Source organism: Planococcus shenhongbingii (assembly GCF_030413635.1).
Classification (GTDB): domain Bacteria; phylum Bacillota; class Bacilli; order Bacillales_A; family Planococcaceae; genus Planococcus; species Planococcus shenhongbingii.
This window is the reverse complement of record NZ_CP129235.1, coordinates 861,176-918,846: the sequence shown is the minus strand read 5'-3', so window position 1 is coordinate 918,846 and position 57,671 is coordinate 861,176. Positions and strand designations below refer to the sequence as shown.

Below are 57,671 nucleotides of genomic sequence, written 5' to 3'. Positions count from 1 at the left end.
TACTTGGCAATGATTTTTAACAAAGAACCGGCATCAATATTCCCAGTTGTATAGCCATACAGTTCCTGCATCACTTGCTGACGCAGCAAATGCTTTTCCTGCACTTCCAATATGGGCGGTACGACAAAAAGAAGGGCATCGGTCCTCATGTGAACAGTCGAAAAAACCAGATCGTAAGGCAGCTGATAATTCGCGGCTGAACGGACAGACAGCACATCCAAAAACAAAATGTCCGGGAACAATTCCCTTAAGGTATAGATAAGGATATTGCTGATCCCTACCCCGTTTGGGCATACGACGATCGCCCGCTTTCGGTCATCAAGTGCCGTTCCTTGCCTTCGCAGCCAGCCGCCAAAATGAATGGTAAAATAGGCCACTTCATCTTCAGGCACTGCCTTCCCCAGTTTTCTCTCCAGCATTTGAAGAGTTTTTCTGACGAGATGATGCAATTCTGGATAAACTTTTTGTACCCGGCCGGTGATGGGATTGACTTGTGGAAGACCATATTTCAACCGGTGGTAGGCCGGTTTGAAATGGATATAAAGCTGTTCATACAATAATTCCTTATCTTGCAAATGGACAAAAGCCAGCCGTTCAAATTCTTCCACTATCTGTTGCAGCAGCACTTGAATGGTTTCGTCTTCTTTTAAAGGAGACAGATCTTTTGTCCGGTTCATACTTAACAAATGCAACGTAGCATACTGTTTTTCCGTCTGGCTCCAATGAGCTTGAAAAGCTGATGTTTCAGCCAGTTGTTCAACCATCCGATATTCATCCGTAGCTACCAGCTGGTTCCAACTATCATCATTCTGCAAGCCCTCGCCTCTTCGAATCAGCAAATCGGTGCAAAGAAATAAATAACTTAACTCATTAAGCCTTTCATCGGTGAATGTTACACCCAGCTTCTGCTCTATTTGTTCGAGCTGAACTTTAATGGCTTTGATTTGCTGCTCATCATCTTTCCAAAGACACTCAACAATCGCCCGGTTATTCGGATTACTAAATACCTCACTGACCAAGTATTCAACCGCATACCTCTTGGCCAGGCTATCTCCTGAAATCACATAGCCTTTTTGCTTCGAATACTCGAGTGTTAAGTCGAGCTGCTGTGTTTTCTTCTTAAGCTGCCGCAGATCCGTCAATACTGTATTGCGGGACAGCCCGGTTATGGATTGAAAATGATAGACGGATAATTCTTCCCGCCCCAATAAAATCATCAGGTAGAATAAATTTTCCCTTTCTTTTTCGGAAAAAGTATATGTATTCTTGGTCATCTTGACATTTAAGGCCTCTTCATTGATCGGCTGGGTTAAAAAATAACCTTTTTGCCGATTGAATTGAATAGTGGAATAGCTGTTAAATTCAAGCCAATCATTGGCTTTCCCGATAGCATATTGAATCTGCCTTCTTGTAAGTCCTGTCTGAATTTCCAAGTCACTCATTTTAGATATAGGTGAATGTTGAAGAAGAATCAGTAAAGCTGCGCTTCTCTCATCCAATAACATCTTGTATCCTCTCCCTTCTTCTACGATACCGCATCCAATAGTCGAAAAATACTGTTTACAAGCCCCATTCTTGTGTCAGTCACTGCACAGAATTGTATTGTTCAGTTGCACCAATGCTGACTATCTCATTTTTGGAATGGTTTCACAACCTGCCTATCGGATCGAGTCCATAGAAAAAGCCTTTCTGGAAATCACCTGATTCCCAAAAAAGCTTTCATTTACCTTACAATAAACCAATAGACGCAAACAATCCCAAAGTCCGACAGCGCGTGGCTGATAATCGTCGCTGAAATGGAGGCGGATTTTTCCCGGATATATCCCCAAAATAATCCAGCAATGAAAACAGGAATCACCGCCACAAAACTGAATCCTGTTTCAAAAATCGGAATGATCGACAGCAAATGATACAGCGTATAAAAAGCCGCAGACATTCCGATGGCATACAAGGCTTTCCCTTTCCCCCTCAACCTGTCATACATATAACCTCTCCAATATAATTCCTCAAGCACCGGATTCGCTAAAAGCAATACGAGTATTAGCCCCACTTCTCCTGGACCTGAAAATCCCCAGTCGAGCAGCAGCGCCCGAAGATATTCGATATCCAATAGATAGATATGAAGCCAGCTCAACCCGCCAAAGATAAAAATGAAAAAAAGCACACCGCTGCCAATCCCTAATGCCATTCCCTGTTTGTCCAACTTCAGCCGCTCTTTCGGAAATGCCTTGTCAACCAGCGGCACAAACAGCAGCCAGCTATAGAACAGCAAAAACGTGATGGCGACGTTTTCCAGCCATTGCAGCCCGATAAAAATCATTGCCGTTGGTCCGATCAAACGCACAAAATTCTTCATAGCGGCTGCCTTGATTTCAAGCCATTTTCTTCCTGCCTGTAGTGTTCAGCAATCGGCTGCAAGTATTGGTTTATCACTGCATTAAATTCCAGGAAGGACCGCGGCGGCAGCTGATGCGTCCCTTTATCGATATAAGCGACCTGCGTTTGAGGAGCAGCCTCTAAAAAGGGAATCTGGTAATGATGCATGGGTTTTTCAAGCGTTCCATAGATTAGCAGAATCGGCATTTTCAAGCGATGGAGGGAATAAGTTGAGACATAGTCCAAGCCCGTTCTGCAAAATTCATAGGCAGCTTTCGCATTCGATTTTCGGGCCAAATGGTAGATGGCTTGTTCATCGCCCACAAGCTTCCGGTTCAATTTAGCCTGTAATTTTGCAGCCATCGGCAGTTGCCGGAACTTGGCCATATACATCACCGACTTGATAAAGAATTTTGGGGTGAAGTTGTTTATTTCTGAAAAACCACCGGACATGATCAAAGCGATTGTCCGTTCCGGATAGTTCAGCGCAAATTCCTGGGCAATCAAACCACCATGCGAATAACCGCAAAGCACGACTTTTTCAATCCCTATTTCATCAAGCAGTTTTTTTAAATGTTCCGCCAGAAGGCTAATGGTCAAGGGCTGGTCTCCTCTTGTGCTGTGCCCATGCCCCGCGATATCGTAAAAAATAAGCTGATATTGTTCAGCGAGCGGTTCTTGGTGTTTAAATACATTATGGGCCATGACAAAAGGATGGATAAAGACAATCGGCATTCCCTGGCCTTTTAGATGATAATAAAGCGAAACAGATTGATCGATAGTGATATGCGGCATAAAAAAGAATCCACTCCTAAATCAAAAAGCGCGATGTGTACGCAGTTTTAGTTTTTTCTTTTTAATTACCCTAACTGCTGGCAAGTCAAAACGTTAAACCTACATGGTCTACAGCTCCCTTTGTCCAAGCAAACTCAAGCAAGCAACATTCCATTGTTGAATTGTACAGACGCATTAAAAAAGCACATGCTCACGACTGAGCATGCGCTTTTCATTTCCCCCGATTCCCCCCGTTTTATTCTCTTATTCCTGTTGTCCGTAAGAACCATCATCACAACTGAATTGCCAAGAAACTCCGAACTTGTCTTCCAGCGCTCCGTATGCAGGACTCCAAAAAGTTTCCTGCATATCCATCGTCACTTTGCCATCCTGGGCCAAACGGTTGAATTGAGATTTCAATTCATCCATATTGTCCGAAACAACGGTCAAATTGATATTTTGTCCGAAAGTTACAGGCGAATTTGGCATGGCATCTGAAAACATCACTTCACTGCCCATGATATTCAAATTGGTGTGCATGACCAGCTTTTTCATGTCTTCAGCCATTTCAAAGCCTTCCTCCGGAGGCATATCCCCAAAACGCATAATTTCCGGCTTCGCTGCTCCAAAAACCTCTGCATAATACCCGACCGCTTCTTCGCAATTCCCGTTAAACACCATGTACGCATGCACTGGCACTTTAAACTCTCCCTTCGTTTGATCCTTTTTTATATTTTCCATGCCTTATTTTGATGAGTCCTCTTCAACAAAACGGCACGAAATTCCAAAATAAAATCAGCCACTTCGAAGTTATCTTTCCTCTTGGTGTACGTTTCTTTTTGCAATGAATAACATTTATCAGAACAAACGTTCTTATACTTTATATTATATACCGGATTCAATTAAATGAACAGTATATTTTCTTTTTATTCAGTTATTTTTCCTTGTGTAAATGCACTCGCCCTTCTCTTTGCCATTAAAAGAGACAAGACTCCAACGACCTTATATACTTAAACTATCTTGTATTAAATCGGAGGAACGGTATTTATGGAGAAGAAAGACATAACGGTCGGCGGAATAGAATTAAAATGGGATCTTGAAACAGGAGAAGTTCTGTTTGAGGACGGCGACGTCGTATTTTTTTGGATTACGGCAATGAAGACCTTCTTCGATACCATCAAGGAAATATCCGGCGTTGAAGCAACCAAGCTGGTGCTGGAAACTACCGGCTTTCGCCAAGGCGTAATTGTAGGCGAAGGGTTCGGGGAAATGAAGCATATCGATACTTCTAATATTGTGGAGTGGATTTCTAATACCTACGCTCCAGCTGGATGGGGGAAAGTTGAAATCACCAAGATGGATGCACAAAACAATACTTTCACGATGCACATCCAGAACGACTGGGAATACAAATTAAATCAACTGGATGATGCAAAAACGGAAGGGATTTTCGTTCCTTCTCATTATGCGGGTGTATTGAGCGGCATTTTCGGCATCAATTTCTGGTACAAAATCATTCAATATCAAAACAATGAAAACCCGTACAGCATCGTTGAGTACTTTCCTTCTGATGTGACCGTACAACGGAATATCCATGAACTGTCAAGACGCCAAGAAGCAGACCAAATCAGGCAATTGGAGCAGTTAGTCAACGAGAATACCAAAACGCTGCAAAGTCTTGTAAGGGAACTTTCGTCTCCGATCATTCCTGTCCTTGAAGGCATTATTGTCGTTCCGATGATTGGCAGCTATGACGAAGAACGGGCCGAAGACTTAATTTATAAAACACTCAGCCACCTGCCGAAGCATCAAGCCAGCTACCTGCTGCTGGACTTGACCGGCTTGAATAAAAACATCTCAGCGCATACTGCCGAACTGATCGATAAATTGGGAGCGTCTGCTAAACTTCTGGGAACAGAAGTGATTTTAGTCGGCGTCTCTCCTGAACTGGCATTGCTGATTACACAGACTCTGACAAGCCTGAAAAAATTTGAATGCCTGCAATCACTTCAGCACGGCATTTATTATGCCTTAGGAAAAAGCGGACGGAGAATCGTATAACGATGAAAAAAGCAGAGCGCCCTTGCTTACAGGGGCGCTCTGCTTTTTATGATCTAATGGAGAAATGCTAAGGCCAGCACATAAGCGACATAACAAACCGTTTCCCGGATAAAAAATGGCAATTGGCTGCTGAACGTCTGGAAAATCGAACTTTGCGTCGGCGAAGAATACGCATCGATGCCCGCAACTTGCGCCATCAATAATGCCCGTTTCATATGTAAGGGGTCACTGACGACAAGAAAGCTGTCCAACCCATGCTCTTCTGCAATTTCATTGGCATATAAAAAGTTTTCTTCCGTGATCATCGATTCGGTTTCAATGAGGATGTCTTCCGCTGGCACGTCCAGTTTCAGCGCATAATTGCGCGATACTTCCGATTCCGCCATGTCTGCGCCGTCCGTTTTGCCGCCGGTGAAAATGATCTTATCAACGAAACCATTTTCGTAGAGCCATACCGAATGATTGATGCGTTCCCGCAGCATCGGTGATGGCTGATTGCCTACCACTTTTGTGCCAAGCACTATTGCTGCATCGGTTTTTATATTTTCGGTTTCCGCCGCATATGTCCAAATGCCATAGGCGGCAAACACAGTAAAAGTGAAAAGTGCCGTCAACAGCACTTGTAAAGTTTTTATTAATCTATACAATTAGCTTCGTCCTTTTGGCCTTCTATTCTTCAGATCCGCCTTGAACGGATTTTATCCTTCTACATTATCAGATGAAATGGGACGAAAGAAAAGAGCAATGTTGAAAAAAACAACAAATGATCACAAAAGCATTGAATACCGAAAAGAACCCCTTCCATTCAAAAGGGGTTCTGGTACTAAATCAATAAATTGAACAATAATGAATCGTTGTTGATGTCTTTATAAGGAAAGCCGTTTTCCGCCATTCGTTTCACTAATGGCTCATAGTCTTCGCGACGCTTTAGTTCGATGCCGACGAGTACCGGCCCGTGTTCACGGTTTGTCCGCTTTGTGTATTCAAAATGGGTAATATCGTCTTCTTCACCAAGCACTTGCTCCATAAATTTGCGAAGCGCCCCTGCCCGCTGAGGGAACGTGACGATGAAATAATGCTTCAATCCTTCATAAATCAAGGATTTCTCTTTGATTTCCTGCATCCGCTCGATGTCGTTATTGCCACCCGAGATGACACAGACGACATTTTTCCCTTTGATTTCGTCTTTATAGAAATCTAGCGCGGCCACTGACAACGCCCCCGCCGGTTCTGCAACAATAGCATTCTCGTTGTATAATTCCAAAATGGTCGTACATACTTTGCCTTCAGGCACCACGATAATGTCATCAAGGACTTCCTGGCAGATTGTCATCGTCAAATCTCCGACTTGCTTCACAGCTGCACCGTCGACAAATGTATCGATTTCGTCCAAACGGGTCACTTGCCCGTTCTTGAGTGAAGCCTTCATGCTGGCTGCTCCTGCCGGTTCAACGCCGACCAGTTTTGTGGATGGACTGATCCCTTTCAAATAAGAACCGACTCCGGATGCCAATCCCCCTCCGCCAATTCCGCAGAATAAATAATCCACAGGTTCCTGCATCTCATTCAACACTTCTACTGCAACCGTGCCTTGTCCTGCAATGACATGGTTGCTATTAAATGGGTGCACAAATGTTTTGCCTTCAGCAGTACAGGTTTCCATCGCTGCTGCAAATGCGTCATCAAAAGAATCACCGGTTAAAACGACGGATACTTGATCGCCGCCAAAGCGCTTGACCTGGGAAACTTTTTGGCTTGGTGTCGTGAGAGGCATGAAAATTTTGCCTTCAATGCCGAGCGCCTTGCAGGAATACGCTACTCCCTGGGCATGATTGCCGGCACTCGCACACACAACGCCTCTGCTGCGTTCTTCCATCGTCATGCAGCGGATGAAGTTATAAGCGCCCCGCAATTTGAAAGAGCGGACGACCTGTTGATCTTCCCGCTTTAAAAAGACGTTGCAGCCGTACCGGGCGGACAGAATTTCATTCCGCTGAAGCGGCGTTTTTAATACGACGTCTTTTAACGCCTGATTCGCCACCATGATGTCCTCCACTGTCACTTTCGCCGCTTCTGCTGTTCTATCCAGCTCTGTGGTGTTGCTTCTTGTCATCTGTATCACCCTTTTGATTTTAGTTATTTCATTACTCTAACACAAAGAAGCGGGTTGTTGATAAAAAATTTCGACAATTATTTGACTACTTTTCAGAATAGTATGAGATACTTTGAATAGGAAAGCTAGCCTGGCACGGGCTGATGATTTATACGCTGATAAAAGGGTATAAGTAAAGGTGTAAAAAATTTGTTAAGGAGCTGGGAAGATGAACAAAGAGCAATTTGATCTGGTGAAAAACGGTAAAGGGTTTATTGCAGCGCTTGACCAAAGCGGCGGCAGTACACCAAAGGCGTTGAAACTGTATGGCATTTCAGAAGATGCCTATTCCAACGAAGAGGAAATGTACGATTTGATCCACGAAATGCGGACGCGCGTCATGACCGCCCCTGCATTCAATTCAGATTCGATTCTCGGAGCTATTCTTTTCGAGCAAACAATGGACCGCGAAGTTGAAGGCAAGTATACACCTGATTATCTATGGGAAGAAAAAGGCGTGGTCCCTTTCCTGAAAGTCGATAAAGGATTGGCTGATGAAAAAGACGGCGTCCAATTGATGAAACCAATCCCTAATTTAGATGAACTATTAACAAGAGCCAATGAACGGAATGTTTTCGGTACGAAGATGCGTTCAGTCATTAAAGAACCGAACGCCGAAGGCATCAGACGCGTCGTGGTCCAGCAGTTTGAAGTCGCCAAGCAAATCATCGCGGCTGGACTGGTTCCCATCATCGAGCCGGAAGTCGATATCCATAGTGCTGAGAAAGAAAAAATCGAAGCTTTGTTAAGAGAAGAAATCCTGAATCATTTGGCCGGCTTAAGCGAAGATCAGCCGGTGATGCTGAAACTGACGATTCCAACGGTTGATAACTTCTATAAGGAATTGATTGAGCATCCACGCGTAGTACGGGTAGTGGCCCTTTCCGGCGGCTATACACGGCAGGAAGCCAATGAAAAACTGGCAGCGAATAATGGGCTGATTGCCAGCTTCTCACGCGGGTTATCCGAAGGAGTCAGCGCGGATCAAAGTGACGACGAGTTCAACAAAGCGATCGCTGATTCGATTCAGACGATTTACGAAGCGTCCATTACGTGAGCTGATGATCAATAAAGGCGTCTCCGGTGACCTTTTGCAAGGTTGCTGGAGACGCCTTTTTATGGTGTAACTTTTCTGTCCCAATAACGGTCTTATAATAAATTGGATTCCTATTTTTTTAGCAATATATGAAACATTACGCCAAACATCTAATCTTAAGGAGGAACAAGTATGCAAAAACGAATATGGCTGTTAATGCTGCTGCTTTCATCCCTGTTGCTGCTGGCAGCGTGCGGCGCTAACGAAAACTCGGCGGAAAATCCGCCTGAAAAACCAACAACAAACGAAGGCACTTCCGGCGGGATTGCAGCTGGCGCACCGGAACCTGCAATTAAGCAGTTGGATGATCAAACCTATCTGTATACCGTAAAAAACCAAACAGAAAAGCCCCTGACTTTTGATTTTACCAGCAGCCAGCGCTATGATTTTGCATTGTTGGATGAATCGGGCGATCAGGTTTTCCTGCAGTCTTCTGTCAGCATGTATGCACAGGCTCTGGGTGAAGAAACAATTAAACAAGCCGAAGAATTGAGTTATCCACTCGAAGTGCCCCCACTTGATCTTGAGCCTGGCACCTATACACTTGAAGTTTGGCTGACGCCGGAGCAAGGGCCGGCATTTCGCACTGAAACTGAATATATAGTGGAATGAAGAGTAATGCAAAAGGAGCAGCCTAAGCTGACCGCTCCTTTTGCATTCTACTCAACCTTTTGCTCAACGTTCGCCGCAATAACCTGTCCCAGCAACTCGATTCCTTTCACTATTTGCTGTTCATTCGCATAGCTGAACGACAGACGGAGAAATTCGGTGCCTTCCTCTTGGTTCAAGAAAAAGTATCTGCCCGGCACATAAGCCACACCGGCCGCATAAGCTTGAGGCAGCATTTTGGCTGTATCGGCTCCTGGAACATTGACCCAGACAAAATACCCTCCTTCCGGTGCATACCAGGAAACCGTTGGCGGCAGAAATTTTTTCAATGCTGCAATCATCGTGCTGCTTTTTCTTCGATAGGCGTCCGTCAACTCTTTAATGTGGCCGTCAAAATCAATTCCTTCTATATAGGAAGCCATAGTAGCCTGTGCAAACGGATGATCCAAATCCTTTTTGAACCACTTCATTGCCGTAACCAATTTTTCTGCTCCTGCTACCCAGCCGATGCGCATGCCTGGCGCCACAACTTTGGACAATGAACCCACATACAGCACACGGTTATTTGCATCCATCGCTTTTAGCAAACGCGGCTTTTCTTCGAATCCCAATTCACCGTACGCATCATCTTCTAAAATAAGAAAATCATATTGTTCCGCCAACTTCAGTACATGTTCTCTTCGTTCTGGCGTCATCGTTGTCCCCGTAGGATTTTGGAAAGTGGGGATTGTATAAAGTACGCGCGGCAAAGTTCGTCCCTGCTCTTTTCTATCAGCCAGCATTTGTTCAAAGCGGCCGGTGTCGAGTCCGTTTGCGTCAGTTGGCACACTCATGAAATGTTCCGTATAATTCCGGAACACTTCCAACGCTTCCATATAGGTCGGCGACTCGATTGCCACAACTGCTTCGCCATCCAGCAGAATGCGTGAGATTAAGTCAATCGCCTGACAAGCTCCGGAAGTGACCAAAAGTTCTTCTTCTGAAATTTCGGCTTCACGTTTTAGCATCCGCTGCTGGATAAATTTCTTAAGCGCCGGGATTCTCGGGCTGCCGATATAATGGAGCGGCAAGTCCTGCTCTTCATCAAGCAGCCGGCCAACCGCCTCTTTTATTCCTTTTGATGGAACTAGTGCCGGTTCAGGATAACCAGAATTCAAGCGGATGCATCCTTTTGGAACGGCCGACATCCACAGTCCTGGCGGATCATTTTTAAATGCCAAATCTATGTCTTTAGAAAAAGGGAATTTTTGCTTCATTATGTATGTGCTCCTTTCTGGATTGAGGTAATTTTTCTCTTACTGTCCATTCTACATTAAAAATTATGAAAGCATTCTGGAAACTCTATAATATTCATTAATGAATGCAAGAAAAGGGTTTCTTCTAGACTTGTTCAAGCCACTTCTATTTATCTAAGCTCCTTCCAAAAATCCCTGAAAAGCATAACATTTAGCCTATTAAGTACCTCCTTGATATAAGTAAATAAATTAAAATTACTTACTCTAAATTATATGAATTTTTTGACCTTTATAGTATAATTATCGTGCAAGCGAATCCATTACTGTTGCAAGCCACTTAAAAAGGGGGTCAAATTTCTCTCAAAAAATACCTTAAAATGCTGATGTTTATTTTAATCTCTTGCGTCACTTTATGAGGAGACTAACAGAAAATCAAATTTTAAATAAGGGAGAATATGACATGAAAAAGTTTGCAATGCTTTTACTGACTTTCATTTTGGTATTCGGTTTTACCTCCATGACATTTGCTGGCAGTAATGATGATAAAGGAGACAGCAATACAACTGAAAAAGTGACTTTCCATAAAGGCGTCACGACTATTGTAAAAACGACAAAAGAAGTAAGCTATGACAAGATCGTCAAAGTGGAAAAAGACACTAAATACAAAACTGAGAAAAAATCCAAAACAGACACTTATTATGAAACTAAAGTTGAAAAGAAAAGAGAAAAACATCCAAAACACGATTGGTATAGAGACGTGTACGTTAAAACCACTTATAAAATTACCAAAACAACCACTTGGGATGAAGTGACAGCAATTCACACCATTAAAAAATTCACTACACCGGTTAAAATCACAAAAACAACTGTAACTACTATTAAACATAGAGGCAAACCGGGAAGCAATGGCAAAATCATCAGCAAGAATACCGAAACGTTCGTAGATAAAGAATACGGTAAAACTACAAAAGAAGTGACGAAAGAAAAAGAAACATTCAAAAAGAACGAAAAAACTCATTATGATAAAAAAGTCGTGGATGTAGAAACAACTCACGGCAAATGGGAGAAAAAAGACAAAGATCATGGAAAAGACAAAGATAAAGGCAAAAACCGTAACTAATTTACAGCAACAGGCTCCTGCTTAAGAGGGGGCCTGTTTTTAATTTCTGGATGTTTTTTCTGCATGGCAGACCGATGATGGCAATGCCGTATATGGCATTCCAGCAAAGAGGAATGTTCTTTTGTCCGAAAGCCATCAATTCTTTGAAGCCATACGTGTACTCGGCAAGTTGATCTATCGAAGGCGTTGGAGTATTGCACTGCCGGGCTAAGTCATAAAATTCATCGGTTAAAAGCTTTACTTCATCAAGGATGTTGTCCAAATGCCCTAACAGATTTTCAAACGCAACACTTTTACCATTTTTCCAAGAGCCAGACCGATAGGGTCTAAAAACAAGAATTTTTATTAAACAGAACAAGTTTCTATATACAAAATCCCTTGAAATACTGCAGTTTTCCGAGCAAATTAAATTAAATTAAATAAATTTTTAAAATTTTTCGAAAAATTGTAGTAAATTTTTGATATATGTTGTACAATAACTTCAAGGACAAGAAATTTCTATTAAATAAACATTTTTAGAAATTTCTTGAAACCGAAATACATACACCTGAGAAGGAGGTTATACTCTCTAAAAGTATATAAATAGGCAAGTTTATAACTCCATGACACTTATGTCCAGAGGATAAACAAAATCTAATTATGAAATGGAGAGACAAAACATGAAAAAATACCTTACGATTTTAATGGCATTCTTTTTAGTCTTCGGATTCTCCTCAACTGCAGCATTCGCAGGTGGCGATGATCACGACGGACACGACAGAGATGGTTACCATCATAAGTACAAAGATTACGATGATGACAAAGACTATGACAGAGACCATCATAAAAAGTATAAAGACCGTGATGATTACGACAGAGATGACAAATACGATCGCAAACACCATAAATACCATAAACATCACAAACATCACAAACACGGCAAACACCATAAACATCATAAAAAACACAAACACGGCAAACATTACAAAAAGCATCATAAACATGATGACGATTGCGACTGATTCAATCAATAAGAATGCCGGATCAAGCTCCTTTTTCTAAAGGAGCTTGATTTTTTTGTGCTAAAAACACTCTGTTGAAAGTGCCTCGATAGTTCGCCACTTTTTTAATGCAAGCAAGCCACTCCAAAAACTTTTTTAGCTTTCGTACACTTTTTGCAGCTCCGTAAGATCGATCTTCTTCATTTGCATGAATGACTTCATTACTCGCTCCACTTTTTCGGTATCGGAATCCATCAGCATTTCGTTTAAAGCAATCGGCGCAACTTGCCAGGAAACGCCAAACTTGTCTTTCAGCCAGCCGCAGATTTGTGCCTTTTCATCGCCACCTTCGGTCAATTTATCCCAGTAATAATCGATTTCTTCTTGAGATTCGCAATTGATGATAAATGAGATGGCTTCTGAAAACTTAAATTCTGGACCTCCATTCAAGGCCAAGAACTCCTGGCCTTCAATTTGGAATTCCACCGTCATGACTGAACCTACCGGCTTGCCGTGAATTTCCTGCCCTTCTTTCACATAATGCGTGATGCGCCCGATGCTCGAATTTTTAAAGATGGAAACATAGTAATTTGCTGCTTCTTCCGCTTGTCCATCAAACCAAAAATTAGCAATGATTTTTTGAATCTTATTCGTCATGCTGTTCTCCTTCCTTCCCAAAAGTCAATTTGTAATTAAGGAGCGGCTATGTATAGTTATTTAAATAATCAAATTATTAACACCTTCATCTTACAACATTCCTCTTCATAAATAAATCTCTAATTCAGCCTTGATTGCTTGGATTCCCCTCTCGTGATAAGTTGAAAAGGACTTTAAAATTTAATTATCCAAACTGAGAAACAGGAGCTGATGTTGTGGAAACAAAATCACTGACAGGAAAAACCGCAATCATTACGGGTGCTAATAGCGGAATTGGTTTGGAAGCAGCAAAAGTTCTTGCTGGTCAAGGAGCCCGGATTGTCATGGCTATCCGCAATATGGAAAAAGGCAAAGCTGCTCGGCAGGAAATTATCCGTGTCTATCCTGAAGCCCAAGTCGAATTGATGCCGATCGATTTGACAGATCTCAACAATATACGTTTTTTTACGGAACGATTCCGGAGTGAAAACAATTCACTCGATTTGTTGATCAATAATGCCGGCGTCATGATGCCTCCCTATACGAAAACCAAAGACGGTTTTGAACTGCAATTCGGCGGCAACCATCTTGGCCATTTTGCATTGACTGGCCTGTTATTGCCGCTGCTTACAAAAACAGCCGGTTCGCGCGTTGTGACCATTGCCTCTTTAGCTCATAATCGCGGAGCCATTGATTTTAACAATCTTGATGGTTCACAAAGTTATAAGGCAAAGAAATTTTATAACCAAAGCAAGCTGGCAAACTTGATGTTTGCACTTGAGCTCGATAAAAAGCTGAAGCAGCATGGCCATCAGACTATTAGCGTTGCTTGCCATCCAGGCATTTCGGCTACCAATATTTTTAAACTCGGAAAACGGGACGCGCCAAAACCCCTGAGAAGGCTTGCCAATTTCTATCTTCAGCCACCGGAAATTGGTGCACTTGCGACTGTATATGCGGCCACCAACCCGTCCTTGGCTGGAGGCGAATACATCGGCCCTGACGGCAAAGGTTACCGCAAAGGCTATCCAACCTTGGAAACGCCTCACGCTGTGGCAATGGATGCATCTGTATCCAAAAGGCTTTGGGAAGTTTCTGAAAAATTGACGGGCATGGAATTCGATTTTTCACGTTGACACCTATAAACAAAGACTTTTACAAATAAAACCGACAGCCTCAGTTCAGGGGCTGCCGGTTTTATTTTCGTGTCCGAAATATGGACAACCGATGATTTCTTTAAAGGTTTGTCGAGTGCGTTCAATGTATTTAAATGGCAATCCGCTATATGATAAGCGTAAATAGAAGTAATTGATTTCCCATACTGCAATTGCTCCCCGAACGTCCATAAAGATATCCAGTAAAGGATGATCAAGATGAATGTACCGATTAAAATTTTCTTCGCCGCTGTTCTTGCTTTTGTCTTAGCCAGCTGCTCCAGCAATCAGGCCACATCTACGGCCACTGTACAACCTATGAATGCCGGCAAACAAGCACCCGTTTTTGATTTAGTCGATTTGGAAGGCAACCAGCATGACCTTACCGAATATGCCGGTAAAAAAGTGTATGTGAAGTTTTGGGCTTCTTGGTGTTCTATCTGCCTTGCCGGCATGGAAGAACTGAATACACTTGCAGGTGAAGACACGGACTTTGAAGTGTTAACCATCGTATCACCGAGTTCTAATGCTGAAAAAGACAGCGAGTCTTTCGCCAAATGGTTTGGCGGTGTTGAGAATGCTTCGAACATCACAGTTTTATTGGATGAAGGTGGCGCTGTTTTTGAAGAATATGGTGTACTCGCCTACCCGACTTCCGTCTATATCGGTTCTGATGGTGTACTGGTAAAAAGTTCACCGGGGCATTTCAGCAACGCGCAAATTTATGAGAGCTTTGAAAGCATCCAATAATGAAAGGCGGCCATTAAGAGATGAACTTCAAAAAAGCCTTTATGTTACTATTGATGCTGCTGTTAGCCGGCTGTTCTGTCCCAAACTTCAATCCGGCAAGTGAAACAACTGCGGCTGGGTCCGAATCCCGATTTCCCGATAATCCGAATAAGGAGTTAACGTTTGATACCAATAATTTGAAGGATATTTGGTTTGCCGGCGGCTGTTTTTGGGGAGTCGAAGCTTATATGGCGCGTGTTTTCGGCGTTTATGACGTGACTTCCGGCTATGCCAACGGCAACACCGAAAACCCGACTTATGAAGAAGTGACACGGAAAAACACTGGGCATGCGGAAACGGTCCACGTCCGTTATGACCCGGAACGTGTAGACCTTGAAAAGCTGCTGTCCCACTATTTTATGATTATCGACCCGACGCTGTTGAATCAGCAAGGCAATGACCGCGGTGAACAATACCGCACTGGAGTTTATTTCGAAGATGAAGCGGACCGCTCCGTCATTGAAAAAGTGATGGCGAATGAAGCACCTAAATACGACGACCCGATTGTAACCGAAGTCGAACCGCTTGAACATTATTACCTTGCCGAAGAATACCATCAGGATTACCTTGAGAAAAATCCGAACGGCTATTGCCACGTTGAATTTGACTCGCTTGAAGATCAGAAAGTGCCGGCATTGATCGATGCTGCACTTTACCCGAAACCGAGCGACGAGGAACTGAAAGCCAAACTGACAGATGCCCAGTACAATGTGACACAGGAAAATGACACCGAATTCGCCTACTCCAATGAATACTGGGATAATTACGAGCCAGGTATTTACGTGGACGTAGCGACGGGCGAACCGCTTTTCTCTTCCCGGGATAAATACGATTCCAAATGCGGCTGGCCAAGCTTCACTCAGCCGATTGAGCCGGATGTAGTAACCGAGCATAAAGATACCAACTTTAATATGACACGCATCGAAGTCCGGAGCCGCTCCGGCGACAGCCATCTTGGCCATGTCTTTAACGACGGGCCAAAAGACAAAGGCGGTCTGCGCTATTGCATCAATAGTGCATCGATCTTGTTCATACCTGAAGCGGAGATGGAAGCTGAGGGTTACGGGTATTTGAAAGAGATGCTGTGATAGCTGCTGGAAATAACCAAAAGAACTGCCCTTTTGTTTTATAAAAGGCAGTTCTTTTTATTGTTATTGTTCTCTTTCCATGAGCTCCTTCAATCCGCTATGATTCTTCACTTCTTGATCCGCCAAAATCCTCGGATGAAAGCCATTTAAATCTATGATGTCCCGTTTCCCCTGATAATGCACAATTGCGTATCCTTCATAGGGAGTTTCTTCAATGCTTTCAATTTCCACTTTTTTCTTAGTATATATTTCTTTAATTTGTTGTTTTACATCTGATGAAATCATTTTTTCATTGTCATTTGTAAGCGCAGTGGTTTTCTGTTGGATATGGCCATCTTCAAGTTCTCGTTGATTGAAAATGCCTTGCAGCAGATTAATCACTTCACCGAAACCAAGCAATAATACTCCATATAAGACTCCTTGGATGAAAATATCAAACGCCAAGCTGCCTCCTATCAAGTCAATGCTCGCAACGGCTCGAAAGAAGTTTATGGCAATAACTCCTATTCCTACTATTTGCACTGTTAACCCAATTGTATTTTTCATGCTTGTCAATTTGCTTCCTCCCTTAGCTGACCTTTTGCTTTCGATGTGGTGCCAGCAGAATTTTTATCAGTTCCCTAATTTATTTTGATTGATTTTGTCAATTCATTAGCGGATTTTATGAAAAGCTGCCTGCTTTTAAAATTCCTTTACACCTTTAAGACAAAATCCCTTTCCTGAATAACTCTGCAATCGCATGGGTCCGGTTCGTAGCAGCCATCTTTTTTATTGCCAGCTTTACGTATTGCTTCACGGTCTGTTCACTGATTCCCATTTTATCCGCAATTTCTTTGGTAGTACCTCCAAACGAAATCTCTTTCATCACTTCCAGTTCCCTCTTGCTCAATACTTGCTGTTTTCCTTCACATAGAGAAGACTGGAGGATTGTTCCGACTTCTTCACCAAACCGGGTAATATCTTCTAATACCTCCACAGTAAAATCCGCATCCTCTTTAATACTTAAACTATAAATAAACCCCATAACCGCCCGGCCGCTGAAAAGCGGGACAACCAGAAAAGAATTTACATTCGAATCAATGATGTAATTGCTGCTGGTTTTCTCGAATAGCTCCCTGCCTTTATAAAACTTTGCTTTTTTCTCAAAGATGGCTGCTTCAATCGTCGGCAAAGTCCTGATATCATACCGCAGATCATGGATGTACTTGATTTCATTTTGTTCCAGCGAAATAACTCCTTCGCCTAAAAAGCCAATAGGGGAATAGCGGCAAAGATAGACATCCAAAACAGAAAAGGCTTCAGAGAAAACCTCTAGTATTTCAATGATCAGCTTCTCATGAGAAGCTATTCTTTTTATTGTTTCCAACCGGTCATAAATGGTAGGCATCTGCATTGAATTCCACTTCCTTTCGGGGTAGGTAGTCCATACTAAATAGGGAATATACTAAATACTATGAATATTATAACATTATATTATGTAAGCGCTGATATTTTTAGTTCTTATGTTCTGTATCTAATTGCTTATAATTAAATTTTTCAATAAAAAGGAGAGAAATGATGAAAGCATTAGTTATTGAAGATGTCCAAAAAGCAGTAATACAAGAAGTCCCGGTTCCTGTGATTGAAAAAGATGGGCTTATTATTAAAACGATGGCCAATGGCGTTTGCCGGAGCGACTGGCATGTATGGGTCGGAGATCATGGGATTGTCCAGCCCGTAATCGGCCATGAGTTTTGTGGAATTGTTGAAGAAGTGGGAAGCGAAATTAAAAACTTTAAACGCGGCGACCGTGTAATCGTTCCGTTTTCAGGAAGTGACGGCACCTGCCCACATTGCATAGCGGGAAACACACAGCTATGTGACTCGTTTATCGTTCCAGGCACAGCTTATCAAGGCGGTTATGGGGAATATGTAGCCGTGCCAAAAGGCGACCGCAATGCCATTTCTTTGCCAGACAATTTGAGTTTTTCTGATGCGGCTGCGTTAGGCTGTCGCTTCATGACTGCCTATCACGGCGTTGTAGATCGTGTGAATGTAATGCCAGGAGAAAAAGTCGTGGTCTATGGCTGTGGCGGTATCGGCTTATCCGCCATCCATATCGCTTCTTCTATGGGCGCATTTGTTATCGGAGTCGATATCAATGATTCCAATCTGGCGTTGGCTAAAAAATTAGGTGCTGACTTTGTCATCAACAGCAAAGACAATGATCCTGTTGAAGCCGTGCAAGAAATCACAAAAGGCGGCGCAGATGTTTCCGTAGACGCCCTTGGAATCACAGAAACTTGTGTACCGGCCATCCATAGCTTAAAAAAAGGCGGCCGCCATTTACAAATCGGCGTGACTTCAAAGAAAGAAGCCGGATTCATCTCCATTCCAGTCGATCACATGGTCCTTACCGAGAAATCATTTATCACCACTCTCGGGATCCCTGCTTTCCGCTTCACTTCTCTTTTAGAGCAAGTCGCTCTTGGAAAATTGCAGCCTGGCAAAATGGTGACGCGCGAAATCGGATTATCGGAAGTTGAAGGCATTTTCGAAGATATGTCTAATTTTGCTACGACGGGAACTTTTGTGGTAACCGATTATCATGCATAAATAAAAATAACCAGAGTGCAGCTGATTTACAGCTGCACTCCGGCTTTTTGCGCTTCCCGATAAATAATGGGAATATGAGGCGATGCCTTATTCGATTGGAATCCGGTAACCTTTGTCTTTTCGTGACTGCTCAGTGGACTTAGGCACATCAAGCATCAATACCCCTTTTTCAAATGAGCCTGCAATTTGTTTTTCATCAATTTCACCAATATAGAAGCTGCGCTTGAATGCACCGTAAGAACGTTCTTTGCGTACGAAGCGTCCTTCTTCATCATTAGACTCCCAGCTTCGGTTTCTTTCACCGCGGATTTCCAAATAGCCGTCTTTGTACTCCACTTCGACTTCTTCTTTTGAGAATCCAGGAAGATCGACCATAAATTTATAGCCATCTTTCTTCTCTCTTATATCAACTTGAGGGTAGGTATTTTCCCCAAAAAACTTATTAAAGAAGTCAGATTCCAATCCGCTTCCAAAGAGGCTTGGGAATAAGTCAGTTTGTTTTCTTGGAAACAAAGTGCTCATTGTGATCTTCTCCTTTTTAAAGAATTTTTGGTTAATGCCAGCTTTTCAAAAGTCACAAGATCCTAATCACTTTTTTAAAAGCAACCGGTTTTCCTATGGCCACCCTTCTACAACTTGGGCTTGCCATGCGATGACTTTCAACGCCCACATTTTTTCTTACCCCTTTCTTCTTATTCTGGTCTTTCTACTTAAAATTATATTCAAAACTGTTTTGCTGTCAACAGATTTACATCGCTCAAAACCCTTGATACGATTGTTTTTTTAACCTTCTCCCTACCTTAAATCACTTTTTTTCAGGTATTTTTTTGTTTTTTTACCAACTTGAAAAATGTTTGCCGAGTTCTGTTTAATGGATGCATAGTAAAGAGAAAAACGAATACATTAAACCAGAAGCTGATTTAAAATCAAGAAAATAATTCTATCAGAATATTATGTTGACGATTAAATACAATGGTGGTAAAGTTCTCTACATAGTTTAATAGTAATTCGTTCTTATCATGAGAGGTGGAGGGAATGGCCCTGCGAAACCTCGGCAGCGGGCTCACAATTGAGCACTGTGCCAATTCCAACAAGCATGAGCTTGAGAGATAAGAAGAGCCGGATATTTAATGTGATTTCACATGTCAGCCTCTTCTTATGGAAGAGGCTTTTTGTTTGCTTTCATGTTAAGGCAATTCTATTAATATTAAACCAAGTAAACTTATAGAAAAGGAAGGTGTATCAAAATGAAAAACACGAAAAGCTTTTTATTATTGTTTGTTGTAGCCATAGTCAGTTTGTTACTGGCGGCATGCGGCAGCAAAGAATCCACCAGCGAAGCAACCGCTTCAACAGAAGGCAAAGAACAAAACGCATGGGAGCGCATCCAGGAATCCGGAAAAATTGTAGTCGGAACAGAAGGTCTTTATTATCCTATTACATACCACGACGAAACGACGAAAGAATTGACCGGTTATGATGTGGAAGTAGCCCGTGCTTTAGGCGAGAAACTTGGGCTGGAAGTCGAGTTTAAAGAAATGGAATTTGATGGCTTGCTTCCGGCACTCCGCAATGGCCAGATCGATATAGCAGCAAACGATTTTTCTGTCACAGATGAGCGCAAAGAGAAATTCGATTTCACCATTCCGATCAAGCACTCTTACGGTTCTGCCATTGTGCGTGAAAGCGATAACTCGGGCATAGAATCCGTAGAGGATTTGAAAGGGAAAAAAGTCGGTGGTTCCGCAACAAGCAATTACTCGAAGTTCGCCCAGGAACAAGGCGCTGAAGTAATTGTCTATACAGGTTCTGACACGGTCCTTCCGGAAATCGTCAACGGGCGCGTTGATGCCACGCTGAACGACTACCTCGTATTGATGCGCTCTCTTGAGCAATACGGCAAGCCAGGATTAAAACTTGCCGAAGGGGTAAAGTTCTCATTCAGCAGCAGCGCAATCGTATTGCCTAAAGACAGCCCGGAGCTGAAAGAAAAAATCGATGCAGCTCTTGAAGAATTGCTGGCTGATGGCACAATCAAGGAAATTTCAAACAAATTCCTGGGTGCTGACGTAACCCAGCCTCTTGAAAAAGAATAAAATTTCGGAGGAATCTTCAGATTCCTCCTCTATACATAATGAGTAAAGGAGTCTTCCGATGGCCGACTTTAAATGGGAATATCTTTTCAATATAGAAATTGCACTCGACTCCCTTCCCTTCATTTTAGAGGGAGCTTGGCAAACCATCTTAATTGCTCTTGTCAGTATGTTTTTCGCCTTAGTTCTGGGTTTGTTTGTTGCCCTTGCCCGCATGAACCGGTTCAAACTGATTTCAGTGCCTGCCCGTCTGTTTATTTCCTTTATGCGAGGCACACCGCTGCTGGTTATGCTGTTTATCCTGTACTTCGGCTTCCCGATGGTCGGCATCGAGATGGAGCCACTGACCGCAGCCATCATCGGCATCAGCATCCATTTTTCCGCCTACACAGCCGAAATCATCCGCTCCGCCATCTCTTCCGTTGCCAAAGGACAATGGGAAGCTGCGGAGACGCTTCGGATGAGCTATTGGCAGACTATGACCCGCATCATCTTGCCACAAGCGACACGCATTGCCTTGCCGCCTTTATCGAGCACGTTCATGGATATCATCAAAGGAACTTCCCTTGCAATGGTCATCACGGTTTCAGAAATGTTTTACCGTGCAAAAGTGGTAGTCGGACAAACCTATGAAAGCTTGACTTTGTATATTCTGGTTGCGCTTATTTACTGGGCAATCTGTGCACTGGTCACGCTGCTGCAGGATTATCTGGAGAAGAAAGCCAACCGTTATGTGGCAGCTTGATTGGAGGTACAGAATATGATTAAAGTGGAAAACCTAAGTAAAAAATTTAAAGATCTGGAAGTATTGAAGTCCATCTCGCTTGAAATTGAAAAAGGGGAAGTCGTCAGTATTATCGGTCCTTCCGGCTCTGGAAAAACCACGTTGCTTCGCTGTCTGAACTTACTGGAAACCCCATCTGCCGGATCGCTGCAAATCAACAATGTACACGTGGCGTTTACAGGAAAGACTCCGACAAAAAAGCAGAAAATCGATATCCGCCAATATTCCGGTATGGTGTTTCAGCATTTTCACTTATTCCCGCATAAAACGGTGATTGAAAACATCATTGAAGCACCGCTCGTCGTGCAAAAAAGAAACAAGCAGGAACTTGTCTTTGAAGCGGAAGGACTGCTGCAGAAAGTCGGCTTACTGGATCATAAAAACCAGTATCCCGAACAATTGTCTGGTGGACAAAAGCAGCGGGCAGCCATCGCACGCATCCTTGCCTTAAAACCTGATTTGCTGTTGTTTGATGAACCGACTTCTGCGCTTGATCCTGAACTCGTTGGAGAAGTACTGACAGTCATTAAAGAACTGGCATCGGAAGGACAGACAATGGTCCTCGTTACGCATGAAATGGACTTTGCCCGCGAAGTATCAGACCGTGTTGTATTCATCGCCGATGGCCATATCGTCGAGCAAGGAAAACCGGAGGACATCTTCACCTATCCGACCGAAGAACGCACGCAGAAATTTTTGCAAAAGGTTTTACTGCGGAGAGCATAAGAAAAGCGTATCGGGTAACCTCAAAGGTTATCTAATACGCTTTTTAATATTTATCTCCGGTATTCTCGATATAAGTTTCTTCGCCTGTCTTCCGGTCTTTGATGATTTTGTCACTCTGCGGCACGTCTTCCCTTCCTTCATCGGGAGCGTTTTGAAAAGGGCCCTCCAAATTGACTTTTTTGCTCTCATTTTTTCCCTAAAGCGTCTTTTGCTTTCTCGGTAATTTTATCCATCACGGATTTATTGTTTGAAGTGTTTCCTTCTGAAGAGTTTGATTTCACAGCGAACCCCTCCATCGTAAGTCTATACTTTGAAAAATTCCAGAGACCTCTCCCCTGTTAAGCTAGCGCTCTTTCGCTTATGCCGACCTCACTCGAATTGTAGCCTTATTCTTTTCTATACCCTTCTCTCCAAATAAAAAACGGCCTTGTTATTTCATTTTCTTCTATATCATAAAGCAGCTCTTAATAGAGAATTCATCATCATGGTTTCGAGTTAAAAGCAAAAAAGGCGTTTCCTATCACCTTTAAGGTAACGGGAAACGCCTTTTTCTTTTTCTTTATTAAGCTGTATGGCTGGATTCGTGTTTGCTTTGCTGTGATTTTGAAATGATGCCATCAACTGCCAGCATTCTGCTGCCGTTCACTGCAAGGAAAATAGCGATTGCCATGAAAGCGATGTCCAGTTCATATCCTGCTCCCACACCGTCGCCTAAAAAGCCAGCTGGCAATTTCGCAGTGAAAATTGCACCAAGCATTACTATTGCCAATAACGCCGATACGATTCGTGTACCTAGTCCAATAATCAACGCGAATCCGCCTACCATTTCAATTAGAGCCACTACATACGCTAAAGATCCCGGGATGCCGATGCTGTCAAACCAGCCCGCTGTATTGCCGATGCCTCCCTGAAATTTCACCAATCCGTGGATAAAGAAACTGATTCCCAATACTACACGCAACAATACTGTACTTGCTTCTGCTTTATTTGTCATTGTAATTTCCTCCTTTAATATCTGTTTCATTTTTTGGTCATGCCAGTGAATCCAGCAGCCATTTCTCAAAATCCTTGTAATTCTGCAGTGACACTGTATGCGGTACCGGATAGTGCTTAAATGTCACATCCGCACCCAAACTTTCAAAATAATCCCGGCTCGCCTGCCCCCATTCAAAAGGCAGTGCCTGATCCTGCTCCCCGTGTGAGATGAACAGTGACAGCCCATCCATTGAGCTTTGCTGGAATTCGGTTTTTACGAATTCCGGAATATAGCCGCTCAAAGCGACAATGCCCTTGATGCGCTTTCCTAATGCCAGCCCGGCTGCCATCGAAAGAATTGCCCCTTGGCTAAATCCAAGCAAGTAAATCCGGCTTGCATCCAATGGATATTCGCCTTCAGCCCAGCCGATAAAATCTTTGACTTTATCAACCGCTGCCTCAAATACTTCCTGATGAGGTTTCCCATATCGCTCAATCGTGAAAAAGGCATAGCCTGGAGGCCGTTCGAGCGGTCCGCGAATACTGAAAATATAAAAATACTCTTCCAGTCCGTTAACCAAATTCAGCATGTCCTTTTCATTGCTGCCCATGCCATGCATGACAAAAAGCGCTGGATAAGTTTTACCAGGATCTGCCTTACGTGGCTTTTGCAATTCGTAAACTAAAGGCGCGCTCATTCTGCTCATCCTTTCTGTGGTTATTTTTTCTCGGGTGTGAATTGAAATCTATTAAAAGAATAAAATATTCTTATCAAGAAACATCCTTGCAGAAAAAATGGCCTCTTCGGCTCAAATTTGTTTCCTAATAAGAATCTTTATTTTCTATAAGATAACAAGGTTTCACTGGAATGTCAACCATTTGTTTGCTAAAATAGAACTATGTTTCTTATGAAGCAACTAACGAGGTGAAAAAAATGGATATCGGATCAAAAATTCGGAGCATACGTAACCGGAAGAAAATAACTATTGCTCAACTGTGTGAAGAAACAGGTTTGTCAAAAGGCTTTGTCAGCAATATTGAAAATAATAATAGTTCCCCGTCCATCAGCACACTGCAAACCATCTCCAATTATCTGGATGTGCCACTGCCTTATTTACTGCTGGAAAAACAAGAGCATATGCGAGTGGTCAGAAAAGATAAACGGAGCTACTCCACATACAATAACTTGAAAGTGGAGCATTTATCATCGATTGGCGGATTGCGGATGATGATTGTCGAATTTCCTCCCGGCACATCTACTGGAGAAAGCAATGCACACGAAGGAGTAGAATCCCATCTGGTTCTGGAAGGTAAAATCCTTGCTGAACAAGGCGAAGATTCCATCGTTGCCGAAGCAGGGGATTCATTCAGCTGGAATGCCTGCGTTCCGCATTTCGTCAAAAATATCGGAGAGGGAAAAGCGGTTGTCCAGGTTTCCGTCTACTCAGATACGGAACTCACGGAAATATATTGAATTCCACTTTTCCTGTATCAATAAAAGCGTTTCTCCGCCTTCTAAAAGGCAGGGAAACGCTTTTTTTATCTTCTTGAGCACCGCTATAACTCCATTGAATTCACCGGATTACATGATTATACTTTCTTTAACAGTTCCTATACTGAATGGAGGAATACCTGATGGCAGAAAAGATGATTCACAGCGATGGCATAGAATTATTCACGGAAAGCTTTGGCGATCCAACTGACACGCCCCTTCTTTTGATCATGGGGGCGATGTCTTCGATGGTGTATTGGGATGAGGAGTTTTGCCGGAAACTGGCGAACCAAGGCCGCTTCGTAATCCGCTATGATAACCGCGATGTCGGCCGTTCCACTTGCTATGAGCCTGGAAAACTGAATTACACGGTATCGGATATGGCCGACGATATTCTCCGTATCATGGATGCTTATGGCCTTGGAAAAGCACATCTTATTGGCATGTCGCTTGGGGGGATGCTGGCACAGATTGCCGCAATCAAATATCCGGAACGCATTCAAAGCATCACATTGATTTCATCAGGCATAATTGAAACCGACGAATCCCGTGAATTTCCTCCGATGGACGAACGGATCCTTGCCTATCATGCAAGGAGCGCTGAGCTCGATTGGAGCGACAAAGCAGCGGTTGCCGATTATCTGGTGACAGGATCCCGCCTCTTGTCCGGTTCCAAACATTCTTTTGATGCTGAACGTGCAGCGGTGCAAGTCCATCAGGAAATTGAGCGCGCCAATAATTTGCTGAGTATGTTCAATCATGCCTTGCTTGAATCTGACGAGTCTTTCCAAGGTACTTCCAAGCAAGTGACTGTGCCTGTGCTCATCATTCATGGGACGGAAGATACCATCTTGCCATACGGGCATGCTCTCGCTTTGATGGAAGAAATTCCTCATGCCAAGCTGGTGCGCCTTGAAGGGACCGGGCACGAACTCCCCGCTGGCGACTGGGATGAAATCATTAAAGCGATTACTTCCCACACCGCAATTTAATCAGCTTCTCCAGTAACTTGCTTTTACTCCATGGCCTAACCAAAGAAAATATCGATGAAGGCCATTACATGACGGACTAACAGTTTAAATTAAAATAAAAAACGGCAGACCTAGTTGATTTGTCGCCCTTCTCTACAACTTCTTCTGCCTAAAAGTTGAATGTCTTATTGCAACCATTTAAAATGACAGTGTATTCCGTCAACTAACTTATAGAAAAGGAGAGGTTATTAGATGATTGATTTCACAGACAAAGTTGTATTGATTACCGGAGGCGGTTCGGGGCTTGGGCGTGCAGCTGCTTTAGCGATTGCCAAACAAGGCGCAAAACTTGTACTGGTCGACATGAATAAAGAAGCGCTCGAGGAAAGCAAGACAGAAATCCTTGAAGCGGCGCAGAATGCTGCGGTTGAACTTGTTGAAGCAAACGTAACAAATGAAGAAGAAGTTCAAAAGTATGTCCAGTTCACGGTCGACACTTTCGGGAAAATTGATGGCTTTTTCAACAATGCTGGCATCGAAGGAAAACAGAACCTGACAGAAGATTACGGTTCTGATGAATTCCAAAAAGTAATCAGTGTTAACTTGAACGGCGTGTTCTACGGCATGAAGTACGTCTTGAAAGTCATGAAAAAGCAAGGCTATGGTTCAATTGTCAATACAGCATCTGTCGGTGGAATCCGCGGAGTCGGCAATCAGTCCGGCTATGCAGCAAGCAAGCACGGCGTGGTTGGCTTAACTCGCAACTCCGGCATCGAATATGGCCAGTACGGCATCAGCATCAATGCGATTGCACCCGGTGCAATCATGACGCCGATGGTGGAAGGTTCCCTCAAGCAAATGGCAGGCGACAACTGGGAAGCTGCCGGCCAGGAATTCGTCAGTGTCAACCCCATGAAACGTTTCGGCAAACCGGAAGAAGTCGGCAATCTTGTCGCTTTCCTTCTCTCTGACAGTTCCCGCTTTATCAACGCAACTGTCGTCAACATCGATGGCGGCCAGTCCTATAAATATTAATAGACAAAAAACCATCTCCTGTAACCGATCTGGTTTACAGGGATGGTTTTTCATTTTGTCTATATCATTCTCTGGTGTCCTGCTCATAGTTCTGATTACAGCTCCAAGCTGCCCTCTACTTTATTTCTTGTTCTCTTTCACCGGAATCCAAATTTCACTATAAACATTCACCGGATTTGAAAAATCACCATTAAATGAGATTTCCGGCCCTTCGATCAGTTCATAAGGCGAAGACGGCAGCCATTCTGAAAATATTTTTGCCCATGTGTCTTGCAAAGTGTCAGGGAACGGCCCTTCCGAACTAAAAATCGCCCAGTTTCCTGCGGGTACTTCAACGACATCCAAACCGTCAAAATTTGCGTTCATTGTCGTGATGGAGCCGATCAGATGATCCAGCTGGCCTTCCTCTTCAAAACGTTTCTCGTCAAAATTGAACGATGCACTGACCACTGTTTTGACTTCCGTATTGCGCAGCTTTTGCAGTTTCTCACGCTGCTCTGACGTAAGTGACTTCACCATTTTCAAGATTTCCGGATTCTCTCCTTGAAATACGATGGGCACCCGTTTTTTGATTCCCACCAATTTGAATGCTTCTTTTTCAACGATGCGGTATTCCATATCTATTCCTCCCCGTATTGAAAGCTGGAAAGTCAGCTTCGGAAACACTTTGAACGATTCGCTGTTTTTCACTTCTGACGGATTCATGCCCGACCATTCACGGAACGCACGGCTGAAACCGTCCGCTGAATCGTAACCGTATTTGACCGCCACATCCAATACCCGTTCCCTGCCCTGCTGCAAGTCAATGGCTGCCTGGGACAGTCGGCGGTTGCGGATATAGGCGCCTAGGCTCATGCCGGACAAATACGAAAACAGTTTTCGGAAATGGTATTCTGAAACCCCTGCAATCTCCGCAACTTTTTCAAATTCAATATCGCCATCCAGATGTTCTTCAATATAGTGCAAGGCTGCGTTCATGTCTTTTAGCATATCCATATGCTGACCTCCTTTCACTTTCTATTGTAAGAGGAATAAAAGAAGCCTATCCGATTAACAATGTACCGAAAAAGTCGGCTCTCCTCACTCAAAAGTCAACGCTCCCAAGGAAGTGAATCTGCAAATAACGATTTTGGCACTGCGACTCTCACCGTAACCAGCTTGTTGACAATCTGGCTGAATTTCAAATCGCACACGGCGCTCATTAAGCGGTAACTGTCATCAAACGGCAGCTCAAGCCAGCTTGCCAATTGGGCTGCGGTTTGAAACAAAGCTGTCTGAATGGCGTCTTCGTATGATTCGGCTGACGCGATAAAATAGAGGAACTCCCTGTCTTCAACCATCGGATTTCCAAGCTGGATCGGAACTTTCGTGAAACCCAGCCGGATAACGCCGCTTGTTTCAACACCGGTTCCACTCAGTTCGCCATCGCCCATTGCCGCATGTAAATCGCCAAACGCGGCGAGTGCTCCGTCCACAAATACAGGAAGATACAGTTTATTGCCCGCCTTGATATCTTTCGTATCGAGGTTGCCGCCATGTGTGCCTGGAACGGCGGTCGAAATTGCATCTTCTTCCGGCGCCACACCGGCTACTCCGATCATCGCTTTTACTGGCAGTTGAAGATTTTCATTGAATTGGATACGCCCGTCACTGATCGGCAGGATTTTTGTCGTCGAGTCCGTAATGGATTTTCCTAAAGGGCCAAGTCCCGGCGCAGCCATCATGATGCCGAAATCGCCCGTTTCAATTGCCATCACTTCCACGCATAACGTATCCCCCGCTTGAATACCGTTGATATAAACAGGACCGGTCGCCGGATTCAGCTGGCTCCTGTCAATATCTGCACGCAGTGTTTCGGCGGTTTTCACTTGTCCGGCATAGCAGTCTAAGGTTTCAATTTCCACGACTTCGTTCAGCTCGGCAAAGTATGCAGGCTTGTGTTGCTTCGAAAAAGAAGTAATTGTTTTGACGCTTGAAAATCGATTCATTTTGTCCCATCCTTTTAAGCTTTTAAAATTCATTATAGCTGAATTGCTGGAAGCGAGAAATGGTTCTACTCAATTTATTAGATTTTTCAGCTCAATCATTCAATTGCTTTATTTTCGAGAAACTGAGTTTTCAAGTCATCGATGATTAACTTCCCTGCAGAAGGGAAAACACAAGTATCACGCAGAAAGGATGATTACGATGAAAAACAAGCTGGCCGCTGGACTGCTCGGAATCTTTTTAGGTGATTTTGGCGCCCATAAATTTTATCTTGGCAAACCCAAGACCGGTCTTTTGTATCTTGCCTTCTGTTGGACAGCCATTCCTGCGATTATCGGCTTTATTGAAGGAGTTACTTATTTATTGTCATCAGAAGAGAATTTTCAGGCAAAGCATGGAAGAAGATATTAAGGAACAAGAAATGCCCTGATGATCCGGCAGATCAACAGGGCATTTTCCTATCCGCTTTTTTCTTTGGCATCACTGGCAAAAGCTTTACTGTGGACTATTCCCATTGGGAGACCACCCCTTACCTTTTTCAACAGCTATTTTTTTGGAGATTGCCATCCAACTCTCACGTTCTCTATTCATCACCAAATTCATTTAAATGAAACCAGTCATCTTCTGGAACGTATCAGTATTAAAGAAGCTGTTTATAGTTTAGTCTCGGGGGTGTTGTGCTATGGAAAAGTTCTTTTTAGCCGTTTTGCTGTTATTCTTCTTTAGTTGGTTAGTAAAAATATTTCTCAGAAAAGCATTCGATATTAAAAAAGTGAAAAAGGAATTTTTCTCTTATAACCATGTCAACAGTCTGCACGGGAAAATCGACTGGACATTAAGAATTGTTTCTTTTGTGGCAAACATCTCTTTTGTTTATTTAACTTTTTATAAGGGACTTTCGTTCAATCTATTTCTGTTTGGACTACTTATTCTCCTGATTCTGGATTATTCGGTAACAGCTTTTTTTCAATGGAAATACTCAGAAGATCCGAAACAATCCATTTTGACAGTCAGTGAAATGTCTATTCTTGCCTTCGCTTTAGGAGCCGCTATTTGGTTTGACCTGCTATCTTCATTAACCTAACCAGAAGAGCATTAAATATTTTAGCTCTTGATGATTCTTTGCTGAAAAGCATCGCTTCAAGAGCTTAAGGCTGCCATTGCACAGTGGCAATAAAATGGGGAAACCATGATAAAGAAAAGCGGCTTATGGATCCCCTTGCCTTTTGGCAAGAGAATCCATAGAAAACAGAAACTCAGCCCTTAGCAGCCTAATCCAATAACTCCACATAGCCTTCAGAGCCGTTGATGCGGATTTTCTGTCCGTCTTTAATGTTCTTAGTGGCATTTTCCACTGCAACGACAGCCGGCAAGCCGTATTCTCTTGCAATCACTGCGCCATGGGTCATCAGTCCACCGACTTCTGTCACCAATCCGGCCAACGAAACAAACAATGGCGTCCAGCTTGGATCGGTAAAAGCCGTAACGAGAATATCCCCCGCTTCAATGTGCGCATCCTCCATTTTCACTACAACTCTTGCCCTTCCTTCGACCACTCCTGCAGAAACCGGCAACCCTGCCAATGCACCGTCCGGCAATTTGTCAGGATGATAAGTTCCGGAAATCTGCTCGCCTTCTGATGTCATCAGGCGCGGAGGCATCAGCTTCTCATAATATCGATACGCCGCTTTTCTGTCTTCAATTATTTGGCGATCGACGGTTCCACCATTCACCGCATTGCGAAATTCTTCAAACGATAAATAATAGACATCCTCAGCTTGTCCGATAACCCCCTTTTCCTGCAAGAGCGCAGCTTCTTGCATCAAAGCTTTCTTATAGAAGTAATAGCGTTTGATAAAGGCGAATTTCGGATATTCCCGGTATCCGATGAAATTCTGGAGTACACTGATCATTTTCTTTGTATTTTTTACTTTTCGCGTGCCTCCAGGCAATTGCTCCAAACGGCTTAGAATTTCTTGTCTTTTTTGTTTGGCTTTCCGTTTTCCTTCTTCTATTTTTACCTTTCGGGCATTGGGGCCAAAGTTTTTGATATTGCCTAAAATCACAGGCACCAGAATAGTCGGGTCTTCACTCCATCGGGTTTTGGAGATATCGATTTCCCCAGAACAGCGCATGCCATATTTTCCGAGATAATCCTGCAGCACCTGGCTAACTGCTGGCCCACCTTCCAGTTTTTCAAGATCTTCAAAAAAAGTTGTTTTGCTGGGCTTTTCAAAATACGCCACCACTTCAGGATACTTCCGCACCACATCAGACACATCCAATAATTCAAGCCCCATATTCGAAGTGACATTATTGGTGACGGATTGGCTGAGAATGTCCGCTACATCCTTTTCGCCCAGCCATTTTTCTATGTTTTTATTGAGCCAGAATGCTGCGTATACACCGACCATGATTGCAGCCATGCTTTGCGGATTGGCAATGACTCTTCTTAATTCATTTTGTTCTTCTTCGATTAATTCAAATAGCTCATCACCGGAAACCGTTTGGATCCGCCACTCCAATTCTCGGATAAATGCCTCACTAAGATTGATTAACCGGCTGCTCAGCCTGCGGTCATTGTTTCGGTAAATTTTAATGATTTCCCGAAAGAACCCCACAGAAAATTGGTCAGATCCTATTTTGAGCATCCGCTGTCCTCTAGGCAGTGCTTGTTTTCGATCAAGAAATTTCTCGAGTGCATCGTACAATAAAGGGTCGTTCGATTTCATTGTTCTCATGAAAATCTGACGGCCGCTCCATGCAGCTAGATCAGCTGACAAATCAAGAAACAACCGTCCGCCCGCAGGAATTAATTCAACATCCGAGATGAATCTGAAAAATGACATGCCGAGTGGATTGATCGGCTCAGTCATCATTTGCTGATGGCCAAATGAAAGATAAATGCGGTATTGCTCATCGCGTTTTTCCGGCAGCGGATACAAAGTTGTAATAGGACGGCTTTGCACAATAAAAACCTCTCCGCCCGCTAAGCACCATTCAATATCCTGCGGCTTTCCGAAATGCGCTTCTATGTGCCTGCCGATCTTTTCCAGCATTAAAATCTGGACATCTGTAAGCGCTTGTTGGCCTTGCTGCCCGACTGCCACTTGCTTCTGCTCTGTCCCACCGTCTGCCAGTGGATAAACAGCGATTTTTTTGGCAGAAACTGTCCGGCCGATGATTTTTCCTTCCCGCACTTTGTAATTGTCTGCTGACACAATCCCGGAAACCAGTGCCTCTCCGAGTCCGAAGCTGGCATCGATCGACGCGATTTTGCGGTTTGAAGTCACCGGGTCGGCGGTGAATAAGATACCGGAAGCTTGCGGAAAAATCATTTGCTGAATAACGACCGATAAATAGACCTTCCGGTGATCAAAGTCATTTTGAATGCGGTACACCACTGCCCGTTCCGTAAATAAGGAAGCCCAGCATTTAATGACATGCTTTATGAGGTCCTGCTTTCCCCGGATATTCAAGAAGGAATCCTGCTGCCCCGCGAATGACGCCGTCGGCAAATCTTCAGCCGTCGCACTTGAGCGGACCGCATAAGCATTTTTATCGCCAAATCGTCGAAAAGAAGAAATGATTTCCCGCTCTATTTCATCCGGCATCTCCGTTTGTTCCATGCCATGCCGCAGTTCCGCACTGACTTCCTTGATTTGTTTCTTGTCTGCTGCCGTTAAATCAGATAACTGTTCAAGCAAGGCAAGTGCCTGAACATTTCCATTCAGTACCTGCTTAAAAGCTTCAGTCGTCACGCAAAATCCGGACGGCACCTGGACAGTTGGTACTTTTGCCAATTCCCCCAAATTCAAGCCTTTCCCTCCAACAAGCAGCAAATCTTCTTTGCTGATTTCCTGAAAGTCCTTCACATACTTTTGCAAAATGTTCACCCCTTTGCAAATTGCCGTGATTTTGTTGCTTATAGAATTCGCCATCAAAATCGCAATCCCTTTAAACAGTTGCTGAGGTTGAAGAGAAGTTGAATAAAATAAAAAACCGCCTCCATGATTGTTGCTTCACTGAAGGCGTTACTGTAAAATTTTCAATTTTATTTACTGTCGTTGCTTGTTTCATTCACTTCTTCCGGCGGATAAGTTACTGTCCCGCCACTTTTCAATTCCGCCTGCGCTCCCCACATCCCTAATTCGTGATCGACCAGTTCCACAACTCCGTCTTTCCCATCAATGATGTGGCGTACTTGATAGCCATTCGCTACAAGCCAATTTGAAATCAGCAGCCGGTGGCATCGGGAAGGATGCCGTTCCGAACAGCAGTACGCCGTCTTCTGTTGAGATGCTTTTTGCAGAAGTTCCGCTACCCCCTGTTGAAATTCTTCCGATAAAGTGTAATCCGCGTAATTCTGAAAAGAGCGGTTGCGCCAGCCGGCATTCATCTTGCCATCCACTTCTTTCGACTTCCGGCGCCTGCCGCCGAGTTTCGGGAAATGCTCATATGTAATTCCTTCTGCCTCGAGCCACACGGGAAAGACATCCTTAGAGAACTGCGGCCACTTCCGGCTGCCCGGAAATGCCCGGACATCCGCCAATAGCTCAATGCCAGTTTCCTTTAACATCTTCTCAAACTGCTCTTTTGAATGGCTGGAATGCCCGATTGTATAAATTATCATAGCCTGCTTCCTCCTTGTTACTCTATTCCTGAAGAAAGTGCCGTTTAAACAGAAGTTGCCCCTCCATTCTATGGCAATAATATAAATTGGAGTTTTTGAAACACCGATTAAACCCTCTGCCAAAAGGCAAAGAGCTTGGAAGAATCTTCAACTCGTCATCGACAACAGAAATAGTCAGAGTCACTCTTTGCCGTCTTTCATTAATGCGTATATTTTCCGGACCGTATTGACGTTTCGGACGGTCATATGTTTATAAAGTTCGGAACCTGCCACTTTCATCATTCCGCTTTTCGTCACTAATTGCCTGTCCACTGCCCATAAAATTGCACCTGGAACATAATTGATTTGATCGATTTCCGGTTTAGCGACTAATTGGCCAAGCACGCTTTCATTATTAATTTCTTCCCATAAAAACAGCACATCGCTTTTCATTTGATTATCGTTTGTCCAGTTTTCCGGAACAGCCAATGCAATCTTTTCATAGTCCTCGAAATTATAAACCAGCACACGAATCTGCAAATTGAAGTTTTCGTAAATGGCTTGCTCCAAAGTCGCCGATAACGATTTCGCAGAAAGTTCATCGCTGCTGAAAATGATATTGCCGGAGTTGATATAGGTCTTGACTGAAACCATTCCCACGCGTTCAAATACTTCTTTAAGAGATTTCATATCCAGTTTGTTTTTTCCGCCAACATTGATGCCTCGAAGAAGTGCCACATATCGCATAGTAGTTCCCCCTATCAATTATCGTATAAATCTCAGCCGTATTAAAATCTACTTTATCTTTTATCTGTAGAATGGCAAGCATTTAATGAATTAGCGAAGCCCATAAGAAAGAGGATGCCGTGGCCATTTTAGAAATCAGTGGAAGCAACGATGATTCACCTTAGGCAACACCGCTCGTCTTAGGCACTGTAACTTTTTTTTTGGAGACCTTCACCGACAGCGAAGGTCTTTTCCATTATGGTGTTTGATTCTGAATTTTAGTTTGACTTTTTCGGAAGCATCGATAGATACCTTTCTAAACATCGATAGGAATTCAACGTCTAATTGTTTTAATTGCCCTTTTTAGAGGAATACAGGTAGGAGGAAAATAAAGAAGAAACTTTTCAGCCAAAAGATGGAGGTAGATTTTTGATGGATACAATTGCAATTATTACAGGTGCGGGAAGTGGTTTAGGACAGGCAACAGCCGTCCGTTTAGCAAAAGATGGAGTCAATATTGCCGTTGTGGACGTAAACGAAAAAGGCGGGAACGAGACCGTAGAAATGGTGAAGAAATTAGGCCATGACGCAATTTTCATCAAAGCGGACGTTTCAAAAGCTGAAGAAGTGAAAAAATATGTGGACCAGACAGTTGAACACTTTGGCCGCATCGATTATTTCTTTAACAATGCAGGGATTTCTGGAAGCGGGAAATTCTTTTTAGATACAGACATCAAAGAAATTGAACAAATCGTCGGCATTAATTTGCTGGGCGCTTTGTATGGCGTCCGTTATGTAGCAGAAGTCATGCTGAAAAATGGCGGCGGCTCAATTGTCAACACCGCTTCAAGCGCTGGAGTGATCGGGCAGGATTCTGTGGTCACTTACTCGGCTACGAAGCACGGCATTGTCGGGTTGACTAAGAGTATGGTTGCGGAATATGCAAAAGACGGACTTCGTGTAAATGCGATTGCTCCTGGCCCAACGGAAACGCCGATGGTAAAATCATTTTATGAAGCCAATCCCGAAATGAAAGCCAATGCTGAAGCCGGAATCCCACAAAGACGCCTGGGCACAGCCGATGAAGTTGCCGAACTGGTAACGTTTTTGCTGACATCTAAAGCTCAGTACATCAATGGCGAAGTGATTCGCATCGATGGCGGCTTTACAAACACGAAATAAGTTCAGCAAAGTATTTCCTTGGCAAACTCCTTTTGGGGTTTGCCTTTTTTATAGATCTTCCAAAGGAGGAACCTTTATTGCATTTAGAACCCATTCCCGACCACCTGCAAGAAAACTTAAAAATTCTCTTCGTCGGTTTCAACCCAAGCATCCGGTCTTCCGAAACCGGCTTTCATTATGCCAATCCCAACAACCGGTTTTGGAAAATCCTTTACGAAGCGGGTTTAACCCCGCGAAAGTTTGCGCCTAAAGAAAACAGGAAGCTGCTTTCTCTCGGCTATGGGCTGACAAATATCGTTGCCCGGCCAACAAAAGAAGCAGCAGAAATCTCCAAAGCGGAGTACGCAGAAGGCGCTGCGCTGCTGCAGCAGAAAATCAAAAAGTATCAGCCAAAAGCGGTCTGCTTTGTCGGCAAAGGCGTCTATCAGGAATACAGCAAAAAACGGGCTATTCCGTGGGGAGTCCAGCAAGATCCGGTGATTCCCGGAATAGTGGAATACGTCGCTCCTTCTTCTAGCGGCCTCGTTCGGATGAAGCTGGAGGAAATTGTCGAGATTTATAAAGGGCTTAAAGAGTTTAGTTGAAATAATATTTTTCATAATTTAAAACTAAAATAATGAAAACCCAAACGGCAGCCATATTCAGAGTGGCTGCCATTTGGGTTTTAAACCAGTAAGCTTTAAGAACTAATTTTCCTCATGGTCTTTAAATACTTTCTTCAAAACAGAAACGATAAAGTCAAAATCCTCGTCAGTGCACGACAGCGGTGGGCTAAGGGCCAGGATATTATTGAACCCTGCCACAGTATCTCCGTTCCTGCCGATAATGAGGCCGTTCGCTTTGCAGGCTCCCATAATTTTTGCGATGCGTTCGTTGGAAGCCGGTTCTTTTGTTTCTTTGTTTTCGACCATTTCAATTCCCAGAAGAAATCCGAGTCCGCGAATATCCCCTACATATGGATGATCTTTTAAGCTTTCCAGTTCTTTCAGCAAGCGGTCACCCAGTTCGGCTGAGCGCTCTACCAAGTTTTCCCGTTCCAAAATCTCCAGGTTTTTCAAAGCTACGGCACACGCTGACGGATTTCCACCGAAAGTATTAACGTGGCGGAAATGGCTATTTTCTTTTTCAGTGTCAAAGCGGTCGTAAATGTCTTTTCGGATAGCCGTGACGGAAAGCGGTAGATAAGCGCTTGTTAACCCTTTAGCCATCGTGATGATGTCTGGCTTAATATTGAAATGCTGGTGCCCGAACATTTTTCCGGTTCTGCCAAAGCCGCAGATAACTTCATCGATTATGAGCAGCACACCGTGGCGATTGCAGATTTCCTGCACTTTTTCCACGTAGACGGGATGCGGAATCAGGATGCCGCCGCCTGTAATAAGCGGTTCCATGATAATTCCGGCAATCGTCTCTTTTTGTTCCCAAATGATTTTTTCTTCAAATTCCTGGGCGCGTTGAAGGTTGTATTCCTCGACTGACTGGCCAGCTGGACGGCGGTAATTGTCCGGTGGCGCAATATGCAAAAAACCAGGGGCTAGCGGCTCATATTTATATTTCCGCAATGCCTGCCCTGTCGCTGCCATGGCTCCCATCGAACTGCCGTGGTAAGCCCGGTAACGGGAGATGAACTTAAAACGGGAATGCTCCCCATTTTGCTGGTGGTATTGGCGAGCCAGTTTAAAAGCCACTTCATTGGCATCCGATCCGCTATTAGAATAAAAGATCTTATAATCATCTCCTAGCATGCTGTTCAGCTTTTCTGCAAGTTCGATAGCTGGCTCATGGCTCTGAGTCATCGGCACATAAGCCAATTTCTTCATTTGTTCATAAGCAGCTGCCGCCAGTTCCTCGCGGCCATATCCGACATTGACACACCATAGCCCCGACATGCCGTCCAGATAACGGTTGCCTTTGTGATCGGTGATCCATGCACCTTCTCCGCTTTCCACCACCATCGGCCTTTTTGTATCATTGTAAGACGAAATATGGTGCCAAACGTTTTCGCGATCTTTTTCCACTAATGTTTTGGATGTTTCTTTTGCAGTAGCCATCTATTTTCCCTCCCCTTTTTAGAACGAATGCCTTGCAGTCATCATTTTCTTACGTGTATAGAACTCAATGCCGTCGCGGCCATTGGCATGCAAATCACCATAGAACGATTTTTTATAGCCTGAGAATGGGAAAAATGCCATCGGTGCCGGCACTCCTAAATTGATGCCTAGCATGCCCGCATCGATTTCTTCTCTGAATTTGCGGATGGCTTTAGCACTGTCCGTGAATAGGCACGCTCCGTTTGCAAAATCAGATTGATTGGCGAATTCAATTGCTTCGTCCAATGTCTCAACACGGACAATTGAAAGGACAGGAGCAAAGATTTCCTCTTTCCAGATTTTCATCTCTTGTGTAACGCCATCAAAAATGGTCGGCCCGATAAAATATCCGCCTTCAGAAGAAGACTGGTCGTTTCGCCCATCCCGCAGCAGTTTCGCTCCTTCTTCAATGCCGGATTCGATATAAGTGACTGTTTTGTCCAGATGAGAATCTCTGATGACCGGGCCCAGGAAGACATTTTTTTCCAAGCCATTGCCGATTGTCAGTTTGTTGGATTCTTCTACGAGCCTTTCTGCTAGCTCGTCCGCTACGTCACCGACTGCGACAACCACTGCACATGCCATGCACCGTTCGCCTGCTGAACCGAAAGCTGCATTGATGATATTAGTCAATGTCAGTTCCATATCCGCATCTGGCATAACGATTGTGTGGTTTTTCGCACCGGCAAGTGCTTGTACTCTTTTTCCATGCGCCGTTCCTGTTTTATAGACATACTCGGCAACCGGCTGCGAACCTACAAACGAAATTGCTGGAATATCCGGATGGCTGAGAATACCATTGACGATATCATGAGCACCGTGGACAACATTCAGCACACCATCCGGCAGACCCGCTTCCTGGAAAAGCTCCGCCAGACGGTTTGCCAAAAGAGGCGTCCGTTCAGATGGTTTTAAGATAAATGTATTTCCACTGGCGATAGCCAGTGGGAACATCCAGCACGGCACCATCATCGGGAAGTTGAAAGGCGTGATTCCGCCAACGACACCGATTGGATAGCGATACATGCCTGATTCAATATTGGTTGCGATATCCGGAAGTTGCTGGCCCATCATCAATGTCGGTGCGCCTGCTGCAAATTCAACACATTCGATTCCACGCTGCACTTCTCCGTATGCTTCGGCGTAATTCTTGCCGTTTTCAATCGTAATAATTTTCGCCAATGCTTCCCAGTTTTCAATTAATAATTGCTGGTATTTAAAAAGAATTCTCGCACGCTGTGGAACCGCTACTTTTTTCCACTTTTTAAAAGCTTGCTTCGCAGCGGCTACAGCTTTTTCCAAATCTTCAGCGGTTGAAATCGGCACTTCAGCTAAAATTTCGCCAGTAGCCGGGTTTGGGACTTTTTCGTATTTATCTGTCGTCGACTTTACCCATTGTCCACCGATAAAATTTGTAAGCGTTTTCTTTTCAGTTGCTGCCATTGTCATTATTATTCCTCCATTCGAATGTTCTTGCCATATCACTATAAATTCTTTAAACTACTAACTGTACTTTACAAATAATTCCGAATACTATCAATTGACACTTTGTATAATAAACAAAAGATTTTTTTGACGTTATGGAGGACTCTGCTATATGGAAAAGCTGAAATTGACGATTAAAGAAGTGCTCGAAAGAAAAAGTTTTGCCAATGCCCGCTTGATTGCCGGCAAAGAAGGACTCGACCGGCAAGTAAAGTGGTCACACATTCTGGAAGTAAAGGAACTTGATACTTTAATTAACGGCGGCGAACTGATTTTCACGACTGGCGTCGGCTTGCAATTAGATCTTCAGACGCAGCTGAAATATGTTAAAAGACTGATTGATGAGGAAGTTGCCGGCATCTGTATAGAAATGGGTCCTTATTTCAAAGAAATTCCGCAAGAACTCATTGAACTGGCAGACCGTTGCGCTTTTCCGGTTATCATTTTTGATAAGACCACCCGCTTTGTCGACATCACACAGGATCTGCATACTTTCATCATCAATCAGCACCATCAGATGCTTTCCCAGCTGGACGCATTGTCCAGAAAGTTCAATTCACTTTCCCTGACACATAATGGAATTCTAAAAATCTTACAGGAACTGCATCAATTTTTTCAGCAGCGCGCCATTTTTATCACAGACAATGAAAAACCTTATTTCTTCCCTTCTGACAGTAAAGTGTGGGAAAAAGAAATCCGTACTCAGCTGGAACAGTCGCCGGATGAATACATAGAACAACGTTTGCTGACATTTGAAGGCATTACTTTTGCCGTTATGCCAGTAGAAGGACTTGGACAAGTGCTCGGCCATTTGTGCTTGCAGCTCGATCAGTCTCGGCCTGAAGAATTTTCTTTTCTCATATTAGACAGAGCCTCCCTTGCCATTGCACAGATTTTGCTTCGCCATCGAACTATTGAAGAACGCAAACAAAATAATGAAGATGAGTTTGTCCGCAATTTGGTTAATGGCAGAACAGTTGAGCTGGATGATTTCCAAGCCTTTCTGCCGCCGCCAAGCCGCAATACCTATTACCGGGTCTTTACGATTTCTACCAAATCCACCGATGCGGAATTTCAGCAAAGCGATTGGGAAGAAATCAAATTACAGAGACTGATGAGTGTACGGGCGCTTTTCAAGCGGGCCGGATTTTTCCCTGCCCTGTCCTGCAGCAAAAGCGAGATTGTGGCCATCGCTTCCTTTATTTCCGCTGAACATTTAAAAAACGAAGCCAACCGGTCTTTACAAGTCATCCGGCAAATCACTGATATGAAAGGCCTCCATTTTATTGATGGAAAGAATTGCGCTTGCGGGGTCAGTTCAGTTTACCAGGATGTCGAAAAAGCAAAAAAAGCTTATGAAGAAGCTGGCAAAGCCGCCCGAATGATGCATAGCGGAATTGTAGAATCTCCTTTGTATGAAAATCTGGGCATTTACAAACTTTTACTGGAGTTTGAAGACAGCGGTTTTTTAAAATCTTACGCTGAAAGTTACCTGGCGCCTGTCTTTGAATACGATCAGAAAATGGACAGCAACTTATTTGCAACTTTAGCCGCTTACCTGGAGTCCAACGGCTCGAAAAAAGAAACAGCCGACCGCCTCTTTGTTGTCCGCCAAACGCTTTATCTGCGGTTGGAAAAACTGGAGACGCTGCTTGGCAAAGATTTTATGGCTCCCGCTAAACGGCTGGCTCTTGAAAGTGCAGTAATGGCTATCCGCCTTTTGGACGCTAAATAAGCAGTTTAAGCTGCAACTCTTATAGAGGGTATTAATCATGGCCCTCTTTTTTGAAGCATGCCTGGTTTTCATAAACTTCTGCTCAATTTACAGTTAGTAAAACCCACCGGCACTTTTCTTTACATGTTGTCTACATTTTTTTAAAAACATATTATGTATGATGATTGATATAAAAGAATATTCCGACATTTGTAACCGTTTACATTAGTGAGCGAGCAATATCGGAGCGATGCACATTTAAGGAGGGAAAAGCTCATGACGCAACAACAATTGAATCCGGACTTAAAAATCCGGCATATCAGCATGATTTCAATTGCAGGAGTAATTGGAGCCGGGCTGTTTATCGGAAGTGGAGCGGTCATCAACTCGACAGGCCCAGGTGCAGTCTTGTCGTATGCACTGGCTGGAACTCTTGTCGTACTGGTAATGCGAATGCTCGGTGAAATGTCGGCAGCTAATCCGACAAGCGGTTCTTTTGCGACTTATGCCAACGAATCAATCGGCCAATGGGCCGGATTTACGATTGGCTGGCTGTACTGGTTTTTCTGGGTAGTTGTCATTGCCATCGAGGCAATTGCAGGCGCAGCCATTATGCAATACTGGCTTCCGGATTTTCCGCTTTGGCTTATGGCATTGATTTTAACAATTGCATTGACGTTAACGAACTTATTTTCCGTTAAGTCATTCGGCGAATTTGAGTATTGGTTTTCACTTATCAAAGTGGTCAGCATTACCTTATTCCTCATTCTTGGCCTATGTGTTGTTTTCGGATGGTATCCGGGTGTAGATTCTCCTGGAACTGTGAATTTACTGGGAAGCGGAGGCTTCATGCCAACAGGCTTCGGTTCTGTATTACTCGGCATTACAGTGGTCATCTTCTCATTCATGGGAACTGAAATTGTCACCATTGCAGCCGGGGAATCCGACCATCCTGCCAAGGCAGTCCGGATTGCGACGAACAGTGTCATCTGGCGTATTTTAGTGTTCTATATCGGTTCCATTGCGCTGGTTGTCACTTTGCTGCCCTGGAACTCAGCCAACGTACTGGTCAGCCCGTTTGTAGCCGTTCTTGACCATATCGGCATTCCCGCTGCAGCGCAAATCATGAACTTTGTTGTATTGACGGCTGTGCTGTCCTGCTTGAATTCTGCGTTGTATGCAAATTCACGGATGCTGTACGGAATGGCGCAAAAAGGCGATGCACCGAAAGCCTTTTTAAAACTCAGCAAAAAAGGCGTCCCTATCCGCGCTATTCTGTTCAGCACTGTATTTTCGTATATTGCAGTCATCTTCAGTTATATTTCACCAGATAAGATTTTCCTGTTCTTGATCAACTCATCTGGTGCAGTCGCTCTATTAGTTTATCTGGTTATTGCATTTTCCCATTTGCGTATGCGCCGCAAGTTCGAGCGGGAAAATCCGGAAGCCCTGCAAATCAAGATGTGGCTTTTCCCTTACTTGACTTATGCCACCATCTTCGCCATTTCTGGAATCTATATCGCCATGCTGTTTATCGAATCGCTTCGCGTACAAGTTGTGCTTACTTCATTGATCGCCGGCTTTACTGTAGCATCGTACTTCATTTTCATCCGAAAGAAGAATATGATCAATAAAATGGATGAAAATGCTCTGCAAAAATCAGCGGACACTACACGTATCTGATGAATACCGAGGAAATGCCTGCTCCGAAATACTAAAACCCGCTTCAGCCAATTGGCTGAAGCGGGTTTTTTCATGTCATGTCATTTTCTTCGGATTTCTAAATTCATGAGAAAATCCTGTATCATTCATGACCCTTTCAAAAGCCTGCTCCATGACAGCCCCTTCGAGCTCATCCACCAGCCGTTCCAGCTCTTTCGAAAACACTTCATATTCTTCTCGCGCAAGCACCAGCTTCAGCAAATTCACCATAGAAGACACTGTCCCCTTACTGAGGCTTCCTTTTGGCATCGCCATCAATTCTTCTGCCCTGCCGAGTTCCACCGGATGCGCGAGCCGGAAGCGGTACAGCACTTCCTCATGCGCAGATTTATTGCGGTACGGGAAAGCGACAACAAGAATCGCATCAATTTCACTTGCTTTCAAACGGATCGGGCTGTATTCTTCGCTGTACTCTTCGGCAAAATCCCGGGCAATCCGTTCCCGCAGCTCTTCATCGATTACCGTGTAGAAATTGGTGATTTGGCCAAGCGATAAGAAATTGGCGAGCACCCATAGCGGCACATTCCGGTGCTTGTCGAAAAATTCTCGGATGGCGGGGTATCTCACACGGTCTCGCTTTTTGTGGCTTTTGATAAGATTGGCGAGCGTCGAAATGATGCGGTCCCGCTCGTGATGATGCCTGCTGTCGGGACTGTAATTTTCCGGTTCGAGAAAGCTGTCGGTCTCCTTGAACTTTTCTGAGAAACGGTACGCTATTTTTGATTTGATGTTTTTCTCGAACTTCAAGAGCTCGTTCAGCATCAGCATCCGCAATTCCCGGTCAAAGCGGTACAACGCATAGACATGGCCGAACTCTGTACCTTCTATGTATCGTTCCAGGCGATACGGATTAAGCCGTTCATCCTTTTGGAGAAACGGCTCTTTATAAGCATCAATCAACGCATAATAATTCTCGCGCGACAAAATCCGTTTGGCAGCCGCTTTATCCGGCACGCTCAATCCCCGCTCCTGAAGGATTTTAATCTGTTCATCATGTGACGCAAAGACTTTCATCATTCTCATCCTTTGATTTTCTTTCCTTTAACTCTAAGCTAGTTATTGAGAATAATAAACCCTTTATCTGCACAAAAAGGCTCAGTCTGCTCGACTGGCCTTTTCATGTCAAATTAATTGTCACTGCCATATAGACGGTCGAATTCGACGGTTTCGTTCAAATCACTGTCTTCATCCATGGTTTCCTTAGTCGTGAGCTTTTTAACAAACTTTGCGGCGCTCTTTAATTTATTTCCTGTCTCCCAGTACTCGGCTGTCTCCGCTGATACTTTAATGAGCACTACATTTGGATCATCATAAGTCGTTTCCAGTAATTTACCGAGGATCGGATTCCAGAATTCTTTTTTCTTCTCCAGATCTTCGCTGATTTCTGCGGTTCCGCTGATTGATACATAAGACTTGCCGGAATAGGCTAAGTTGACTGTAGGATTTCGGAGGATTTCCTGGTATTTTGCTGTATCTTTCATGGTCATAAACCACAAATCTCCGTCGAATTCCGTTTCCTGGGTCTGCATCGGACGTGATACCGCTTTGCCGTTTGATATTGTCGTGAACATCGCTACCTCAATGTCCTTGATCAACTCCTTGACTTTCTCAATTGCTTCTTGGGTTGATTTGTCTGCCATGGTCGATCTCCTCCTACACAATTTCTATTCATGAAAAATCCTAAAACATTGTATTTATAATATTTTCCCTTTTTTTCACCCCTCAAAACTTTTCCATCTGACAGCTGCAATATTAGTTGAGTTTTTCAAGATACAGTAAGGACATATTTTTCTGATGTCATTGAAATTTTTCTAAGAGATTTTTTATTGAATCTCCTTTTTCCAAAAGACATAAAATGGACACTTACCTTTTCGCAAATAATTTTGTTAAGGTTTAAAACAGACTGTATAGAGTAACAACTTTAAATTGAGCATAACCGCAAACGAATGGTTATCCAAAATGTATGTTTGAAATAGTAGAGATAGTAAACGAATAACGGAAATCCACAGGCAGACAATCAATGGCAGATCCACTATTGATGTTCTCCAAAAGCTGACCTTTATTGCCGCGACCATCGCTTCATTTGTACATGATTTATCGTATTGCCATGGTCAAATAAAAGCTTTTGGAAAGGAAGAAAAATATGCACCAAGAAAAAAGACTGCCGAGAAACGGAAAAGAGGGCCTATTATATGGCGCGCTCATTTCCACTATGACTGTTTTGTTCATGACTACATTCAGCATCATTTACTTTGCCGGAGAATTTAATGGCGAGATTGCTTTCAGCATATTAAAAACATTGCCGATCATGTGGATAATCGTCATGATTATTGAACCCGCTATTTTCGGCCGCATCGCAGAGGCATTAACCGCAAAGTTCACCAAACCGACTGACAGCTTCAACTCGAAAATCCTATTCCGTATTCTTTTCACCGTACTCGGAATGTCCGCCGCTATGACGTTGATCGGCGACATTGTCGGCAACGGTTTCCATCCTGAACTTTTCAGCAGCTGGCTGCAGTACTGGCCGCGCAACTTTATCATCGTGCTCGCTGCAGAAAGCCTAGTGATCCAGCCGATTGCGCGTTTCGCCATGGTGAAACTGCATGAAGCACAGGATAAAAAAGCCGGATTAGCAGCAACACCTCAAGTACAGAACTAAAAATTTGCTTCCAGGCACTTATGTGCATGGAAGCTTTTTTTCATCTCGCAGCAGAAACAAGATCTCTTCCCTGCCCTGCGCCCGCCTTCAGCGAAACTTCCACCGCATCTCCGGCATGAAATCGCGGCAAATACACCGGCTCGTGCACTGTCCATATGCCTCCTGCCACTTCCACGGTATAGTGGATTTCATGCCCTTGATACTGGAAAAATGTGACGCGTCCATGAAGTCCGTTCTTTTTCGCTGGAGATAATTGCAATTGTTCCGGCCGTACCGGGTAGATGCCGTCCGCTTTAAAGCTGCGTGCCACACCACGATCCGGCCAAATGCTGCCAGGGTCGATTTCCGGCACAAACCCTTCTTTTTTCCACTGCCCTTTGATCAAATTGCATTTCCCTACGAACGTCGCAACAAATGGAGTTTCAGGGCGCGTGTAGATGATTTCCGGCGGCGCAATTTGTTCGATGCGGCCATCGTTCATCACCACGATTTTATCTGCGATGGCAAGCGCTTCGCTTTGGTCGTGTGTGACAAAAACAATGGAAGCCCCTGTTTCCCAATGCAGCTTCTGAATTTCTTTCCGCATCTCCATCCGCAGCTCCACATCAAGCGCACTGAATGGCTCATCCATCAACAACAGATTCGGCAGCGGTGCAATCGCCCGCGCCAAAGCCACCCGCTGTTTCTGCCCGCCAGACAGTTCCGATGGATAGCGTGCTGCAAAAGCATCCAGTCCGACAAGCCCGAGCACGTCATTGATTCTGGACTGCAGTTCGGCTTTGCTTTCTTTTTTCCGGTTTGGATGGTGGTCGAGCGGAAACTTGATATGGTCCGCGACCGTCATATGCGGCCATAAGGCAAATGACTGGAACACCATCCCGATATTGCGTTTTTCGGGTGGCGTGACTCGTTTTGCCGTGGCCATAAGAGTGCCATCCATGACGATGTTTCCTGTTGTCGGCCCCATGAATCCTGCGAGCAATTTCAAAAGCGTGGTTTTGCCGCAGCCGGAAGGGCCGAGCACCGCGATAAATTCCCCGGTTTTAATTTTCAAATCGATCGAATGGAGCGCCGTAAAATCTACGTATTTCTTTGAAACGTCTTGAACTTCAATCATTTTGCTTTCAGCACCTTTCTGTCCCATAGCTTGCCGAGCATCATAAACAAGGCGCCGCTGAGCAGTATGCCCAGTACAAGCACCGTAGAGAATGCAGTCGAATACGTTGAGTAGCCCGCCTGCTCGTAGCCAAAGATCACCACACCAATCGTTTCAGAACCGGAAGACCATAACAGACTCGATACGGTGAGTTCCGTCAATGCCATCAAAAATACCAGCAACGCACCACTGAGGATTCCTGGGAGCAGTAATGGCAATAAAATCTTGCTCCACTTTGCCCAGCCCTTTGCCCCTGAAGTCCGTGCCGCTTCTTCCATCGACGGGTCGATCTGCAGGAAGGCTGTATAGCTGCCACGGACCTGCAGCACCAGGAATCGTGTGGTGTAGGCGATGAACAAGATAAAAACAGTACCGTATATTCCAGGATTCCATCCAGGCACCGGCTCCATCCACATGAAAATCATGCAAAGCGCAAATACCGTTCCCGGCAGTGCATACGGAATCGTGATGAACAATTCCGCCGTCTTCGTGCTCCAGTCAGGAGATTTAAACCGGAGATAGGCAAACAAGGTTCCGAGGAACAAGCAAATGGCCATCGTAACCAACGCGAGTTTCAAGCTATTCATAAATGCCGCTGCCGGTTTGGAATCATTTAAAAACACCTGCTCATAATTCTTCAATGACAGATTCTCTAACGTGAACGGTACGCCGTAGGCAGAAATCAGCGATAAAGCCCCCATCGCAATCAGCGGCATAACGCTCGTCACAAGCAAAAATGTCCATAAAGCGATTTCCAGCAATCTTCTTTTCATCGGCTCCAGGAAAATACGCGGCTGTGAATCGCTGCGTGCCGTTTCGGTAACCCGGCTCCGCCTGAGCAAAAACCATTGCAGCAATGTGCCGGCAAGCGCGATTACACCGAGCATGGCGGACAAAACAGCTGCCCGCGAGAAAGCTTCCGGTCCGAATCCTACCACTTGTTCGTAAATATAGGTACTGAGCACCCGGATATTCGAAGGCGTCCCTAAAAAAGCGGGAATCCCGAAATTGTCGAGATTAGATAAAAAGGCGATCAGCCCGCCGCTCGCAATCCCAGGCAGCGCCAGCGGCAGCACTACTTTTTGCAATGTCTGCTTTTTGGACAAGCCGGACGTCGCCGCCGCTTCTTCCAAATCACGGGGGATCTTGCGGAAGACGTTGACCGTAAAGAGATAAACGAGCGGATAATGCGACAAGCCGAGCAGCAGAATGATGCCGCCGATGCTATACAAATTTGGCACTTCCAGATTTCCCGGAAGCCGGGACAATAGCGCCGCCACTGGACCTGAGCCACTGAAAAACTGCGTCCATGCGAGTGTTGTGATATAGGAAGGAATGATAAACGGCAGGAAGATGAACAGCTGCATCGTCCGTTTCCCGCTCACATCGACATAGGCGACAATCCAGGAAAACACTACACCTAAAACAAGTGCCAAAAGCGTTGACCCCAGTACAATGATTAACGTATTCTGGACCGTCACCCAAGTCGCTGTTTCCTGCAGCACTTGCCGATAATAATCCAAGGTCAGCCCGCTATCATTAACAAAACTGAGCCATACGAGCCGAAGCACTGGCAACAGGAAAAGCAGAAACACTGCCAATAAGCCAATGCCTTTATAGAACTTTTTGTTTTGAAGAAAAAGAGAGAAAGAGGGCATGCCCTTTTTTCTCTCTCCAATTGCCTGCTGTTTTAACGTCATGTCGTTAGCTCCTTGCCTTGCAAAATCGATCACTGACCAAAAATCTCTCCGAACTTCGCTTTATCGTCTTCGCGTGTTTCCAGCAATTCCACTGAGTCGGCTTCCAGCACATTCATTTCATCCAATGATTTCAGGCCTTCTGGTGCTTCGATGCCTTCACGGATAGGCGTATATCCTTGTTCAGACGCCAATTCCTGTCCTTCTTCCGACAGCACAAAATCGACAAATGCCTGTGCGGCTTTTTCGTTATCCGTATTCGCCAGGATGCCCACCGGTTCTGTAATGACCGGCACCCCTTCTTTCGGATACACAAGTTCAACCGGAGATCCATCGCTCTTCGCCTGAGCTACAAGGTAGTCCACAATCATGCCATAATGCTGTTCGCCCATGGCCACTCCTTCAAGGACGGCTCCGTTTCCTTGCGTGATGGTGATGTCATTGGTGCGCATGTTTTCATAGAATTCCCAGCCCATATCTTCCTGTTTCGTGATGACGCCTAAATTATACGCGGCTGCTCCTGAATATAGCGGGCTTGGCATAACCGCTTTCCCTTTTGAAGCTTCTTCCGTCAAAACAGTCCAGCTGTCCGGCAGATCCTTCACTTCGTTCGTATTGACGACAAGCCCCGTTGCCATCACTTTCGTCCCGGTATAAGCTCCATCCGGGTCGATAAATGATTCGTCAATCGCTTCTGCTTCCGGTGACTTGTAAGGCAGCAGCAATTCTTCTTTTTTGAAATTCTCGAACGTCACGGAATCCGCTACCAATAAAACATCGGCTTGGATATCACCTGCCTGGTCTTCCGCCTGGATTTTCGATACCACTTCTTCTGTGCCTGAACGGAAAATGCTGACTTCCACATCCGGATTCTTTTCAGTAAAAGCGTCCACAAGCGCCTGTGCATCCGCGTCCGGCTGTGATGTATAAAAATCGAGTGAACCGGAAACCGCTGATCCGCTGTCCGCACTTTCCGCTTCTGCATTATTTGCCGCTTCTTCCCCGCTGCACGCTGCCAGCATCGCCGTCATGGCAAGCACACTTGCACCTGTAAACAATTTATTCATCTCAATTCCCCCTCAGTTTCTCTCGTTGTTTATTCATTTAGTGTAAAGCTCGATTATGAAGTTATTGTGGAGAATCTGTTAAGAAGTATAAGGATTGTGTAAAGGGGAATTTGCAGGAATGTTGGTAGAGATTTGTGAAACGCCGATAAAAAGTTTAGCAACACCGATAAGGAATGAAAAACCATCGATAGCATCCGCTGAAAATGCAGATAAAGAATATTTGCTTGGACTTTGAAGGCTTTTTGCTTTTGAAGGAGCTCTTCGCGGCAGGCGAAGAACTTTTCCAGTCAAAGTGTTTGGATCTTGAATTGATTAGCTCAGCCCAAAAAAAGCTCAGGCAAATTTCTTTGCCTGAGCTTTTTTCGTCTACTTTATCTAATCAAATTTTAGTTTAATCCATGATCAAGCATTGCATCTGCTACTTTTTTAAAGCCGGCAATATTGGCGCCAACAATCAGGTTGCCCGGGGAACCGTATTTTTCTGCAGTTTCCATGCAATTTTTATAAATGGTCTTCATGACTTGATGCAATTTAGCGTCAACTTCTTCAGAGGTCCAAGAATAGCGCATGCTGTTCTGTGACATTTCCATCGCAGAAACTGCTACGCCTCCCGCATTCGCAGCTTTCGCCGGTGCAAAGAGAACCTTGTTGTGCGTCAGCACGCGGACCGCTTCATCGTCACATGGCATATTGGCCCCTTCGCCCACTGCTTTGACTCCGTTGTCTACCAGGGCTTCTGCACTTTCTCTGCCGATTTCATTTTGCGTCGCACAAGGAAGAGCGATGTCGCATGGAAGTGTCCAGATCTCTGTTTTGTCTTTACCGAAACGTGCACTTGGATGATGTTCAAGGTAATGGTAAATTCTTTTTCTTTCTACTTCCTTCAGCTGCTTAACGGTTTCCACGTTAATGCCTTCCGGGTCGTAGATATACCCTTCCGAGTCGCTGCACGCAACAACTTTCGCGCCAAACTCAATCGCTTTTTCCATTGCATAAATCGATACATTTCCTGAACCGGAAACGATGACCTTGCTGCCGGCAAAAGAATGGCCCTGGCCTTTCAGCATTTCCTCAACAAAATAGACTGTGCCGTAACCCGTCGCTTCTTTGCGGATTAAGCTGCCGCCGTTGTCCGGGTTCTTGCCCGTGAAGACACCAGCCTCGAAAGCATTGCGGATGCGCTTATACTGTCCGAACAAATAGCCGATTTCCCGTTTGCCAACGCCGATGTCACCCGCAGGAACATCGATGTCTGGTCCGATGTGGCGGCTGAGTTCTGTCATGAAACTTTGGCAAAAACGCATGATTTCCCGGTCTGATCGCCCTTTGGGGTCGAAGTCGGAACCGCCTTTGCCTCCACCTATTGGCAAACCTGTCAAGGCATTCTTGAAAATCTGCTCAAAGCCAAGAAATTTCACGACGCTGACAGTTAAAGAAGGATGAAAACGGAGGCCGCCTTTATAAGGCCCCAGTGTGCTGTTGAACTGTACCCGGTATCCTCTGTTTACATGGACGTTTCCATTATCATCTTCCCAAGTGACCCGAAACGCGATAAAACGTTCAGGCTCGGAAATGCGCTCCAGAATGCCTTCTTGCACATATTCAGGATGCTGTTCAAAAACAGGCTGTAATGATGCAAAGACTTCCCATGTCGCCTGTAAAAATTCAGATTCTCCAGGATTGCGTTCTTTAACTTTTTTATGAGTGGCTTTTATATATTCATAAGCTGATTGTTGGATGACTTTATCTTCTCTTTCAATATACTGCAATTGTATTCATTCCTTTCATTAGAAACAGGGTAAAGGTGAATAATTATCCAAAAAAATAAGTGTTTATAAATCATTATACAAACTGATTTCTTTATAATCAATTAAATATTTTAAGATAAGAAGCTGCTTTTCAAAATCGGCCCTCTTTACAATAATAAAAAACTTTGGAATAGGCTTCAGATTTCCCTTTAAATGCTTATATAGCAAGCTTTATGGGATTTTTAAAATAAACAAAAAGAAAGAGGCTCTAACTTTCAGCTAAATAAAAAATAAAAATTCTTTCATCAACTACCTGCTGATGCAAGAATCAAATATTCACTCGTTATTTATGACGCATCTTAGGTTTCTTTTTTTAAGGGAGGCACAAAAGCTCTTCTATCTATACTTTATTATAAGTTTAAAAAAAATCAATTAATACTCATACTATCAGATTTTATTATTGTAAAGTAAGAATTTTATCTTTGAAAATAAAAAATAAGAACTTTTATTACACTTAGATTTAATATATTTACAAATTTATAAATAGTCTCCGTTTATTTAAAAAGAGAAAATTACATAAACATCTAAGAAAGATTTGGAGCTGTTCAATAATCTTCTTTTCATTATATTATATACGAACTTCGTATTTTTATTCAATACTATTTCCAGAAAACTCTGATCTCTTTTTTCTCAAATAAAGAAATAGATAAAAAAGCTTTATTTACAGCAAAAAAGTGACGGTTCTATAAAGGAAGTTTAAAATTCCCTTGTAACCCTATTCCTGAATAATGTATAGTGTATACATTATTGAATAAAAGAGGATGGAGGGGAAAACACATGACTACGCTTCAAAACTACAAAAAGACAGTTTCACCCGCATCAACCTGGAAATTCCTTGTTCCATCCCTGATCGGAGCACTCTTGTTTTTATGCCCCATATCTTATAACGGGGAAGTAACAATTGGTGTCGGCATCTTAGCATCATTCCTGCTCTCTACTTTCAGTGGAGTAATTCCGGCATTCATCTTATTCCTGCTTGGTTTTTCAGCCATCTCCAGTTTAGCTGCGACGGCTTTAAAGCCAGAGTTTGTGAAAAAGTCACCTTTTCTGCGCACGACATTCATCAACGGACCGTTCAATCTTGCAGTAAAGGTAGTCGCTTTCGCATTCTGCATCATGGCCTTTTATGAAATTGGCCCTGACGCAATCGCTTCCCGCAACACAGGCGGAGTCGTCCTCTTTGATCTGGCTCCAGTGTTGCTCACTTGGTTCTTGTTCGCCGGCATTTTATTGCCTTTGCTTGTAGAGTTCGGGCTGATGGAATTTGTCGGTGTACTGGTCAACAAATTTATGCGCCCCGTGTTCACTTTGCCTGGCCGCTCGTCGATTGATGCGATGGCATCTTGGATGGGTGCTGCGCCAGTCGGCGTATTGGTAACAATGAAGCAATACGATGAAGGCTATTACACAGAACGCGAAGCTTCCGTTATCGCCACGACCTTTTCGATTGCATCCGTCGCTTTCAGTTTAGTCGTGGCAAATGTCGTTGGCATCGGCCACTTGTTTTTGCCGTTCTACTTGGCTGTTTCCATCGCTTGTTTGGTAGCTGCCGTCATCATGCCACGTATTCCGCCGTTGTCCCGCAAAAAGAATGAGTATTTTGCGCCGGTTGGAAAACAAGTCGATGATACGATTCCTGAAGGCGTATCACTGGTCAAATGGGGATTCAACGAAGCGCGCCTTAAAGCAGACAGCGCCGCTAGCCCGAAGAAGCTTGCAATAATCGGCATTGAAACGGTGCTTGATATTTGGCTCGCATTGATACCGTTGGTTATGGCGCTTGGAACAATGGCATTGATCATCGCGGAATACACACCGCTATTCAAAATCATATCCTATCCGCTGATTCCGGTACTGACATTATTGGGACTTCCGGAAGCGGCTGAAGCGGCTCCTACATTCCTCGTCGGCTTTGCGGATATGTTCTTGCCGGCTGTTCTTGGCAGCGGCATTGAAAGCGAATTGACCCGCTTTGTCCTGGCCGGTGTGTCTTTGACGCAAATCATCTATATGTCTGAAGTTGGATTGTTGATCCTGCGTTCAAATATCCCGCTTAAGTTCTGGGAACTTGCCGCAATTTTTGTACTGCGCACTGTGATCACATTACCGATTCTGGTTATATTCGGCCATTTATTTGTATAAAAAGAATCCACTCCTTCGAACTTTCGGTTCGGGAGTGGATTCTTTTTTGCGTTCAAATTTCAAGCTGAAACACAAGTGGTTTGACTGATATAAAGAAACAGAAGCTGAAGATTTCTCTTCAGCTTCTGTTTTTAATTTAATTCCTTATAAGATCTCGCACTATACAGTTGCTTTCTTTCCCGTCAATGTGAAGAAAACAATCAGCCCCAGAACGGATGAGCCGAACAGGATAGCGCCCATCGGGACAGCAGACGTTTCGTTGATGCCAACAAGCGGTGAAACCAATGAGCCGATCACCAGCGGCAGCATGCCTACTACTGCACTGGCGCTTCCTGCCCTATGCCCTTGGCCGTGCATAGCCAGGGTAAAGGAACTCGTAAATGTCATTCCGACTGCAATCATGTAAATAAAAATCAGCGTGACGATGGAAGCGAGCGGCCCTTCGACAATGGTCATGATCAGCAGCAGGAATGTAGCTCCGGATGCCAGAAAAACTGCTCCTTGCAGCAGACGATGTTCAGAAACAATGCCGCCGAACTTGCCGATGATATAGCTCCCGAGAATCATGGCGATGCCGTTAATGCCGAATAGCAAGCCAAAGGTTTGAGGGGTAACTCCATAGATTTCCTGATAAACAAAAGGTGTTCCGGCTACATAAGCAAAACTGCCGCCGTGGATCATTCCAGCCACCAATGCATAGCCGATGAAAGGCCGGGTTTTCATCAAACTGCCCATCGTGCGGACAGAAGCTCCAAGTGAACTTGGCATGCGCTCTTCCTTGGGGAGTGTTTCCGGGAGACGAAAGATGATGATTACCGCCATTACTAATCCAAGAAACCCTAAAAAGTAAAAGATGGATTCCCAACCTGCAAATGGCAATGCCAGGATGGCGCCACCAGCAATCGGTGCTGCCATTGGGGCTACTGCATTGATAACCATCAACAATGCAAAAAACTTCGTCATTTCCCTGCCGGTGAAAACATCACTGACCACTGCTTTGGAAAGGGCAACGCCTCCTGCGGCTGTCAACCCTTGTAAAAAACGGCCTATGATCAAGAGCTCGATCGTCGGTGCTATTGCACAAAGCAGAGATGATAGCGCAAATAAGAAAATCGAGATGATCAACGGTTTCCGTCTGCCTTGCGAATCGCTCAATGGCCCAATAATGATTTGGCCAACCGCCAAACCAATCAGACAGGCTGTCAAACTCATTTGAACCAGTGACACATGGGCATTTAACTCTTCAGCAATCAATGGGAAACTTGGCAAATACATATCAATATTTAAGGGTGCCAGAATTCCGAGCATGCTGAGAAGCAAGGCTAGCCCAATTCGTTTTTTTCCTGTCGGATTATGTAGCATATCTTTTAACACCTTTCAGTAGAATACGTAACTAACTATACAGTACTCGGTTAAAAGGTTTAAGCATTTATAGGATAAATTCAATAGAAAGCCTTAAATCCCAAAATAGCACGCGTTCTATAACCCTTTGATTTAACTGTAAACGACAAAAGCCACCCGCTATACACAGGTGGCTCAGCCTTATTCACAAGAAGCATTAACGTTTGATCTCCGCCAGAACTTTTTCGTACATGCTGTCAATCCCGATGCCGGTCAAGAGCGGCACGCCGTCAATCACTTTGTCTTTTATTTTGTCCGGCACCAATGTAGTGGACAAAATAACGTCGTACTCATCGATTCGATTTATTTCATCACTGACTTTCGACTGGTAAATCTTAACTTCCTGGCTTAAATTATTCGCTTTCAGCCATTCTTCCACTTTTCCTTTTACCACTGTTGAAGTGGCAATTCCCGTTCCGCACATAATCAATAATTTCTTCATTTATGCTTCCTTCCCTTCTAAGCTATCATCTTCTTCTGTTTCATCTGTTCGTCCTTCTTTGGCTCTTGTCCGGTTCGGCTTGATCTTATTTTGATAAATCAAACCGAAAAGCGTCAACAGCCCTAAGGCTCCCATGCCATACCAGCTGAGTATTTTCGGAATCCATACGAATAGGAATGTTGTCCAAACCGCTCCGTCAATCAATGAAGAAATGCTGGAGTTCTCTCCCATATCGAAGTTCGAGGCAATGGCCGCTTCTGTAAATAGCGGGGCAATCCAAGTGGCGATATACAAGCCTACCCCAATATAGATAGTTCCCCCGATAACGGTTCGCACAATGTTCCCTCTGAATATCGGCACCATCAAACAGATCAAGAACGGAATCGATGCCAAATCGGCAAACGGCAGAACGGAGTTTCCAGGCAACAGCACCGCCAGGAAAATCGTAATCGGAATGAGCAGCAAAGCGGAAGACAATACCGCAGGGTGACCGATCGCCAAGGCACTGTCCATGCCGATATACAAATCTCTTCCCGGGAAACGCTTTTTAACGAAAGCACCTGCTGCTTCCGATACCGGGATTAAACCTTCCATCAAAAGAGCCACCATTCTTGGCAAAAGTACCATGACGGCACCTGTCTGAATTGCCAGCTGCAGAATTCCCGGCACATCGTAGCCTGCCAGAATCCCGATCAAAATCCCGATGACGACACCGATTATCGTTGAATCACCCAGGATGCCAAGTCTTTTCTGAATGGATTCCGGGTCAGCTTCCAGTTTGTTGAATCCTGGAATCCGGTCGAAAACCCAGTTCATCGGCAAGGCGACAAATGCCGATGGTGCCGATGTACCGTGCGGAAACGTGATGTTTTGAAATCCATAGAATCTCTCAATATACTTCGCCAGAACGTCCGCCATTAAATACAACAGCATCAAATGAACGATAATGGTGAGTATGCCCAGCCAAAAATCTGAAGTCAGCGCATAAACCAAAGAGCCTGTAAAAGCGACATGCCAGAAATTCCAGATATCGACGTTCAGCGTTTTGGTCAACCCGAAAGTCAATAAGAGAATATTTACACCGACGCCCAGTGGAATCGCTAAACTGCCTAACGATGTCCCGTAAGAAATGGCTGCAGCTGCCGGCCAGCCGACGTCAATTGTATTTAAGTTAAATCCGAAATTATCGACCATCGCTTGGGCAGCAGGGCCTAAACTATCCACCAGCAAGCCAATGACCAAGTTGATCCCTACAAACCCGATTCCGACGATAATCCCTGCACGAAGAGCTCGGCCTGGCTTAGTCCCCAGCACCAGCGCAAAGATAAAAATTAAAATCGGCAGGAGAACCGTAGCTCCGAGATCCACAAACCATTGTAGAAATTCCATCAAATCTCCTCCTCAAATTAATATATTGTGGCAGAGTATTGCAGCTTGAATGGATTAATAAAAAGTACAGTTTGAATTTTTTAGATTAAAGTTCAGCTGCTGCGCTGTTTCTACGATTTGTCTCCGACCAGCTCATTTAATTCGTCTACATTTTTAACGGCAGCCAATCTCGACACCGTATCCGGATTTTGAAAAAGCCCCACTAATTTCTGCAACATCTCTAATTGGCCGGACGGATGTTTCAAGGCAAGCAAAAATACCAGCTTTACGTCGACCAATTGGTCTCCTTGCCCCATTGCAACGAACTTCACCGGTTTTTTTAAAGTAGCAAAAGCTATTTTCGACTCGTTCACCATATTGCCGTCTGTATGGGGAATTGCAACACCGAATGGCACAGTGGGCAATCCCGTAGGAAAGGTTTTTTCCCGCTGAAGGATGCTTTCGACAAACTTTTCTTTGACGAACCCTTTCTTGAGCAGCTGATTGCCCAATTTGGTCAGCACTTCTTCTTTTGAATTGGCTTCCATTTCAATAATGACCAATTCTTCATCCAGCTTCATCGTCCACTCCTCCTAGTTTCATATGCTTGATGCTGCAGCGAACCATCATTGTTGTCCCTCCTTTTTGTTGGCTGTCATCATTTTTACAATTGTTCCACGTTAGCACATATGATTTTATTCATATTATAAGAGCGCTTTCAAAATTAATCAATAGAGTATTCGAAATATTATAAACTTACCTGGAATATAATCGTCTTGAATTTAAATCCATGCACGCTATGCAAAAAAGCCGCATGACGGATGCGGCTCTTTCGGTCGTGTTCTTCATTTTGCCCAATTGTGGAAGATGAAATACGTCATGATGAGAACAACTGCTATGGCGGCAAGTACGAGCAAGGGCACAAGACCAAAGGTTGGTTCCATCTTAACTCCTCCTTTTTAACTTCATCATAACCCCTTTTATTAGAAATGAAAACAACAAATCTAATAATTCAGACATATATATTTTCAGCCAAAAAAGCTCTCCAGCCGCTGGGATCTGGAGAGCTTTTCGTTATGTTCATCCGGCTATTTTCAGCATAGTTGCTTACAATTGGCCATTCATTTCCGGCGTCTTCTTAAAATTCTCGTCTTTTCGGAAATTGCCCATGACCTCCATCGTCTCGCTGATGCTGACAAAAGCGTCCGGATCGACCGCTTTAATAAGCGGTCTGACATATGCAAGTTCGTAACGCGAAATTACACTATAAAGGACTTTTACTTTGTTTCCTGAATAAGCGCCTTCACCGTCCGTTACAGTAATGCCGCGGTACAGATTCTCAAGCAATTGCTTTTTAACAGCTTCGCCTTTGTTCGTGACCACCATTAAGCCGAGCTTGATATGGCGGGTGTGAATCCGGTCAACAACAAGGCCTGTAATATAGATTGATGCCATTGTATACATCGCGAGTTCCCATGTAAAGATGAACCCGGACACGAAAACCACTAGGCTATTGAGGACAAATACTAAAAAACCAAGCGGGATATCGCGCTTCATCGTCAAAAGAAGGCCGACTACGTCAAAGCCGCCTGTCGAACCATAGGACCGGATGATGAATCCGACACCCACTCCCACAAGAACTCCACCGAATACCGAAGACAATAGTGCAT

Annotated in this window: 55 protein-coding genes and 1 riboswitch (2 of these 56 running past the window's edge); of the genes, 22 read left to right on the top strand and 33 right to left on the bottom strand. The window is 44.1% G+C overall.

Annotated elements, in window-relative coordinates; all coding sequences use genetic code 11:
• From QWY16_RS04540 to QWY16_RS04525, 4 genes are all read right to left on the bottom strand, one after another.
• A protein-coding gene (locus QWY16_RS04540) for a BglG family transcription antiterminator (RefSeq protein WP_300991720.1) crosses the window boundary here: on the bottom strand, positions 1 to 1,505 show its 5' portion. Its footprint begins 562 nt before the window's first position; the window shows 1,505 of its 2,067 coding nt (coding positions 1-1,505); the start codon lies at positions 1,503 to 1,505; its stop codon lies beyond the left edge, outside the window.
• Between the two features lie 218 nt (positions 1,506 to 1,723).
• Complete coding sequence (locus QWY16_RS04535) at positions 1,724 to 2,356, bottom strand: CPBP family intramembrane glutamic endopeptidase (RefSeq protein WP_300991719.1); 633 nt, start codon at positions 2,354 to 2,356, stop codon at positions 1,724 to 1,726.
• On the bottom strand, positions 2,353 to 3,171 hold the full coding sequence (locus QWY16_RS04530) for an alpha/beta fold hydrolase (RefSeq protein WP_300991718.1): 819 nt from the start codon (positions 3,169 to 3,171) through the stop codon (positions 2,353 to 2,355). Before QWY16_RS04530 ends, QWY16_RS04535 begins: the two co-directional genes overlap by 4 nt.
• A gap of 243 nt (positions 3,172 to 3,414) precedes the next feature.
• The gene (locus QWY16_RS04525) at positions 3,415 to 3,849 is read right to left on the bottom strand and encodes a VOC family protein (RefSeq protein ID WP_300991717.1); all 435 of its coding nucleotides are present in this window, start codon (positions 3,847 to 3,849) and stop codon (positions 3,415 to 3,417) included.
• 348 nt (positions 3,850 to 4,197) lie between these two features.
• On the opposite strand from QWY16_RS04525, the gene QWY16_RS04520 reads away from it, so the two are divergent.
• Positions 4,198 to 5,211, top strand: a complete 1,014-nt coding sequence (locus QWY16_RS04520; RefSeq protein WP_300991716.1) for an STAS domain-containing protein — start codon at positions 4,198 to 4,200, stop codon at positions 5,209 to 5,211.
• 53 nt (positions 5,212 to 5,264) lie between these two features.
• Here QWY16_RS04520 and QWY16_RS04515 read toward each other — a convergent pair whose 3' ends face one another.
• On the bottom strand, positions 5,265 to 5,858 hold the full coding sequence (locus QWY16_RS04515; RefSeq protein ID WP_300991715.1) for a YdcF family protein: 594 nt from the start codon (positions 5,856 to 5,858) through the stop codon (positions 5,265 to 5,267).
• Between the two features lie 176 nt (positions 5,859 to 6,034).
• Positions 6,035 to 7,324, bottom strand: a complete 1,290-nt coding sequence (ilvA, locus tag QWY16_RS04510; RefSeq protein ID WP_300991714.1) for a threonine ammonia-lyase IlvA — start codon at positions 7,322 to 7,324, stop codon at positions 6,035 to 6,037.
• A 208-nt stretch (positions 7,325 to 7,532) separates the two neighbouring features.
• Here ilvA and QWY16_RS04505 point away from each other — a divergent pair, with 208 nt between their 5' ends.
• Together QWY16_RS04505 and QWY16_RS04500 are read left to right on the top strand one after the other, a co-directional pair.
• Positions 7,533 to 8,420 carry a fructose bisphosphate aldolase gene (locus QWY16_RS04505; protein WP_300991713.1) on the top strand — a complete coding sequence of 296 codons (888 nt, stop codon included), beginning with the start codon at positions 7,533 to 7,535 and terminating at the stop codon, positions 8,418 to 8,420.
• 171 nt (positions 8,421 to 8,591) lie between these two features.
• Positions 8,592 to 9,071: a BsuPI-related putative proteinase inhibitor gene (locus QWY16_RS04500; RefSeq protein WP_300991712.1), complete on the top strand. Its 480-nt coding sequence runs from the start codon at positions 8,592 to 8,594 to the stop codon at positions 9,069 to 9,071.
• Between the two features lie 47 nt (positions 9,072 to 9,118).
• On the opposite strand, the gene QWY16_RS04495 is transcribed toward QWY16_RS04500, so the two are convergent.
• Entirely contained in the window at positions 9,119 to 10,324 is a 1,206-nt protein-coding gene (locus tag QWY16_RS04495) for an aminotransferase-like domain-containing protein (RefSeq protein WP_300991711.1), read from the bottom strand.
• A 439-nt stretch (positions 10,325 to 10,763) separates the two neighbouring features.
• Here QWY16_RS04495 and QWY16_RS04490 point away from each other — a divergent pair, with 439 nt between their 5' ends.
• Complete coding sequence (locus QWY16_RS04490; RefSeq protein ID WP_300991710.1) at positions 10,764 to 11,423, top strand: hypothetical protein; 660 nt, start codon at positions 10,764 to 10,766, stop codon at positions 11,421 to 11,423.
• Positions 11,424 to 12,136: 713 nt separating this feature from the next.
• On the opposite strand, the gene QWY16_RS04485 is transcribed toward QWY16_RS04490, so the two are convergent.
• Positions 12,137 to 12,433: a hypothetical protein gene (locus tag QWY16_RS04485; RefSeq protein WP_300991709.1), complete on the bottom strand. Its 297-nt coding sequence runs from the start codon at positions 12,431 to 12,433 to the stop codon at positions 12,137 to 12,139.
• Between the two features lie 126 nt (positions 12,434 to 12,559).
• A complete protein-coding gene (locus tag QWY16_RS04480) occupies positions 12,560 to 13,060 on the bottom strand; it encodes a VOC family protein (protein ID WP_300991708.1) in 501 nt (166 codons plus the stop codon).
• A gap of 215 nt (positions 13,061 to 13,275) precedes the next feature.
• On the opposite strand from QWY16_RS04480, the gene QWY16_RS04475 reads away from it, so the two are divergent.
• From QWY16_RS04475 to msrB, 3 genes are all read left to right on the top strand, one after another.
• Positions 13,276 to 14,175 carry an oxidoreductase gene (locus QWY16_RS04475; RefSeq protein ID WP_300991707.1) on the top strand — a complete coding sequence of 300 codons (900 nt, stop codon included), beginning with the start codon at positions 13,276 to 13,278 and terminating at the stop codon, positions 14,173 to 14,175.
• Positions 14,176 to 14,412: 237 nt separating this feature from the next.
• A complete protein-coding gene (locus QWY16_RS04470; protein WP_300991706.1) occupies positions 14,413 to 14,943 on the top strand; it encodes a TlpA family protein disulfide reductase in 531 nt (176 codons plus the stop codon).
• A 20-nt stretch (positions 14,944 to 14,963) separates the two neighbouring features.
• Positions 14,964 to 16,070, top strand: a complete 1,107-nt coding sequence (gene msrB, locus QWY16_RS04465) for a peptide-methionine (R)-S-oxide reductase MsrB (protein WP_300991705.1) — start codon at positions 14,964 to 14,966, stop codon at positions 16,068 to 16,070.
• A 63-nt stretch (positions 16,071 to 16,133) separates the two neighbouring features.
• Here msrB and QWY16_RS04460 read toward each other — a convergent pair whose 3' ends face one another.
• Positions 16,134 to 16,625 carry a hypothetical protein gene (locus QWY16_RS04460; RefSeq protein ID WP_300991704.1) on the bottom strand — a complete coding sequence of 164 codons (492 nt, stop codon included), beginning with the start codon at positions 16,623 to 16,625 and terminating at the stop codon, positions 16,134 to 16,136.
• A 145-nt stretch (positions 16,626 to 16,770) separates the two neighbouring features.
• Positions 16,771 to 17,463 carry a response regulator transcription factor gene (locus QWY16_RS04455; protein WP_300991703.1) on the bottom strand — a complete coding sequence of 231 codons (693 nt, stop codon included), beginning with the start codon at positions 17,461 to 17,463 and terminating at the stop codon, positions 16,771 to 16,773.
• A 161-nt stretch (positions 17,464 to 17,624) separates the two neighbouring features.
• Between QWY16_RS04455 and QWY16_RS04450 the strand changes: the two genes are divergently transcribed.
• A complete protein-coding gene (locus QWY16_RS04450) occupies positions 17,625 to 18,665 on the top strand; it encodes a zinc-binding dehydrogenase (RefSeq protein WP_300991702.1) in 1,041 nt (346 codons plus the stop codon).
• An 87-nt stretch (positions 18,666 to 18,752) separates the two neighbouring features.
• On the opposite strand, the gene QWY16_RS04445 is transcribed toward QWY16_RS04450, so the two are convergent.
• A complete protein-coding gene (locus QWY16_RS04445; RefSeq protein WP_300991701.1) occupies positions 18,753 to 19,187 on the bottom strand; it encodes an Hsp20/alpha crystallin family protein in 435 nt (144 codons plus the stop codon).
• A gap of 489 nt (positions 19,188 to 19,676) precedes the next feature.
• A riboswitch (SAM riboswitch) is annotated at positions 19,677 to 19,781 on the top strand.
• A 131-nt stretch (positions 19,782 to 19,912) separates the two neighbouring features.
• On the opposite strand from QWY16_RS04445, the gene QWY16_RS04440 reads away from it, so the two are divergent.
• Genes QWY16_RS04440 through QWY16_RS04430 form a run of 3 tightly spaced genes read left to right on the top strand, consistent with a single transcriptional unit; the run spans position 19,913 to position 22,268 of the window.
• Positions 19,913 to 20,761 (top strand): transporter substrate-binding domain-containing protein, encoded by an 849-nt coding sequence (locus tag QWY16_RS04440; RefSeq protein WP_300991700.1) that lies wholly within the window; start codon positions 19,913 to 19,915, stop codon positions 20,759 to 20,761.
• Positions 20,762 to 20,819: 58 nt separating this feature from the next.
• Positions 20,820 to 21,503: an amino acid ABC transporter permease gene (locus QWY16_RS04435; RefSeq protein WP_300991699.1), complete on the top strand. Its 684-nt coding sequence runs from the start codon at positions 20,820 to 20,822 to the stop codon at positions 21,501 to 21,503.
• A 15-nt stretch (positions 21,504 to 21,518) separates the two neighbouring features.
• Positions 21,519 to 22,268 carry an amino acid ABC transporter ATP-binding protein gene (locus QWY16_RS04430; protein WP_300991698.1) on the top strand — a complete coding sequence of 250 codons (750 nt, stop codon included), beginning with the start codon at positions 21,519 to 21,521 and terminating at the stop codon, positions 22,266 to 22,268.
• 562 nt (positions 22,269 to 22,830) lie between these two features.
• Here the strand turns inward: QWY16_RS04430 and QWY16_RS04425 are convergent.
• Positions 22,831 to 23,262 carry a DoxX family protein gene (locus QWY16_RS04425; RefSeq protein WP_300991696.1) on the bottom strand — a complete coding sequence of 144 codons (432 nt, stop codon included), beginning with the start codon at positions 23,260 to 23,262 and terminating at the stop codon, positions 22,831 to 22,833.
• 37 nt (positions 23,263 to 23,299) lie between these two features.
• Positions 23,300 to 23,941 (bottom strand): alpha/beta hydrolase, encoded by a 642-nt coding sequence (locus tag QWY16_RS04420; RefSeq protein WP_300991694.1) that lies wholly within the window; start codon positions 23,939 to 23,941, stop codon positions 23,300 to 23,302.
• Between the two features lie 236 nt (positions 23,942 to 24,177).
• On the opposite strand from QWY16_RS04420, the gene QWY16_RS04415 reads away from it, so the two are divergent.
• The 3 genes from QWY16_RS04415 (at position 24,178) to QWY16_RS04405 (ending at position 26,741) form a co-directional block, all read left to right on the top strand.
• Positions 24,178 to 24,717 (top strand): helix-turn-helix domain-containing protein, encoded by a 540-nt coding sequence (locus QWY16_RS04415; protein WP_300991692.1) that lies wholly within the window; start codon positions 24,178 to 24,180, stop codon positions 24,715 to 24,717.
• A 161-nt stretch (positions 24,718 to 24,878) separates the two neighbouring features.
• On the top strand, positions 24,879 to 25,727 hold the full coding sequence (mle, locus tag QWY16_RS04410) for an alpha/beta fold macrolide esterase (protein ID WP_300991691.1): 849 nt from the start codon (positions 24,879 to 24,881) through the stop codon (positions 25,725 to 25,727).
• Between the two features lie 231 nt (positions 25,728 to 25,958).
• A complete protein-coding gene (locus tag QWY16_RS04405; protein ID WP_300991690.1) occupies positions 25,959 to 26,741 on the top strand; it encodes a glucose 1-dehydrogenase in 783 nt (260 codons plus the stop codon).
• 120 nt (positions 26,742 to 26,861) lie between these two features.
• Here QWY16_RS04405 and QWY16_RS04400 read toward each other — a convergent pair whose 3' ends face one another.
• Both QWY16_RS04400 and QWY16_RS04395 read right to left on the bottom strand, forming a co-directional pair.
• Entirely contained in the window at positions 26,862 to 27,737 is an 876-nt protein-coding gene (locus QWY16_RS04400; RefSeq protein ID WP_300991689.1) for an AraC family transcriptional regulator, read from the bottom strand.
• A gap of 95 nt (positions 27,738 to 27,832) precedes the next feature.
• Complete coding sequence (locus QWY16_RS04395; protein WP_300991688.1) at positions 27,833 to 28,729, bottom strand: acetamidase/formamidase family protein; 897 nt, start codon at positions 28,727 to 28,729, stop codon at positions 27,833 to 27,835.
• A gap of 199 nt (positions 28,730 to 28,928) precedes the next feature.
• Between QWY16_RS04395 and QWY16_RS04390 the strand changes: the two genes are divergently transcribed.
• A complete protein-coding gene (locus tag QWY16_RS04390; protein WP_436837164.1) occupies positions 28,929 to 29,138 on the top strand; it encodes a TM2 domain-containing protein in 210 nt (69 codons plus the stop codon).
• A 271-nt stretch (positions 29,139 to 29,409) separates the two neighbouring features.
• Positions 29,410 to 29,811: a DUF4181 domain-containing protein gene (locus QWY16_RS04385; protein ID WP_300991686.1), complete on the top strand. Its 402-nt coding sequence runs from the start codon at positions 29,410 to 29,412 to the stop codon at positions 29,809 to 29,811.
• A gap of 187 nt (positions 29,812 to 29,998) precedes the next feature.
• Here the strand turns inward: QWY16_RS04385 and ppsA are convergent, their stop codons facing one another.
• From ppsA to QWY16_RS04370, 3 genes are all read right to left on the bottom strand, one after another.
• On the bottom strand, positions 29,999 to 32,614 hold the full coding sequence (ppsA, locus tag QWY16_RS04380) for a phosphoenolpyruvate synthase (protein ID WP_300991685.1): 2,616 nt from the start codon (positions 32,612 to 32,614) through the stop codon (positions 29,999 to 30,001).
• 167 nt (positions 32,615 to 32,781) lie between these two features.
• Positions 32,782 to 33,360, bottom strand: a complete 579-nt coding sequence (locus tag QWY16_RS04375; RefSeq protein WP_300991683.1) for a DUF488 domain-containing protein — start codon at positions 33,358 to 33,360, stop codon at positions 32,782 to 32,784.
• A gap of 180 nt (positions 33,361 to 33,540) precedes the next feature.
• Positions 33,541 to 34,086, bottom strand: coding sequence for a DUF1697 domain-containing protein (locus tag QWY16_RS04370; RefSeq protein WP_300991682.1), 546 nt, complete (start codon positions 34,084 to 34,086; stop codon positions 33,541 to 33,543).
• A gap of 411 nt (positions 34,087 to 34,497) precedes the next feature.
• Here QWY16_RS04370 and QWY16_RS04365 point away from each other — a divergent pair, with 411 nt between their 5' ends.
• The gene (locus QWY16_RS04365; RefSeq protein WP_300991681.1) at positions 34,498 to 35,247 is read left to right on the top strand and encodes an SDR family NAD(P)-dependent oxidoreductase; all 750 of its coding nucleotides are present in this window, start codon (positions 34,498 to 34,500) and stop codon (positions 35,245 to 35,247) included.
• Positions 35,248 to 35,324: 77 nt separating this feature from the next.
• Complete coding sequence (gene mug, locus QWY16_RS04360; RefSeq protein WP_300991680.1) at positions 35,325 to 35,831, top strand: G/U mismatch-specific DNA glycosylase; 507 nt, start codon at positions 35,325 to 35,327, stop codon at positions 35,829 to 35,831.
• 102 nt (positions 35,832 to 35,933) lie between these two features.
• On the opposite strand, the gene QWY16_RS04355 is transcribed toward mug, so the two are convergent.
• Together QWY16_RS04355 and QWY16_RS04350 are read right to left on the bottom strand one after the other, a co-directional pair.
• Positions 35,934 to 37,298, bottom strand: a complete 1,365-nt coding sequence (locus QWY16_RS04355) for an aspartate aminotransferase family protein (protein ID WP_300991679.1) — start codon at positions 37,296 to 37,298, stop codon at positions 35,934 to 35,936.
• 18 nt (positions 37,299 to 37,316) lie between these two features.
• Positions 37,317 to 38,786: a CoA-acylating methylmalonate-semialdehyde dehydrogenase gene (locus tag QWY16_RS04350; protein ID WP_300991677.1), complete on the bottom strand. Its 1,470-nt coding sequence runs from the start codon at positions 38,784 to 38,786 to the stop codon at positions 37,317 to 37,319.
• 148 nt (positions 38,787 to 38,934) lie between these two features.
• Between QWY16_RS04350 and QWY16_RS04345 the strand changes: the two genes are divergently transcribed.
• Both QWY16_RS04345 and gabP read left to right on the top strand, forming a co-directional pair.
• Positions 38,935 to 40,557 (top strand): PucR family transcriptional regulator, encoded by a 1,623-nt coding sequence (locus QWY16_RS04345; RefSeq protein WP_300991676.1) that lies wholly within the window; start codon positions 38,935 to 38,937, stop codon positions 40,555 to 40,557.
• A 255-nt stretch (positions 40,558 to 40,812) separates the two neighbouring features.
• A complete protein-coding gene (gene gabP / locus QWY16_RS04340; protein ID WP_300991674.1) occupies positions 40,813 to 42,219 on the top strand; it encodes a GABA permease in 1,407 nt (468 codons plus the stop codon).
• 75 nt (positions 42,220 to 42,294) lie between these two features.
• Here gabP and QWY16_RS04335 read toward each other — a convergent pair whose 3' ends face one another.
• Entirely contained in the window at positions 42,295 to 43,281 is a 987-nt protein-coding gene (locus tag QWY16_RS04335; RefSeq protein WP_300991672.1) for an Abi family protein, read from the bottom strand.
• Positions 43,282 to 43,385: 104 nt separating this feature from the next.
• The gene (locus QWY16_RS04330) at positions 43,386 to 43,898 is read right to left on the bottom strand and encodes a pyridoxamine 5'-phosphate oxidase family protein (protein WP_300991671.1); all 513 of its coding nucleotides are present in this window, start codon (positions 43,896 to 43,898) and stop codon (positions 43,386 to 43,388) included.
• A 503-nt stretch (positions 43,899 to 44,401) separates the two neighbouring features.
• On the opposite strand from QWY16_RS04330, the gene QWY16_RS04325 reads away from it, so the two are divergent.
• Positions 44,402 to 44,920 carry a DUF2798 domain-containing protein gene (locus QWY16_RS04325; protein ID WP_300991670.1) on the top strand — a complete coding sequence of 173 codons (519 nt, stop codon included), beginning with the start codon at positions 44,402 to 44,404 and terminating at the stop codon, positions 44,918 to 44,920.
• A 40-nt stretch (positions 44,921 to 44,960) separates the two neighbouring features.
• Here the strand turns inward: QWY16_RS04325 and QWY16_RS04320 are convergent, their stop codons facing one another.
• From QWY16_RS04320 to gdhA, 5 genes are all read right to left on the bottom strand, one after another.
• A complete protein-coding gene (locus QWY16_RS04320) occupies positions 44,961 to 46,037 on the bottom strand; it encodes an ABC transporter ATP-binding protein (RefSeq protein WP_300991668.1) in 1,077 nt (358 codons plus the stop codon).
• Entirely contained in the window at positions 46,034 to 47,776 is a 1,743-nt protein-coding gene (locus tag QWY16_RS04315; protein WP_300991667.1) for an ABC transporter permease, read from the bottom strand. Before QWY16_RS04315 ends, QWY16_RS04320 begins: the two co-directional genes overlap by 4 nt.
• 29 nt (positions 47,777 to 47,805) lie before the next feature.
• On the bottom strand, positions 47,806 to 48,840 hold the full coding sequence (locus tag QWY16_RS04310) for an ABC transporter substrate-binding protein (RefSeq protein WP_300991666.1): 1,035 nt from the start codon (positions 48,838 to 48,840) through the stop codon (positions 47,806 to 47,808).
• 78 nt (positions 48,841 to 48,918) lie between these two features.
• Positions 48,919 to 49,131 (bottom strand): hypothetical protein, encoded by a 213-nt coding sequence (locus tag QWY16_RS04305; protein ID WP_300991665.1) that lies wholly within the window; start codon positions 49,129 to 49,131, stop codon positions 48,919 to 48,921.
• A gap of 95 nt (positions 49,132 to 49,226) precedes the next feature.
• Positions 49,227 to 50,609 carry an NADP-specific glutamate dehydrogenase gene (gene gdhA, locus QWY16_RS04300; protein WP_436837163.1) on the bottom strand — a complete coding sequence of 461 codons (1,383 nt, stop codon included), beginning with the start codon at positions 50,607 to 50,609 and terminating at the stop codon, positions 49,227 to 49,229.
• Between the two features lie 816 nt (positions 50,610 to 51,425).
• Between gdhA and QWY16_RS04295 the strand changes: the two genes are divergently transcribed.
• A complete protein-coding gene (locus tag QWY16_RS04295; protein WP_300991664.1) occupies positions 51,426 to 52,790 on the top strand; it encodes a YjiH family protein in 1,365 nt (454 codons plus the stop codon).
• Between the two features lie 159 nt (positions 52,791 to 52,949).
• Here the strand turns inward: QWY16_RS04295 and QWY16_RS04290 are convergent, their stop codons facing one another.
• The 5 genes from QWY16_RS04290 to QWY16_RS04270 all read right to left on the bottom strand — a co-directional run.
• On the bottom strand, positions 52,950 to 54,152 hold the full coding sequence (locus tag QWY16_RS04290) for a Bcr/CflA family efflux MFS transporter (protein ID WP_300991663.1): 1,203 nt from the start codon (positions 54,150 to 54,152) through the stop codon (positions 52,950 to 52,952).
• Positions 54,153 to 54,348: 196 nt separating this feature from the next.
• Positions 54,349 to 54,633 (bottom strand): PTS sugar transporter subunit IIB, encoded by a 285-nt coding sequence (locus tag QWY16_RS04285; protein WP_300991662.1) that lies wholly within the window; start codon positions 54,631 to 54,633, stop codon positions 54,349 to 54,351.
• On the bottom strand, positions 54,634 to 56,022 hold the full coding sequence (locus QWY16_RS04280; protein WP_300991661.1) for a PTS galactitol transporter subunit IIC: 1,389 nt from the start codon (positions 56,020 to 56,022) through the stop codon (positions 54,634 to 54,636).
• Between the two features lie 110 nt (positions 56,023 to 56,132).
• On the bottom strand, positions 56,133 to 56,582 hold the full coding sequence (locus tag QWY16_RS04275; protein WP_300991660.1) for a PTS sugar transporter subunit IIA: 450 nt from the start codon (positions 56,580 to 56,582) through the stop codon (positions 56,133 to 56,135).
• Between the two features lie 526 nt (positions 56,583 to 57,108).
• Positions 57,109 to 57,671 carry the 3' portion of a YitT family protein gene (locus QWY16_RS04270; protein WP_300991659.1) on the bottom strand. Its footprint extends 295 nt past the window's final position, so the window shows 563 of its 858 coding nt (coding positions 296-858); its start codon lies off the right edge, out of view; it ends in the stop codon at positions 57,109 to 57,111.

What these genes read in the sequence shown, in the direction of transcription:
- QWY16_RS04430 (WP_300991698.1), top strand. Translation starts at nt 21,519, where the DNA reads ATGATTAAAGTGGAAAACCTAAGTAAAAAATTTAAAGATCTGGAAGTA.
- QWY16_RS04445 (WP_300991701.1), bottom strand. Translation starts at nt 19,187, where the DNA reads ATGAGCACTTTGTTTCCAAGAAAACAAACTGACTTATTCCCAAGCCTC.
- QWY16_RS04320 (WP_300991668.1), bottom strand. Translation starts at nt 46,037, where the DNA reads ATGATTGAAGTTCAAGACGTTTCAAAGAAATACGTAGATTTTACGGCG.
- msrB (WP_300991705.1), top strand. Translation starts at nt 14,964, where the DNA reads ATGAACTTCAAAAAAGCCTTTATGTTACTATTGATGCTGCTGTTAGCC.
- QWY16_RS04280 (WP_300991661.1), bottom strand. Translation starts at nt 56,022, where the DNA reads ATGGAATTTCTACAATGGTTTGTGGATCTCGGAGCTACGGTTCTCCTG.
- QWY16_RS04435 (WP_300991699.1), top strand. Translation starts at nt 20,820, where the DNA reads ATGGCCGACTTTAAATGGGAATATCTTTTCAATATAGAAATTGCACTC.
- QWY16_RS04495 (WP_300991711.1), bottom strand. Translation starts at nt 10,324, where the DNA reads ATGAAGCAAAAATTCCCTTTTTCTAAAGACATAGATTTGGCATTTAAA.
- QWY16_RS04345 (WP_300991676.1), top strand. Translation starts at nt 38,935, where the DNA reads ATGGAAAAGCTGAAATTGACGATTAAAGAAGTGCTCGAAAGAAAAAGT.
- QWY16_RS04500 (WP_300991712.1), top strand. Translation starts at nt 8,592, where the DNA reads ATGCAAAAACGAATATGGCTGTTAATGCTGCTGCTTTCATCCCTGTTG.
- QWY16_RS04375 (WP_300991683.1), bottom strand. Translation starts at nt 33,360, where the DNA reads ATGATAATTTATACAATCGGGCATTCCAGCCATTCAAAAGAGCAGTTT.
- QWY16_RS04295 (WP_300991664.1), top strand. Translation starts at nt 51,426, where the DNA reads ATGACTACGCTTCAAAACTACAAAAAGACAGTTTCACCCGCATCAACC.
- QWY16_RS04455 (WP_300991703.1), bottom strand. Translation starts at nt 17,463, where the DNA reads ATGCAGATGCCTACCATTTATGACCGGTTGGAAACAATAAAAAGAATA.
- QWY16_RS04405 (WP_300991690.1), top strand. Translation starts at nt 25,959, where the DNA reads ATGATTGATTTCACAGACAAAGTTGTATTGATTACCGGAGGCGGTTCG.
- QWY16_RS04480 (WP_300991708.1), bottom strand. Translation starts at nt 13,060, where the DNA reads ATGACGAATAAGATTCAAAAAATCATTGCTAATTTTTGGTTTGATGGA.
- ilvA (WP_300991714.1), bottom strand. Translation starts at nt 7,324, where the DNA reads ATGACAAGAAGCAACACCACAGAGCTGGATAGAACAGCAGAAGCGGCG.
- QWY16_RS04350 (WP_300991677.1), bottom strand. Translation starts at nt 38,786, where the DNA reads ATGACAATGGCAGCAACTGAAAAGAAAACGCTTACAAATTTTATCGGT.
- QWY16_RS04325 (WP_300991670.1), top strand. Translation starts at nt 44,402, where the DNA reads ATGCACCAAGAAAAAAGACTGCCGAGAAACGGAAAAGAGGGCCTATTA.
- QWY16_RS04470 (WP_300991706.1), top strand. Translation starts at nt 14,413, where the DNA reads ATGAATGTACCGATTAAAATTTTCTTCGCCGCTGTTCTTGCTTTTGTC.
- QWY16_RS04440 (WP_300991700.1), top strand. Translation starts at nt 19,913, where the DNA reads ATGAAAAACACGAAAAGCTTTTTATTATTGTTTGTTGTAGCCATAGTC.
- QWY16_RS04290 (WP_300991663.1), bottom strand. Translation starts at nt 54,152, where the DNA reads ATGCTACATAATCCGACAGGAAAAAAACGAATTGGGCTAGCCTTGCTT.
- mle (WP_300991691.1), top strand. Translation starts at nt 24,879, where the DNA reads ATGGCAGAAAAGATGATTCACAGCGATGGCATAGAATTATTCACGGAA.
- QWY16_RS04315 (WP_300991667.1), bottom strand. Translation starts at nt 47,776, where the DNA reads ATGACGTTAAAACAGCAGGCAATTGGAGAGAGAAAAAAGGGCATGCCC.
- QWY16_RS04450 (WP_300991702.1), top strand. Translation starts at nt 17,625, where the DNA reads ATGATGAAAGCATTAGTTATTGAAGATGTCCAAAAAGCAGTAATACAA.
- QWY16_RS04330 (WP_300991671.1), bottom strand. Translation starts at nt 43,898, where the DNA reads ATGGCAGACAAATCAACCCAAGAAGCAATTGAGAAAGTCAAGGAGTTG.
- QWY16_RS04365 (WP_300991681.1), top strand. Translation starts at nt 34,498, where the DNA reads ATGGATACAATTGCAATTATTACAGGTGCGGGAAGTGGTTTAGGACAG.
- QWY16_RS04370 (WP_300991682.1), bottom strand. Translation starts at nt 34,086, where the DNA reads ATGCGATATGTGGCACTTCTTCGAGGCATCAATGTTGGCGGAAAAAAC.
- QWY16_RS04490 (WP_300991710.1), top strand. Translation starts at nt 10,764, where the DNA reads ATGAAAAAGTTTGCAATGCTTTTACTGACTTTCATTTTGGTATTCGGT.
- QWY16_RS04505 (WP_300991713.1), top strand. Translation starts at nt 7,533, where the DNA reads ATGAACAAAGAGCAATTTGATCTGGTGAAAAACGGTAAAGGGTTTATT.
- QWY16_RS04415 (WP_300991692.1), top strand. Translation starts at nt 24,178, where the DNA reads ATGGATATCGGATCAAAAATTCGGAGCATACGTAACCGGAAGAAAATA.
- QWY16_RS04355 (WP_300991679.1), bottom strand. Translation starts at nt 37,298, where the DNA reads ATGGCTACTGCAAAAGAAACATCCAAAACATTAGTGGAAAAAGATCGC.
- QWY16_RS04275 (WP_300991660.1), bottom strand. Translation starts at nt 56,582, where the DNA reads ATGAAGCTGGATGAAGAATTGGTCATTATTGAAATGGAAGCCAATTCA.
- QWY16_RS04520 (WP_300991716.1), top strand. Translation starts at nt 4,198, where the DNA reads ATGGAGAAGAAAGACATAACGGTCGGCGGAATAGAATTAAAATGGGAT.
- QWY16_RS04420 (WP_300991694.1), bottom strand. Translation starts at nt 23,941, where the DNA reads ATGAGCGCGCCTTTAGTTTACGAATTGCAAAAGCCACGTAAGGCAGAT.
- QWY16_RS04535 (WP_300991719.1), bottom strand. Translation starts at nt 2,356, where the DNA reads ATGAAGAATTTTGTGCGTTTGATCGGACCAACGGCAATGATTTTTATC.
- QWY16_RS04395 (WP_300991688.1), bottom strand. Translation starts at nt 28,729, where the DNA reads ATGAATCGATTTTCAAGCGTCAAAACAATTACTTCTTTTTCGAAGCAA.
- QWY16_RS04530 (WP_300991718.1), bottom strand. Translation starts at nt 3,171, where the DNA reads ATGCCGCATATCACTATCGATCAATCTGTTTCGCTTTATTATCATCTA.
- QWY16_RS04285 (WP_300991662.1), bottom strand. Translation starts at nt 54,633, where the DNA reads ATGAAGAAATTATTGATTATGTGCGGAACGGGAATTGCCACTTCAACA.
- QWY16_RS04400 (WP_300991689.1), bottom strand. Translation starts at nt 27,737, where the DNA reads ATGGATATGCTAAAAGACATGAACGCAGCCTTGCACTATATTGAAGAA.
- gabP (WP_300991674.1), top strand. Translation starts at nt 40,813, where the DNA reads ATGACGCAACAACAATTGAATCCGGACTTAAAAATCCGGCATATCAGC.
- QWY16_RS04335 (WP_300991672.1), bottom strand. Translation starts at nt 43,281, where the DNA reads ATGAGAATGATGAAAGTCTTTGCGTCACATGATGAACAGATTAAAATC.
- QWY16_RS04385 (WP_300991686.1), top strand. Translation starts at nt 29,410, where the DNA reads ATGGAAAAGTTCTTTTTAGCCGTTTTGCTGTTATTCTTCTTTAGTTGG.
- QWY16_RS04425 (WP_300991696.1), bottom strand. Translation starts at nt 23,262, where the DNA reads ATGACAAATAAAGCAGAAGCAAGTACAGTATTGTTGCGTGTAGTATTG.
- QWY16_RS04310 (WP_300991666.1), bottom strand. Translation starts at nt 48,840, where the DNA reads ATGAATAAATTGTTTACAGGTGCAAGTGTGCTTGCCATGACGGCGATG.
- QWY16_RS04390 (WP_436837164.1), top strand. Translation starts at nt 28,929, where the DNA reads ATGAAAAACAAGCTGGCCGCTGGACTGCTCGGAATCTTTTTAGGTGAT.